Genomic DNA, 54,715 nt, shown 5'->3' on the forward strand with positions numbered 1-54,715 from the left:
GGGGGGGGGGTGTTCATCCGCTTTGTTTTTTTTTAACCCCCCGGCCGGGCCGTATTTTGGGTTTTTTTCTTTGGGGGGGTTTGGGGGGGCGGGGGGCGGCCACCAGGGGGGGTTTGCGGGGGGGGGGGCCGGGGGCCCCGCCCCCCGGCCCGCCCGCGGGGGGCCCGGCCCCCCCCCCGGCACTACCGTCGAATCGTCACACGCCCATGTAGCGGCCGGGGCGGTGGTTGAACATCAGCACGAGGCTGAGCACCACCGCGCCGATGGCCGAGTACAGCACCTTCGATGGCGACAACACGAAGAACGCGGCCACCATCAGGCAGGCATCGTAGGACATCTGCACCTTGCCCGCGCTCCAGCCACGGGTGCGCTGCAGGTACACCGCCAGGATGCCGATGCCGCCAAGGCTTGCACGGTGGCGGATGAAAAAGAGGATGCCCAGGCCGGACAACGCACCGCCGACGATCGCCGAGTAAAGCGGGTTGATGTGCGAGAAGTCGATCCAGCGCGGCAGCAGGTCGGTCAGCACGCCACAGGCGGTGACCGCGGCGAAGGTCTTCAGGGTGAATTCCCAGCCCATGCGCCGCAGCGCCACCCAGTAGAACGGCAGGTTGACCAGCACGAACACCAGGCCGAAGTTCCAGCCCATCGCGTAGTGCAGCAGGAAGGCCATGCCCGCCATGCCGCCGATCATCAGCCCGCCCTTGGCGAAGATGGCCAGGCCCAGCGAGGCCACCATCGTGGCCAGCACCATGCCCTGCACGTCCTCGGCGATCGAGTGACGCAGCGCTTTGTCATCGGCGGTGGTGCCGGCGCTGTCGGGCGGCGGGGTCAGCGGACCGGCGGTGACCAGGTGGCCGTCAGCGTCGTCGCACGGCGCGGGGCCATGGGAGGGAAGGGACATGCGGGTGGGGGAACAGCAGGTGGGGAGCGCTATTAGACACGATCCGCATGACAGTTGCAGATGAAATCGTTCAGCTGAATGCGTCCCACCCTGCCCTCCGCCGGCCGCTGGTTACCCCTTGCCGGCCAGGTGGTATGCCACCAGCGCGTTGGCGTGGCCATGGCCCAGGCCGTGCTCGCTCTTCAGGAAGCTGACCAGTTCCATGTATTTCAGGCCCTTCTTCCCCGCCAGCAGCCCGAACCAGTGCGCCACCGGCTGCCCGTAGGTCTTCTCGATGGAGGGGAAGTACGAGGCCGGGCCTTTCGGCTTGGTGTCAGTGCTCATCTGCAGCTCCCGTTGAAGTCATTCATTCGACGAACCACAGTCCCTGAAATCGACATACCTACACGTTTGACCCGGTGCCGACCAACGGTCGGCACCCACCAAGGCAGAATGCCGTTCCAACAGCTCGCGGGAAACTGTCGAAGGCGGGGTGGCTCAGGTTGCGGGGCGTGAGCGCCATGGGCCCGAGGCATGCCTCGGGCGGGTTGGGCAGGACGCCCAACCCCGGTCTTGCCGTGTGCGCAGGACAGCGCACACGAGCAAGCGCGACCGAGCCACACGGACGGCGTCCCCCTCAACCGGACCCACCCCGCCATCCCACGGAATGCACGCATTTGACGTTGACGTTGCCTTGGCTTGAAGCAGGTGCCGGGCGCAGCCCGGCCGTATCATTCCCGCATGCCCCGCGAAAATCTCAACGACCTGCAGGCCTTCGTCCACGTTGCCCGCGAGGGCAGCTTCACCAAGGCTGCCGCCCAGCTGGGCGTGTCCCAGTCCGCGCTCAGCCATGCCATGCGCGGACTGGAGCAGCGCCTGGGCGTGCGCCTGCTGACCCGCACCACCCGCAGCGTCTCGACCACCGAAGCCGGTGCCCGCCTGCTCGATACCCTGGCCCCGCGCCTGGCCGAGATCGAGGACGGGCTGGCCGCGCTGGCCGAGTACCGTGAACGCCCGGCCGGCACCATCCGTATCAATGCCACCGGCCACGCCGCCGAGTACATCGCCTGGCCCAGGCTGGCGCCGCTGCTGCAGCAGTATCCGGATTTGAAGGTGGAACTGGCGGCCGACTACGGGTTGGCCGACATCGTGGCCGAGCGCTACGACATCGGCATCCGCCTGGGTGAGCGGCTGGCGCGCGACATGATCGCCGTACCGATCAGCCCGCCGCTGCGCATGCGCGTGGTCGGGGCGCCCAGCTACTTCCGCCAGCACGTGGTGCCGCGGCATCCAGACGACCTGGCCGGGCACAACTGCGTGACCCTGCGGCTGCCCACGCATGGTGGGCTGATGCCGTGGGATTTCGGCCAGGACGGCAATGAACTGAGCGTGCGCGTGAGCGGCCAGTGGACGTTCAACACCATGGGCATGACCCGCACCGCTGCGCTGGCAGGCAGCGGATTGGCCTGGCTGCCGGAAGACCAGGTGCAGCCGATGCTGGACGATGGCCGGCTGCAATCAGTGCTGGACGACTGGTGCCCGCACTTCGATGGCTACTACGCGTACTACCCTTCGCGCCGCCACGTGACCGTGGCGATGCGGACGGTGCTTGATGCGCTGCGCGGGCCGATGGGGTGAGGGTCAAGGAGTGCGGACCCACTGTCCGCACTCACCGGCTGGTCAGCCCTTGGCCTGTGCCGCACGCTGCGCGTTGTAGCGCTCGCCAACGATCGACACTTCGTCCAGCGCCTGCGCGATGCGTTGCAGTTCTTCCGGCGCCAGCTGCAGGTCGGCCGCGCCCAGGTTTTCTTCCAGGCGATGAACCTTGGTGGTGCCCGGAATCGGCACGATCCACGATGCCTGCGCGAGCAGCCAGGCCAGTGCGACCTGCGCAGGCGTCGCACCGCGCGCTGCCGCAATCGTGCTGATGCGATCCACCAGCGCCTGATTGGCGCGGCGCGCCTCCACTTCGAAACGCGGCACGCTGTTACGGAAGTCGTTGGCGTCGAAGGTGGTATCGGCGTTGATCGCACCGGTCAGGAAGCCGCGGCCCAGCGGGCTGAACGGCACGAAGCCGATGCCCAGCTCCTGCAGCGTCGGCAGCAGCTCACGCTCCGGTTCGCGCCACCACAGCGAGTACTCGCTCTGCACGGCGGTGACCGGCTGCACCGCATGCGCGCGACGCACGGTGGCAGCGCTCGCCTCGGACAGGCCGAAGTGGCCGACCTTGCCCTCGGCGATCAGGTCGCGCACGGTACCGGCCACATCCTCGATCGGCACGTTCGGGTCGACGCGGTGCTGGTAGAACAGATCGATATGGTCGGTACGCAGGCGCTTGAGGCTGGCTTCGGCCACGGCACGGATGTTCTCCGGGCGGCTGTCCAGGCCGGCATCGGTGCGCGCATCTTTGAAGCCAAACTTGGTGGCGATCACCAGCCTGTCGCGGTAGGGGGCCAAGGCCTGGCCGAGCAGGTCTTCGTTGGTGTACGGGCCGTACACCTCGGCGGTGTCGAAGAAGGTCACGCCGCGCTCGACGGCGGCGTGCAGCAGGGCAATGCCCTGGCTCGGTTCGACCGGCTGGCCGTAGGCATGGGTCAGGCCCATGCAACCCAGGCCCAGGGCGGAAACCTTCAGGCCGCTGCGGCCGAGTTCACGTGTCTGCATCGTCGTACTCCAGAGGGGGAATGCTGACGATACGCCTGCGGTGGCGATGGATTGAGCCGGCTGGACCGCAGTCGGTCATGACTGGAATTCATCAATCCGGTCATGACCGTTGCCGGTCAGGTCAGCGGATTTCGGAGATCTCCACCCCATCCAGCCCCTGCGACAGGGTGCGCGCGTCGCCGCCCTGGCTGAGCTTGATGCGCAGGCGCACCTCGTTCTGCGAATCGGCGTAACGCAGCGCGTCCTCGTAGCTGATCTCGCCGGCCTGGTACAGCTCGAACAGGCTCTGGTCGAAGGTCTTCATGCCCAGCTGGACCGAGTCCTTCATCACTTCCTTCAGCTTGTGGATCTCGCCGTCGCGGATGTAGTCCTGTACCAGTGGCGTGCCCAGCAGGATCTCCATCGCGACCTTGCGCGAGCGGCCATCGGGCGACGGCACCAGCTGCTGCGCGACCACGCCCTTGAGGTTCAGCGACAGGTCCATCAACAGCTGGTTGCGGCGGTCTTCCGGGAAGAAGTTGACGATGCGGTCCATCGCCTGGTTGGCATTGTTGGCATGCAGCGTGGCCAGCACCAGGTGGCCGGTTTCGGCGAACGCGATGGCGTGGTCCATGCCTTCGCGGGTACGCACCTCGCCGATCATGATCACGTCCGGCGCTTGGCGCAGGGTGTTCTTCAGCGCCGCTTCCCAACTGTCGGTATCGATGCCGACTTCGCGCTGGGTGATGATGCAGCCCTCGTGCTTGTGCACGAATTCGATCGGGTCTTCGATGGTGATGATGTGGCCGGTTGAGTTCTGGTTGCGGTAACCGATCATCGCCGCCAGCGAAGTCGATTTACCGGTACCGGTGGCACCGACGAACAGGATGATGCCGCGCTTGGTCATCGCCAGCGTCTTGATGATCGGCGGCAGGCTCAGCTCTTCCACGGTCGGAATGCGCGTCTCGATGCGGCGCAGCACCATGCCGACCTGGTTGCGCTGGTAGAAGCAGCTCACGCGGAAACGGCCGACACCGGACAGGCCGATGGCGAAGTTGCATTCGTGGGTCTTCTCGAATTCCTCGCGCTGCGCCGGGGTCATCACGTTGAGGACCAGGTCGCGGCTTTGCTGCGGCGTCAGTGGCGTCTGCGTGATCGGCGAGATCTTGCCGTTGACCTTCATCGCCGGTGGCATGCCGGCCGTGATGAACAGGTCCGAGGCGCGCTGGTGCGCCATCAGCTTGAGGAACGAAGTGAAATCGATGGTGGTCGCGGTGCTGTTCACGGCGGGCTCCCAAGAGGGCATGTACCAGGAAACGGTCGGTGGAGGAAACGGCACGGGGACGGCGCCGCACTGGTGCACGCCGCCCGTGGTTGTCCCGCCTTACTCGAACAGGCGCTTGTCCTTGGCGTACTCGCGGGCCTGGTTGCGGGTGATCAGGCTGCGCTTGACCAGGTCCTGCAGATGCTGGTCCAGGGTCATCATGCCGTACTGCTGGCCGGTCTGGATGGCCGAGTACATCTGCGCCACCTTGTCCTCGCGGATCAGGTTGCGGATGGCCGGGGTGCCGACCATGATTTCCCACGCCGCGGTCCGGCCGCCGCCGACCTTCTTCAGCAGTGCCTGCGAGATCACCGCACGCAGCGACTCGGACAACATCGAACGCACCATCGGCTTTTCGCCAGCCGGGAACACGTCGATGATACGGTCGATGGTCTTGGCCGCCGAACTGGTGTGCAGGGTGCCGAACACCAGGTGGCCGGTTTCCGCGGCGGTCAGTGCCAGGCGGATGGTTTCCAGGTCGCGGAGTTCGCCGACCAGGATGATGTCCGGGTCCTCACGCAGTGCCGAGCGCAGTGCTTCGTTGAAGCCATGCGTGTCACGGTGCACTTCGCGCTGGTTGATCAGGCACTTCTGCGAGGTGTGCACGAATTCGATCGGATCCTCGACGGTGAGGATGTGGCCGTATTCGTTCTTGTTGATGTAGTCGATCATCGCCGCGAGCGTGGTCGACTTGCCCGAGCCGGTCGGGCCGGTCACCAGGATCAGGCCCTGCGGTTGCTGGATCACCTCGCGGAACAGCGGCGGGCAGGCCAGGTCCTCGAGGGTGAGCACCTCGGACGGAATGGTACGGAACACCGCACCGGCGCCGCGGTTCTGGTTGAACGCGTTCACACGGAAGCGCGCCAGCGACGGGATCTCGAAGGAGAAGTCCACTTCGAGGAATTCCTCGTAATCGCGGCGCTGCTTGTCGGACATGATGTCGTACACCAGCGCGTGGACCTGCTTGTGGTCCAGGGCCGGGATGTTGATCCGGCGAACGTCGCCGTCCACGCGGATCATCGGCGGCAGGCCTGCAGACAGGTGCAGGTCGGACGCTTTGTTCTTTACGGAAAACGCCAGCAGTTCGGCGATATCCATGAGCGGCTACTCCCCAATAACGGCTTCGACTGGAAGGATCTTTCCCCGGGCGGCAGTATAGCCTCCTGATTCAACGGAACGCGTTACGTGGCCACTCCCCTGCCCCAGATCCTGAGCAACCTGCATGCCGCCGCCGAGGCGGCCGGCCGGCCCGATCCGCGCCTGCTGGCCGTGTCCAAGACCCAACCGGCCGAGGCCGTGGCCGCGCTGGCCGCACAGGGCCAGCAGGCCTTCGGCGAAAACTATGTGCAGGAAGCGCTGGCCAAGATGCAGGCGCTGCAGCACCTGGCGCTGGAGTGGCACCTGATCGGCCACCTGCAGTCGAACAAGGCCGAGGCCGTGGCCACCCACTTCGACTGGGTGCAGAGCGTGGACCGGCCCAAGCTGGTAACGGCGCTGGCGCGCCATCGCCCGGCCGCACGCGGCCCGCTGAATGTGCTGATCCAGGTCAACATCGACGATGAATCCAGCAAGCACGGCTGTGCTCCGGAAGAAGTGGACGCACTGGCCGCGGCGATTGCCGCCGAGCCCACCCTGCGCCTACGTGGCCTGATGGCGATTCCTGCGCCGTGGCCCGAGGTGGAGCGCCGTCGGGATGCGTTCGTGCGCATGCGCACACTCTTCCAGTCGCTGGCCGCCCAGCATGCACAGGTCGACACGCTGTCGATGGGCATGAGCAGCGACTACGCCGACGCCATCGCCGAGGGCGCCACCCTGGTGCGCATCGGCACCGCCCTGTTCGGCGCGCGCCCGCGCCCGGCCTGATTTTCCAAGGAGACATCCATGGCAGCTGATTCCATCACCTTCATCGGCGGCGGCAACATGGCGCGCAGCCTGATCGCCGGCCTGATCCGCCAGGGCGTGCCCGCCGCGCACATCCATGTGGCCGAACCGGTTGCAGCGCTGCGCGAGTCGCTGGCTGCCGACTTCGGCGTGCAGGTACACGACAACGCCACCGATGCCGCCGCACAGGGCAGCACCTGGCTGCTGGCGGTGAAGCCGCAGGTGCTGCGTGAGGTCTGCAAGTCGCTGCAGGCACTGGCCCAGGCAAACCGGCCACTGGTGGTGTCGATCGCTGCCGGCATCACCAGCGCACAGCTGGAGCGCTGGCTGGGTGGCAACCTGCCGGTGGTGCGCGCAATGCCCAATACCCCCGCTCTGCTCGGCGCCGGCGTGACCGGCCTGTATGCCACGCCCTCGGTGGATGCACAGCAGCACGCGCAGGCCGAACAGGTGCTGGCCAGTGCCGGGCGCACGGTGTGGATCGAACGCGAGGCACTGATGGATTCGGTCACCGCCGTGTCTGGCAGCGGGCCGGCCTATGTGTTCCTGCTGGCCGAAGCGATGGAAGCAGCGGGCATTGCCCAGGGCCTGCCGGCCGACGCCGCGCGCACGCTGGTGGTGCAGACCCTGCTGGGCGCCTCGCGCATGCTGGATGAGGCCGGTGAGAGCCCCGCAGAGCTGCGCCGCCGCGTGACGTCACCCAACGGCACTACCCAGGCCGCGATCGAGAGCTTCCAGGCTGGCGGCTTCGAGGCACTGGTGGACACCGCACTGCGCGCCGCGCAGGTGCGTGGACAGGAATTGTCTGCGGCGAATGATTGATCCCGATGTGTGCCGACCAACGGTCGGCACCTACCATCATCCACGCATGGCGTGGATGTTCATTGCCCCAACGTGGCCATGACGAAATCCACGAAGCAATGCAAACGCGGGCGCGGACGTCGATCGGGCAGGTAGATCAGGTGCATCGGCCGCGGTTCGGGCAGGTAGTCGCGCAGCAGCGGCTTCAACCGCCCCGCTGCGATCTCCGCCGCCAGCAGTGCGGTGGGCTGCAGTACCAGCCCGGCCCCGGCCACGGCGGCTTCGCGCAACGCGAAGCCATCGTTGCTGCTCAGCCGTGCCTCCCAGTCGACCTGTTCGCCGTTGGCCAACTGCCAACCATGCCCGCCGCGCCAGGCCAGGTGGCTCAGGCAGTCGTGCCCCTGCAGGTCATCCGGTGTTCGCGGCGTGCCGCGCCTGCGCAGGTAAGACGGCGCCGCGCACAGGCTCATCGCATACGGCGGCAGCGGCCGCGCCACCACCTCCTGCGATGGCAACGGCCCGACCCGGATCGCCGCGTCGAAGCCATCTTCGATCAGGTCCACGCGGCGGTTGCTCAGGTCAAGCTCGATATTCAACTGCGGCTGCGCGCGCAGCAGGCCGGCCAGCTGCGGCGCCAGCACGCAGCTGCCCCAGGTGGTGGGCGCGCTGACCCGCAACAGGCCACGCGGCTGTACCTGCAGGCCGGCCACATCGGCCTCGGCCTGCTGCACCTGCTCCAGCACCTGCCGGCACCCGGCCAGGTAGGCGCTGCCGGCTTCGGTCAAGCGCTGGCGGCGGGTGTTCCGTTGCAGCAACGCGGTGCCCAGATGTGCTTCCAACTGCTGGATGTACTTGCCCACCATCACCGCCGACACCTGCAGCTGTTCGGCGGCGCCGGCGAAGCTGCCGCGCTCGGCCACGGCGACGAAGGCCTGCATGCAGCGAAGGGTATCCATTGCTAATCCAGAGTTAGGAATCTGCGAATCATACGCCGCTTACCTAACCCCGCTGTGACGGCGCAGACTGCGCTCACTCCCACACGCAAGGAACGGCCATGAAGATCCTCCTCGTCGGTGCCAGTGGCACCCTCGGCCAGGCAGTCGCCCGTCAGCTCGGCCAACAGCATCAGATTCTCGCCGCCGGCCGCCACAGTGGCGAACTGCGCGTGGACCTGACCGACGACGCCAGCGTCGCCGCGCTGTTTGCGCGTACCGGTGCAGTCGATGCGGTGATCTCCACCGCCGGCAAGTTGCACTTCGGTCCGCTGCAGGACATGACGCCCGAGCAGTTCAACCTGGGCCTGCAGGACAAGCTGCTGGGCCAGGTGCGGCTGGCACTGGCCGCCCAGCACCATCTCAACAGTGGCGGCTCGATCACCCTGACCAGCGGCATCGTCAGCGCACAACCGATCCGCGACGGCGTCAACGCCACCGCAGTGAATGCCGCACTGGAAGGCTTCGTGCGCGCCGCCGCACTGGAACTGCTCCCGCGCGGCCTGCGCATCAACGTGGTCAGCCCGAACGTACTGATCGAATCGATGGCGGCCTACGGCCCCTACTTCCCGGGCTTCGAAGCGGTAAGCGCGCAACGCGCCGCACTGGCCTTCCAGCGTGCAGTGGAAGGCATCCAGAGCGGCGAGACGATCACGGCCTGGTAAGAAAAAGGGGACGGAGGGGATTAAGTCGTTTTCGTCCGCCGGGCATGGCCCGGCGCTACCGGGAGCGCGTCCCCTTTTTCATTCCCAGCGCATCGGGCCATCGCCGCGTTCGCCGAGAACGTCGCCAGGGTTGGCCAGGCGGCAATGCTGCAGTGACAGGCAGCCACAGCCGATGCAGCCGGTCAGTTCATCGCGCAGCAGCTGCAGCATGTGGATGCGCTCTTCCAGCTCGGTGCGCCAGCGCGCGGACAGCTTGGCCCAGTCAGCCTTGGTCGGTGCACGGCCTTCAGGCAGGCTCTCGAAGGCGCGGCCGACCGCTTCCAGGGGCATGCCCACCCGCTGCGCAACGCGGATCACTGCCAGCCGGCGCAGCACGTCGCGGCTGTAACGGCGTTGGTTGCCCGAGGTGCGCAGGCTGCTGATCAGCCCCTTGCGCTCGTAGAAATGCAGTGCGGAAACGGCCACGCCACTGCGCTGGGAGACCTCGCCAACGCTGAGTTCCTGGGATGCCATTGCTTGACCTCAACTATAGTTGAGGTGGCATGCTGCTATCTTCGCCGCCCGTTGACAAGCGCGGCCCGCACCTGACAGGTATGACCCCGACCCTCTCTCCCGCCGACACCCGCCTGCCGGCTGACACATCGATCCTGTCCGCGCGCTACCGCGCCACCACCCTCGGCATGGTCGCGCTGGTCGCGCTGCACGCCTTCGAAGCATTGGCCGTCGCGGCCGCGATGCCCACGGTGGCCGAAGCACTCAGCGGCCTGCGCCTGTATGCGCTGGCCTTCGGTGGCACCCTGGCCACCAGCGTGATCGGCATGACCCTGGCCGGACGCTGGGCCGACCGCCAGGGCCCGGCACGGCCGCTGTGGTACGGCCTGGCCTGCTTCGTGCTGGGCCTGCTGCTGGCCGGCTTCGCCGTGCGCATGGGCATGCTGGTGGCCGGGCGCCTGCTGCAGGGCCTGGGTGCGGGCGCGATTTCGGTCTCGCTGTACGTGATGGTCGGCCGCAGCTACCCCGAGCACCTGCGGCCGAAGGTGTTCGCGGCATTCTCGGCGGGCTGGGTGGTGCCCTCGATGGTCGGCCCGGCGCTGAGCGGCCTGATCGTCCAGCATCTCGGCTGGCGCTGGGTGTTCCTGGCGGTGCCGCTGCTGGCAGTCCCTGCTGCCCTGTTGCTGCGGCCTGCGCTGGCGCGCATGCAGGCCTCCGCCGACAGCAACGACGACGAGGGGCGCGGCAACGTCGTACGTTGGGCCAGTGGTGCATCGCTGGCGGCGCTGCTGCTGTACTTCGGCGGCCAGCAGCACGGTCCGACCGCCCTGCTCTGCATCGGCGTGGCGATGCTGGCGCTGCTGCTATGCGTGCATCGACTGCTGCCGGCCGGAACGCTGATCCTGCGCAGGGGCCTGCCCAGCGTGATCGCACTGCGCGGCATCGCCGCTGCCGCATTCTTCGCCTGCGAAGCCTACCTGCCGCTGCTGCTGCAGCGCGAACGCGGACTCCCGCCCAGCTGGGCCGGCGCGGTGCTCAGCCTCGGCGCACTCGGTTGGTTCGCCGGCTCCTGGCTGCAGGGTCACCAGCAGCGCGGCTGGTCACGCCAGCAACTGCTGCGCGTCGGCACGGCGATGATGACGGTCGGCATCGCCGCAACGCTTGCGGTGTTGTTCAATGCAGTGCCATTGCCGGTGGCCCTGGTGGGCTGGACGGTCACCGGTTTCGGCATGGGCATGATCTACGCCAGCCTCTCGGTACTCACGCTTTCGCTGTCAGCAGCGCATGAGCAGGGTGCCAACACGTCGGCCCTGCAGCTGAGCGAGGCCCTGTCGGTGACCACCGCGCTGGCGGTCTCCGGTGCGTTGTTCGCGCTGTTCGTGGAAAGCGCGCCGCACACCGGCTACCTGCTGTGCCTGGCGATCACCTTCGGCCTGGCGGTGCTGGCTGCGGTGATCGCGCGGCGGGTGTAGCGCCGTCGGGTTTCGGCAGTGCCGGTCGCTGGCCGGCACCATCACGGGATTCCCGCGTGCGCGGAGAGTGCCGGCCAGCGGCTGGCACTACCGGGTCCCCGTCCCCACGTCATCGATATCCCGGTGCAGGATGCGCCGCACTTCCAGCACCGCTTGCGGGGTCTCCTGCACGCTGTGGCCGGAAATGATCACCTTCTCCGACTGTGCACCCGGCAGGTGCGCACTCCAGTACGGCACCAGTCCGTCATCGGACTTGTCCACCGGCAGCTCCGGCTTGCGCTGGGCGATGATCGAGTGGTACTTCAGTCCCGCTTCGATCGGCAGCTGCGCTGCGGCCTTGACGAACGGATCGCTGGCCTTGAGGTTGTCGATGCTGTTGGGAATCTTCGGCTTGGCCGTGCCATCGACCTGCTGCTCGGCCTGCGCCAGCGCCATGAACACGTCCTCGAACTTGCCGAGGATGGTCAGTGGCAGGCGCACCAGCCGGCCCAGCAGGCGCCCGACCTTGTTGCCGGCAATATCGGTGCCCTGGTGCGGCGCAGCGATGAAGATTGCGCGCTCCACGTTCGGCTGTGCCTTGAAATGCAGCAACGGCCCCAGCTTGTTCTGCACGCGCTTCAGACGCTCGCCCTTCAGGTCATAGTTGGCCAGCAGGTCGTTCCACAGCACGTCACCGGAATCGCTCACCAGCAGCCGCGCGAGCACGCCGCCCATGCTGTGGCCGATGTAGACCATGTCCTTCGATGCACGCGTGCTGCCATTGGGATCGAAGTGCTTCAGCGTGTCGTTGAACGCGTTGGCGATCTCGTAGCGGTTCAGCGCGATCGGTGCGTTGGTCGGGTAATAGACCTGCCACACCTGGAACTGCTGGCGCAGCTCCGGGTCGCCCATGATCTCGTTAGCCAGGTTCACCCAGGCTTCCGGGCTGCTGGCCAGGCCGTGCAGCATGAAGATGATGCGGCGGTTCGGGTCCCACGGCTGCATCAGGTAGATGTGTGGCTCGCCGATGCCCTCGCTCATGCCGAACAGGGTGCGCAGTGACTGCCGGGCGAAGCCGCTCTGGGCAAGCCACAGGCCGTAAGCCGCGGTGAAATTGCCGGCCAGCGGCACCTGCTCGCCGTGCAGGGTGATGCGCTCGGTGGCTTCCGGCGAATAGGCATCCAGTTCAACCCGGCGCGTCCGCATCACATCGTCCAGGCTGCTGCCTTCGAAGCGCAGCAACGCAGTGACGTTGATCGAGGACATCTCGCTGAACTCAGGCACCGAATCGTCATGCCGGTGGCGACGGCCACGGCGCTCGTGACCGCCTTCATCCGCTGCCGTTTCGGCCTTCGGGCCATCCGCTGCGACTACGGGTGCGACCAGCTTCGGCGGGTCCATCACCATCACCAGCTCGGCACCGAAGCCATCACGGCGATAAGTACTGCGCAGCCCGACGAAGCTGACCGTGCCGGCCGGCACCAGCTGCGCGGGAATGCTTTTCAGGTTCAGCTGCTGGTAGTTGGAGGCCAGCGACCAGCTGCCAACCGAGATCGGCTTCGTGTAGTCCTCGCCCGCCAACGCAGCGGCGCGCGCACGCACGAACAGCACCACCGCTGCCTTCTCGGCGGCGTAGTTGTAGTAGTCGCGCACCTGTGTCTGCCGGTCCTCGAAGGCACGGTCGGACGGCGAGCGGCCGCTGTAGAACAGGTAGGCATAGGCGTAGCGCGCGGCTTCCAGCCAGGCGTCCAGCGCTGCGTCGCTCATCGGCGGATCACCGGCTGCGGTCTTCTTCGGCGTCAGCGCCAGCGCGGCCTTCACCCACAGTTCGGACAGCGCCGACAGCCGCTGCTCGACATTGAGATCGTCGGTCATCAGCAGCGTGCTGCGGCAGACCAGGAAGTCCTTCTCGCACTGCGATTCGTCCAGGCCTGCCGCGCTGAGCGTCTCGCGCGCGGCGGGGCTGAGCTTGCCGGTATTGAGCACGTCGGCACGCTTGTTGACCAGCGAATCGCTGGATTTGACCTGCTTGACGGTGACCATCGCACAACCGCTGCTGCCCAGCAGCAGGAAGGCGGCGAACAACACCGGCAGCGCACGCTGCCAGCGGATCAGGAGGAGTCGAGTCATTACTGCGGGTCCTGCTCGGTGCCAGGTACGCCCTGGCGGATCACGGTGGAGAAGTGTTCGCCGCTGCCCAGGTCCAACGCGCGCTGGGTGATGCGGCCCTTGTCGTGCAGCTCGGCGTACGGCACACCCGGGGTCAACGCACCCACCTCCTGTGCGTACTCGGCCAGGTAGCCGGACAGCAGCAGGCGGTAGTCCAGCGGCAGGCGCGGCGCGATGTGGCGGGCCAGGTCGAAGACGATGGTGGTGCAGTTGCTGGTGAGCGTGTTGTAGAAGCCCGGCTTCGCATCCAGTTCGCGTGCCTGTGCGACGTACGCGGCAAACAGCTCCTTCAACTGCGCACGGTCCATGCCATGCAGGCGGTACAGGTAGACATCCTCACCGCGCGCATTGGTGCGGGTGCGGATGATGTCGGTCTCCTCCGCGGCCACCAGGGTCATCTCGAACTTGCGGAAGAAGCCGCCCAGTGCCGAGAACGATTCGCCGCGCTCCTTGCGGATCTCCAGCGAGAACACCACGTGGCGCCCATCCTCGAAGCCAAACGAGATGAGGGTGTGGGCGATCGCCGGGCCCATCCAGTACGACAGCACCAGGTCGGCCGAGCGCAGCTGGTCCAGGTCGTACGCGCGGCGCACCCAGTGCGCGTCGTAGTCGGTCTCGCTGCGCCAGGTGAAATCACGCACGTTGTCGAACACCACGTGGCGCCCGTCGAAGGACACCACATGCAGGCGCTGGGCCACGTCGTCGGCCCATACGCGGTCCTGGCGCGGGGTCAGCAGCAGCCACCAGAGGCCAGCCAGCGCCAGCGAAGCGCCGAACGCCAGGCCCAGGCGACGGCTGCTGCGGCCACGCGCGACCCGCCACGAGGCCCACAGCGCAGCCAGCAGCCACAGCACGGCAACGCCGTTCGCCAGCCAGCCCGGCCCGGGCATCTGGTAAGCCAGCAGCCCGGTCACCCACAACGCTGCCAGCGCCATGGCACTTCCTGTCATCCAACGTCCTGCGGCTCTCACTGGCATCCTGTCGCGGTCCCGAAGCCGCATAGTTAGCCACAAGCGGGTTCACCGTGGCATCTACGGCCCGTTCAGGCACGCCGGCGCACCGTCTGCGGCGGCCCCGCGGCCAGATGAATCACACAGGAGCAACGATGGGCATCACTTCCGTGGCCGGCGTTCCGGTCCAACCCCGGCACCGCGCAACCTGCCACTGCGGCACGGTCGAGCTGCTGCTGGACCTGCCGGACGGGATCGTCGATCCCCGCCGCTGCGACTGCTCGATGTGCCGGCGCCGTGGCGCCATCGCCGCCAGCGTCCCCCGCCACGGCCTGCAGGTGGTGCGCGGGCAGCATCACCTGCAGAAGTACCAGTTCAACACCCATGTGGCCGAGCACTACTTCTGCGGCGTGTGCGGCATCTACACCCATCACCGGCGCCGCTCCAACCCGGACGAGTACGGCTACAACGTGGCCTGCCTGGAAGGCATTGATCCGTTTGCGCTGGGGGTCATTCCGGTCAGCGACGGGATCAATCACCCGTCAGACCGCAGCGACTAGTGGCGCGTGCGCCGCGGCGGCGTGGCGATCTTCTGCCAGGGCGCCATGCCGCTGCGCCCCGCCCGCGCGGGTCGTTTCAGCCAGGGCCGGCGTGGCGGCGCCTGCGGCGCATCCGCGACCGGGGGAGGAAGCGGTCGACGGCTGGGCCAGAGATGGTCGAGCAGCCACATGGCGGGTCTCCGTGGGGGACGGGGACGATCAACATTAGACCTGGATGGGCATGGGTGGCGTGAGCGGAAGACGACAACGGGATGACGGCGGAGGGGGCGATGAGCCTGCTACGCCGTATGCTCGGCCAACGTGCCTTTGCGTTTCCGCAGCAACAGGTGCAACAACACAGCACACACAGCCGTCAGCAGTGCCAGTACACGCAGCAGTGTTGCCAGCGCCTTGGCGCTGACCTGCTGCAGCTGCTCACCGCTCATCGCCGGCAGCAGTGCCGCCGCCTGGTCTTGGGACCCGCTCGCCAGATAGGCACCGGCGCGTGCCAACGACGAGGGCGATGCCCCATGCAGCTGCTGGTCGGCCAGCATCGCCAGCAGCGCCGTCACTGCGGCCAGGGCGATGCCTTCGCCCGCTACCCGCACGGTTCCGAAGATGCCGGCGGCCATGCCCGCACGCTGTACCGGCACCACGCTCACCGACAGCCCATCCATCAGGCCCCATGGCAAGGCCGTCCCTGCACCGACCAGCATCAGCAACGGCACCCACTGCAAGGGCGACGGCTGCGATGCGTGGCGCGACAACAGGTACAGGCCAGAGGCACAGACCAGCAGTCCCAGCGTGCACAGCCGCGCACTTCCAACGCGCTCCGCCCAGCGCGCAGCCAGCATCGGCAGCACCAGCATCGGCGCGGACAGCGCCAGCATCTGCAGTCCCACCAGCGTCGTGCTCTGGCCATGCACGCCCAGCAGTTGCAGAGGCAACACGACCAGCAGCACCACGTAGCCCAGGCAGGTCGCCACCGGCAGCAGCTGGACGCCGAGAAACGCCGGTTGCCAGAACAGTGAGAGGTCCAGCAACGGGGAAGGATGCAGCCGTTCGGTACAGACGAACGCGCCGCCCAACAGCAGCGTCGCCAACAGCGCCAGCTGCACGCGACCGGCGTGCAGGCCGTACTCGCCCAGCCACAGCAGGGCCAGGGTCAATGCCGCCAGCATCAGGCTGAAGCCCAGCATGCCGGCGATGTCCAGCCGTCCGCGCTCGCCCCGGCTTTCGGGCAACGCGCGCGCGGCCAGTGCGAACGCCGCCAACGTCAGCACACCGCCCGCAGCGAACACGCTGCGCCAGCCCAGCGCCTGCAGCAGCAGGCCCGCGAGCAGCGGCCCCAGCGCCAGGCCCGCACCGAATGTCGTGCCCAGCAGGGCGAAGACACGGGCACGCCTCGGTCCCTGCCAGCCCTGCGCCAGCGCAGCGGTGCCCGAGGCCAGCGCTGCGGCAGCGGCAACGCCCTGCAGAGCGCGCGCCAGATCCAGCCACAGCAGCGTAGGCGACAGGCATACAGCGGCCGTCGCGACGGTGAAGCCGGCCGTGCCCAGCAGGAACATCCGCCGTCGGCCATGGCGATCAGCCAAGCCACCGGCAGCGAGCAGCAGGCTGCCGAAGGTGAGCATGAAGGCGTTGGTCACCCAGGCCAGCGCAGTGGGCGATGCCACTGAGGAGCGGGACAGCACCGGCACCGCGACGGCGCCGGCGGTGAAGGACAACGGCAGCGCCAGCGCGGCCAGGCAAACCGCAAGCAGCGTCCAGCGTTGCGGCGTCTGGGCAGGTACAGGGAGCATCGAAACCGGGGCCATGCGGGCCTCCATCCATCAGGGGCATTGATGATGGGCGGGCCGTTATTCCTGAAAAACAGGCTCTATGGACGTTGATTGCGGCCATATGTTCCGCAATCATGTCGGTCATGGACTCCATCTCTGCCCTGCTCGCCTTCGTCCGAACCGCAGAGGCCGGCAGCATCGTCGGCGCTGCCCGCGTACTCGGCCTGTCCGCCTCGGCGGTAGGCAAGCGCATCGCCCGCCTTGAACAGAACCTGGGCACCCGTTTGTTCCAGCGCACCACCCGCCGCGTGCACCTCACCGACGAAGGCGAACTGCTGCTGCAGCGCTGCCGCCGCGCACTGGATGAACTTTCCGAAGCGCAGGCGGACCTGGCGCAACGACAGCACGCTCCCAGTGGGCTGCTGCGCATCGGCCTGCCCACCATCGGCTACCGCTTCCTGCTCCCGGTGTTGCCCGGATTCCAGCGACGCTACCCCCAGGTGCAGCTGGAACTGGAGTTCAATGACCGCATCGTCGACGTGGTCAGCGAAGGGCTGGACGCGGTGATACGCAGCGGCGAACTGGCCGATTCCAGCCTGACCGCACGGCGACTGGGCGGCTTTCGTTTCATCCTCTGTGCGGCACCGGGGTATCTGAAGGCGCACGGCATTCCCGGCGATGTAGGCGACCTGCGCCTGCACACCGCGCTGCGCTTCCGTTACCCCACCACCGGAAAGCTGCATCCGTGGCAGCTGCCGGGCATCGAAGGCGACGCCGGGGCGCGCCTTTCCACGGCGATGACCTGCAACAACATGGAAGCCGTGCTGGCCGCTGCGATCGGTTGCATGGGCCTGGCCTGGATGCCTGACTTCCTCGCCGCCGACGCGCTGGCCGACGGCCGCCTGCAACGGGTGCTGCCTGCGCTGCCCACGCACCAGGGGCAGTTCTCGCTGCTATGGGCCGGTGGGCGCCATCCCAGTGCACGCCTGCGGGTGTTCATCGACTATGCCGTCACGAACCTGTTCCAGGACGCCTCATAAAAAGGGGACGGAGGGGATTAAGTCGTAATCGGCCCTACTGTGCCCGAAACGACCTAATCCCCTCCGTCGCCTTTTTCCCTGGGCGCTGGCGCTGCGTTGAGCTGGTAATGCGCGACCAGCGCATCCACCACCGCGCGCACGCCCGGCAACTGTCCACGACGATGCGGCAGCAGCACGCTGGTGGTCACTTCGCCGGCATGCCACGCCGGCAGGACCTGCTGCAGGCGGCCGGCCGCAATCGCTGTGGCACACAGGCTGTGCGGCAACACCGTGATGCCAAGGCCCGCTTCGGCCGCCGCGATCAGCAGCTGCGATTCATTGCCGACCAGCGCAACCTGCGGTTCCACCTGCACGGTGCGGGCGTCGGTGCCGTGCAGTGTCCAGCGCGTTGCGTGGCGCGCCGTCAGCAGGCCGGCATGCGCGCGTAGCTGCTCGGGCGTATCCACTGCTGGCGCGGCTGCCAGATAGCCAGGCGACGCCACCAGCACGATGCGTTCTCTACTCAGCGAGCGCTGCACCAGACCGGAATCCGGCAGCGGACCGAAGTGGCTGCGCAAGGCAATGTCGATGCCTTCCTGCGCCAGGTCGACGAAACGATCACTCACTTCAACTTCGATGCGCAGCCGCGGATAGCGGCGGGCCAACGCGGGCAGGCACGCGGCGAGCTCGCCCTGCACCACCGGAATCGAAGCGCTGATGCGCACGGTGCCACTCGGTTCGGCCTGGCGGTCACGGACAATGGCCTCGGCGGACTCCACCTCGGACAACGCCGCGCGTGCGCGATCGAAGAACGCCTGGCCGACTTCGGTCAGCGCGAAGCGCCGCGAACTGCGTTGCAGCAGCCGTACCCCGAGGTGTTCTTCCAGCAGCGCCACGCGCTTGCTCAACGTCGAGCGCGGCAGGCCCAGATGGCGTCCGCCTGCTGCAAAACCGCCCTGCTCCACTGCGGCCACGAACAGGGCCAGATCGTTGAGGTTGAGCATGCACAACGTCCACAGGTATGGACTTCAGGATGCCATTCGAACCGCTTCCGGGGCAATGTCCACGCAGGCACGCTTTCCTCACCCGCCGCATCGCGGCTTGAACCGGAAACCTGCCATGACCCCGATTCTCTTCTACGGCGTGCCCTCGGGCTGCTCGTTCGGCTCCATCGTTGCGCTGGAGTGGCTGCGCCAGCCGTATCACCTGTGCCGCATCGACATGCCCGGCCAGGTGCAGGGCGAGGACTACCGCCGCCTCAATCCACTGGGCGAAACCCCGACGCTGCGAACCGCGCAGGGCGAGCTGCTCAGCGAGAGCCTGGCCATCCTCAACCACCTGGCCGCCAAGGGCATCGCACAGGGGCTGGGCTTCGCACAGGGCACCTCCAGCTTCGATCGCCTCAACCATCGGCTGGCCTATCTCAACACCAGCTTCTTCGGTGCCTACGCCCCGCTCTGGCACGCGCTGGAACACGCCGAGGGCGATGACGGCAAGGCGCTGCGTGCCTATGGCACCACCAAGGTGCGCCAGGCCCACCAGGCGCTGGAGCAGATGCTCAGCACAGGCCCGTGGCTGCTGGGCGAGCAGCGCAGCTTCGCCGACGCCTACTTCGCCGGCATCGGCCGCTGGAACGATTACCACCAGGTGGTCGACCGCCGCGAGTTCCCCAGGGTGCAGCAGCTGTTCGAGCGCCTGCAGGACGACGCCGGCGTGCAGTTCGCCCACGCCATCGAAGCACAGCGGCCGGCTACCAGCAGCGGTGGCTTCCTCGGCGAGGTGCGGCTGGAAGACGTGCTTGAGGCCGCGGCGGCCTGAGTCCTGCCCTGCCTGTGCGGCAGCGGCGCGCAATGCCTCTTGCGCGCCGCGCTACAGTGGTATGTCCCCTGCTGCAGGAATCCGCGCATGTCCTCGTTCTCCGACCCGCAGGCCGTTGCCCGCTATGCCGAGGGCCCGCTGCGCCAGGTGCCGGGCTTCCTCGCGCTGCAGCAGATGAGTCGCCTGCTGCTGGCCGAACACGTTCCCGCGCAGGGCCGCGTGCTGGTGCTGGGCGCCGGTGGCGGGCTGGAGCTGAAGGCTTTTGCCGAGGCGCAGCCGGGCTGGCAGCTGCTGGGCGTGGACCCGGCCGCACCGATGCTGGCCCTGGCCGAGCAGACACTGGGCCCGCTGATGTCGCGCGTGCAGTTGCTGGAAGGCTACATCGACGATGCCCCCGACGTGCGCTTCGAAGGTGCCAGCTGCCTGCTGACCCTGCACTTCCTCGACGCCGCGCAGCGCCTGCACACGCTGCGCGAGCTGCACAGGCGCCTGCAGCCCGGCGCGCCGCTGGTGGTGGCCCACCACAGCGTGCCGCAGGATCCGGACGGCAAGCTGCGCTGGTTGCAGCGCTACACCGCGTTCGCCGAAGCCTCGGGTGTTGCCCACGCCGATGCACAGCGCGCGATCGACGCCATTGCCGAGCGACTGCCACTGCTGGCGCCCGAACAGGAAGTGGCGCTGCTGCAGGAGGCCGGCTTCGACGGCGTGGAGCTGTTCTATGCGGGCTTCAGCTTCAAGGGCTGGGTGGCGTACGCCGGCTGATGCCTACGGCACCACCGTGATGCCGATGCGCTGCATCAACAGCGCGACCTGCTGGACATCCAGCGTGGCGCCACGCAGATTGGTGCTGCGCAGGTCCAGCTCACCCAGCTCCGAGTGGGTCAGGTCGCAGTCGGTGAAGTTGGCGCTGTTCCAGTCGATGCCCTCGAACTGGCCACCGGACAGGTCCGAGCCAGCGAAGCTGGCGCCGCTCACGTTTGCACCGTCCCAGCGGTTCTCCCACAGTTCGCACTTCTCCAGCGTGACCCGCGAGAAATTGGCATAGCGCAGGTTCGACTTCTTGATGAAGGCGCTGCAGAACCCGCTGCGCGGGGTGATCTGGTTCATGAAGCTGGCGTTGCTGAAATCCGCACCCTGCGCGCGGCACTCGCTGATCTCCAGGCCCAGCGCCTTGATGAAGTTGAAGTGGCACATGCTGATGTCGCAGCTGCGGAAGCTGGCCTCCTTCAATGTGGCGCCATTGAAGCGGCAGCCGGCGCGGCTGCCGGCATCGTAGAAACTGCAGTTGATGAACTCGGTGCCGGTCAGGTCCACGCCTGAAAAATCGCACTCGTGGAACTGCTGGTCGACCACCTTCTGGCCGGTGTACTGGTCCGCGCCGATGCGCAGCTTGCGGTGAACGGTGGGGGACATCGTGGATTCCTTGCCAAACGCCACGCCATGATGCCGGGCCGCGGGGGCGATCCACAGACACGGCCGCGGCCAGATTCACCGGCAGTCCAGTTGACCTGTGTCCACACGGGTCAAATGCACGTTGTTGCACGTTGTTGCACGTTGATGCACGAAGATGCAGACCTGCAGCATGAGCTCCGATCCCAGCCCCCTCCCCGCCCAGCGCACCCGGCAGATCCTGGAGGAACTGCGCCAGCAGGGCCGCGTGGTCGCCGCCGAGCTGGCGCGCCGCTATGCCGTCTCCGAAGATTCGATCCGCCGCGACCTGCGCGAACTGGCCGCACAGGGCCTGTGCCAGCGTGTCTACGGCGGCGCCGTGCTGCCACCGCCCAAGGAACGCCCGCTGCGCGAGCGGCTGACCCGCGACCGCGGCGACAAGGCCGAGCTGGCCGCCCGCGTCTGCGCATTGCTGCAACCCGGCCAGGTCGTACTGCTCGATGCCGGTTCAACCAACCTGGTGATCGCACAGCAGTTGCCGGCCGCCCTCGGCCTGACGGTGATCACCAATGCGCCACAGATCGCCACCGCCGCCAGCCTGCTCGATGGCACCTCGGTGCAGCTGATCGGCGGCCGCCTGGCCAGCGGTGGCGGCGCGGTCGGTGCCGAAGCACTGGCCCAGGTGCAGCGCCTGCGTGCCGATGTGTACCTGCCCGGCCCCTGCGCGGTGGACGGCGACACCGGCGTGTGGGCAATGGATGCGGAAGAAGCCACGCTGAAGCGCGCGATGGTCGCGTGCAGCAGCCGCATGATCATCGCCGCCACTACTGAAAAGCTCGGTGCCCGCGGCCACTGGCAGATCGCCAGCCTGGACGAGATCGACGACCTGGTGCTGACCACCACCGCACCGCCCGCATTGGCGGCACGCTTCCGCGCCGCCGGCATCGCGGTGCACCCCACTCCCCCCTGACCGTACCGCTCATGTCCCTTGCCAACCGCGCGCGTGCCGAACAGCACGCGACCCGCGCTGCGTTCTTCATTCCCGGCTTCGCCACCGCGCTGTGGGCCACGCTGGTGCCGTTCGCCAAGGCACGCACCGGGATCAACGACGCCACGCTGGGGCTGGTGCTGCTCTGCCTCGGTGCCGGTTCGCTGCTGGCGATGCCGTTGTCCGGTGTGCTGACCGCGCGCCTCGGTTGCCGCCGGGTGATGATGGCCAGCAGTCTGCTGATCTGCCTGACCGTGCCCAGCCTGGCCCTGGCCGCCTCGGCCTGGACACTCGGGCTGGTTCTGTTCGTGTTCGGCGCCGCCGTGGGCGCGATGGACTGCACGATGAACGTACAGGCCGTCATCGTCGAGCGCGACGCACGGCGCGTGATGATGTCCGGCTTCCATGCGTTCTTCAGCATCGGCGGCTTCCTCGGCGCGGCCACCATGACCGTGCTGCTGTCTGCTCACCTGCCTCCCTTGGCGTCCGTGCTGATCGGCGTTGGCGCCATGCTGCTGGTGATGCTGCTGTCGGCGTCGTACTGGCACAGCGAACGGATGCCGCACGACACACCGATGCTGGCCCTGCCACACGGCATCGTGCTGTTCATCGGCGTGCTGGCGTTCGTCGCGTTCCTCGGCGAAGGTGCGATGCTCGACTGGAGCGCGGTGTTTCTCAGCGACGTGCGCCGCGTCGATGGAAGTCTTGCCGGCATCGGCTATGTGACCTTCACCCTGACCATGACCGTCGCGCGCCTGTTCGGCGATGCACTGGTGGCACGCGTGGGCCGCCAGCGCGCGATCGTGTTCGGCGCGTTGCTTGCCGCCGCGGGCGTGCTGGTGCTGACCCTGGTCACGCCGTGGCAGGCATCACTGCTCGGCTATGTGCTGGTCGGCCTCGGCTGCGCCAACATCGCACCCGCACTGTTCTCGCTGGCCGGCCACCAGACCCGCATGCCCGGCGCGCTGGCCATCACTGCCGTGTCCACGCTCGGCTTTGCCGGCATCCTTGCCGGACCGGCGCTGATCGGCTTTGCTGCCAACCACTTCGGCCTGATCGCCGCGTTCATCTGCGTGGCCACGGCCTTGTTGCTGGTGGCGATGTCCACGCGTTGGCTGCGGGTGTAGCGCGGCGCATCAACTCCGCCTGCGGCGCAGCTTCATCCGCACGCGCCGGTAGCCGATCACCGTCGCCGTGGCACACAGCGCGGTGCCGGCAGCGCTCAGCAGCAGCAACACCGCCAGCCGGGCACCTTCCTGGCGCAGCATCGCTGGCAGATCCCAGCTGTGCAGGTAGTAGAACAGCCAGCGCCCCACCCGCTCGCGATGCCCCATCGTCAGCAACGGATCGCCCGTAGCCAGATCGAGATAGACGCGCGTCGCCTCGGCATCACCGAAGTCCACCACGGCCACCGGGAAGCGGCGCACTGCTGCGCCGTTCATGGCTTCCGGTGCACGCGGATAGAAGTAGGCATCCGCTGTCTGCTGCACCACGAAGCCCTGCATGGGCGCAGCGGACAGCGCCCGCGCCTTCTGCTGCAGCCACGCGGCCGGCAGCAAGTGCGCAACCTGCAGATGCTCGTCGCTGCCGGACACGATGCGGGTCTCGCCCTGCCCGTCCAGCAGCACCGCAAACAGCTCACCACCGATGCGCCGCCACTGGATCTCAACTGGCCGGAAGCACTCAGCATCGGCCACCGCCAGAAGCTTCGCCGGATCGCCCAACGCGCCATCCACCGCCACCGCGCCGCCACGATAGCGTCCACCGTCGATCGCAGCATACGTGCTGCTGAAGACGCCCAATGGATTCATCGACATCAGCCCGCTGAAAATCCAGGTGAACACGAAGGCCGCGGCACACAATCCGATCAGATGGTGCCAGCGCATCCACGGCTCGACGTACGGTGTCTTCGCACCGGAACGATAGTGCCCACGGAAACGCCAGCGCCACACACCCACCACGACGCCGCTGACCGCCGCCAGCGTGCACAGTGCGGACAGCACGATCACCACCCACGTCCACACCGGGTCGACCGACTGCATGCGCAGGAAGTACAGCCAGTGCAGCCAGGCGCCCACATAGTTCCAGCGCTGCTGCATATGCGGCGCGTACAGCACGACTTCACCGGTACGCGAGGACACATACAGGTCGCCCGGCTGCGCACCGCCCACCTCGACGCGATACAGCGGCCGATGCGCATCCAGTGCACGCGAATGCGTCCAACGATCCTCATTCACGCGCATCGCACCCACAAAGGCCGGGCCTCCGGCGAACTGTGCGACGGATGCTTCGGCGCGCTGTGCCGACACCGGCAGCAGGGCCTGGCCGGTCACGGCAGACCAGGCGCCCACGTTGCTGCCACTTCGCACCACATACGCCGGCTCGCCGCGTAGCGTGGTCAATGCCACAGCCTCCGGCTCGGCCTGCACGGCGGCAGGCAGTACCGACAGCCCCTGCAGGTCGCGGGCCTCACCCAGCACCGGCAACGCCGCCAGCCGCTCGCCGGGCGTCAGCTTCGGGTAGCCAATGAACAGCATCACCATGCCGCTGACGAACCACAGCAGCATCAGCAGGCATCCGCCGATGCCCAGCCAGCGATGCACCAGGTAGGTCCAGCGCTTGGCGGTGGAACGCATCGTCATCGCCAGCGCCCTCAGAAGCGATGGTCGACGGTGAATTCGACGCGCCGGTCCGCCCCCAGCAGCCACTGGGTGCTGGTGTAGTACGCGGTGGCGTAGTACGCCTTGTCGAACACGTTGAACAACCGCGCGGACAGCCGCGTGCGCGGTGCCGCCTGCCAGGTCAGTGCCAGATCGGTGGTGCTGTAGCCGGGCAGCTCCAGTGTATTGGCGTTGTCAGCGTAGCGCTTGCCGACGTAGCGAACGCCACCCGCCGCATTCCAGTCCGGTGCGAACTGCCAGCCCAGCCACACACTGGCCAGGCGCTCGGCTACGTTCGGCGGCACGTTGCCATCACGCGATACCAGCACCGCCGGCGAACCCGTGGTTTCCAGGAAGTCCTCGAATTCGGCCGTCAGCACCGTCGCGTTGGCATCCAGCGTCCAGTGCGGCGCGACATTCCAGGTCAACGACGCTTCAATACCGCGCGAGGTCTGCGCGCCCACCTGCACGCGGCGATCCGGCACCAGCGGATCGCGGCTGAGCAGCCCGGTCTTGCGGATGCGGTACGCCGCCAGCGTCCACTCGCCACCGTCGAAGGCCTGCTTCAGGCCCACCTCGATCTGCCGGCCCTTGGCCAGGTCGAAGGCACCGTTGGCCGGGCTGATCATCAACAGGCCACTGACCGGGTCCGCCGCCTGCGAGTACTGCGCATACAGGCTCAGCGTCGGCTGCAGCGCAAATACCGTGCCTGCACGCCAGCCGGTGCTGTTGTAGGTCTTCGAGAACGCCTTCTGGCCACTGATCAGATCGGTGCGATCGATGCGCGCGCGGTCGTGGCGCAGCCCACCCAGCACCGACCAGCGATCGCTCAGCGCCAACCGGTCCTCCACGAACAGCGCGTACTGCTCGGCCCGGTTGCGGTAGCGCGGCAGGTTCGGCGCATCGCTGGCGAACTGCCCCGGCACCGGATGGAACGGATCGACCGGGCCGGAGCTGCCGGTGTAGGTGTTGTTGGTGTGCTTGAAGTGCGCGCGGTTGGCATCCAGGCCCACGGCAAAACTGTTCTGCAGGTCACCCACGCTGCCCTGCACGCGCAGCGTCGAGGTCAGCCCCGTCTGGTCCTGGTTGTGGGTGATCTGGGTGTTGCCCGAGCGGTCGACCAACCCGGTTCGCGGGTTGTAGACATAGGCCTCGGCGTTGCGCCAATCGCGCTGGCTGTCGATCTGGTAGACGCGCGTGCGCCATTCCACATTCGCGGTTGGCGTCCACAGTGCATCGAGCTGGGTCCAGCGGTCGCGGAAGCGGATCTCGCTGTCGTCCACGTTGTAGTTGCGGTGGCGCAGCGCCTCCAGCTGGCGGCCCTCGACCAGCGGCGTGCCGAAGTAGCGCATCGGCTGCTGGTAGCCCTGCGCATGGGTGAGCGTCAGCTGCAGGTCCGGGCGAGCCTGCCACAGCAACGCACCGGAGAACGTCGCATCGTTGTTGCGGCCACGGTCGACCCAGCCACCGCTGTAGTTGCCACTCACATCCAGCCGGTAGGCCAGCCCGGGCGTCAGCGCGCCACCACTGCCGAAGCCCAGCCGCGCGGTGTCCTCGCTGCCCACGGTCATGCTGATCTCGTTTTCGATGGCACCGCGCGAGGGCTTCTTCGGCACGATATTGATCACGCCGCCAATCGCCCCGTCGCCATGGATGACCGAGGCCGGGCCGCGCAGCACTTCGATGCGCTCGATCGACCAGGTATCGAACGGGAAGGTGATGCCCACGCCGCCGTACTGGCGCAGCCCGTCGTACAGCCGCATCACCGAGGCACCGTCCGTGAAGCCGCGACTGGACAGCGCACTCAGGCCATTGCCCGGGTGCGGCATCGCACTGATCGCACCTGCCCGGCTGATCGCATCGTTGAGGTTGCTGTCGCCGCGCTGCTCCAGGTGCTCGCGCGAAATCACCGTCAGGCTGGCCGGTGTCTGCAGCACGCTCAGGCCCAATGCAGAGCCGGCGCTGGCGGTGGAGGACAGCTCGCCGCTGCGGGTATCGACCACCCGCACGGTATCCAGCGTGGTCGGGGGTGCCGCGTCGGCGGCAAGGGCAGAAGCGGAGTGCAGCAGCAACGCGCAAGCGACAGGCAGCGTCGCCCGGCGCAGGTACGCGGCGTTGGGGTTCGTTTTCATTTTTTCACGGCATGCAAGGCCACCCGCAATGGCAGGGCAGCAATCAGAAAGGGACAAACACGCGCGTGCGGGCGCCGGCCGTGGCCGGCAACCTCATGGAAAAACGATCAGTGCAACGCGCGTGCGGCTCAGGCGGCCATGAAAGCCGGCGGCCCACGCGCTCCCAATGTGCCGCTGATCCTTTGCGGCAACGTCTGCACCGCACCGCGCAACGCGCGGCACACCAGTGCCATCGGCGCCAACAGCAGCACTGCCGCCACCAGCAGGGCGATCAGCCGTGCAGCAATCAGGCAGTAATCGCAGTCCACGCCCATCTCATGATCGGCATGTGGATCGGCGGCCGGTTTCCTTGCGGCGTCGCCGTGCGGCATCGCCATCGCGTGATGGTCGTGGTGCCCTTCCATCGGGTGCTGCGCATGCTCTGCGTGCATTGCGTGGTCCATGGCTGCCACCGGCGCAGCGGCAACCACGTGACCATGCGCCAGCCAGCGGCTCACCAGCGGGGCGAGCAGCACCAGCAGCATGGCAAGCCAAGCCAGGGCCTGGAACCGGCGGTGGAGAGCAGAACGACGCACGCCGCCATTCTACGGGGCCACGGTCAACCTTGGACCCCGTTCAGGGTTTGCCCCCTGCGACACGGTGACGCAGGACTGTCCTCCCCCGCGCACGCCCTCCATCCAGTAGATCCACGCCATGCGTGGATGCTTTTTGCCCATCAACTCACGTACTGGGCCACACCATTACCAAACGACCAATTTTCCCGCTTCACCTCCACCAGATTGATGAACACATCCTCGCGGCGGATGCCCACCGCCGCATGCAGCCCATCGGCAATGCCCAGGTATAACGCGTTTTTCTGCTCGAGCGTGCGCCCTTCGTTCCAGGTGATCTGGATGCAGATGAAGTCGTCGGTGCGGTCCACGCCCAGGTAGCCGGGATCGTAGATCAGCGTGCCGGGCGCGTGTTCCTGGAATATCTGGAAGCGATCGTTTTCCGGCACGCCCACCGCGCGCATGGCCTGGTAGATGGTTTCGCCGACGCGTTGCAGGTAGTCGGCGGATTTACCTTTGCGAAGATCGATGCGGGCGAGCGGCATGGTGTACTCCGGGGTGGATGGGCACGGCAATGGGCTGAGACTACGCCTGCTCAGGGCGGTGGGACAGCACAGGGATGGAACCCTCTGGCTCCATGCGTGGCATGGTCCCGCCTCCGCCGCGCGGGGTGACGCGATTGCCGTGGCGGCGCCGCTCTGGAGTCGTCTCGTGCACGGTCGACAGGGGCGGCGATGTGCGCCATCAGTGATGGGCCGCACTACTCGCGGGTGCTGGACTGCACACATTGGGAAACATCTGGCCTGCCTAGGGGCAGTTGAGAACTTTCCTCACAGACCGATGTGATTGCCCGGCTTGATGATCGCTGCGCCGAGGCAAGACGCCTTGGCCGGGATTGGCGTCTCGAATAAACAAACAAGATTTAGGGGCTGCAGGAACAATCGCAGCAGAGAGAATGCACCGACTGCCTTCAATGGCGGCCGGTGCGTGGGGATCGCCAGATCCGCCAGGCATTCTTCTCCCCTGAAGCTTGTTTGCCTTGGTACGCCAACCCGCACCGTCCGCCACCTTCACTCCTGAAGGTGGCCCTACGCCAGTGAGGGTTTCGCCATGACCAACCGCACCGCCGTCCATCCCCGCCTGCACACCCTGATCGGCGACGTCGCAACCGATGTGCCGGAAGACCTCGCACGCGAGATCGAGTGCGCCCTGAACGCACAGAATTTGCCCGCGCAGCTGCCCACTTTCTTCGCCCGTCTCAATGCGATCAACCATGCTGACGGCGATGACGGACAGCCATGCATCAGCCTCACCCTCGGCGCCAGCAATCACGCTTCGTTGCGCCGCTCGCTATCTGGGCTCGGCGCATTGCTCGATCTGCTGCAGGCCGCCGATCATGCGCGCAACGAAGGCGGCCCAGACGAACAGTTGGGCGCCTTCCATATCGACGGACTGATCGTGGCCGCACGCCAGCTGGTGCGCGAGGCGCATCATTGCCTCTCCGGCGGCGACGCCTGACCGGCCCGCATATGCTCCCGCTACAATCGCGCAGGGAGCGCAGGAGACCGCGATGGACGCCGAACACCTGGAGTACTTCAAGGCCGCACTGGAAGGCCGCGCAACCGTTGGCTGGAACGTCTGGTTCGCCGCCAACCAGCACGCGCTGGCACAACAACTGAGCCGCCCGGCACTGCTGCGCTTGAAGTTCAGCACACTGGATGAAGCCGAACGCCTGCTCGCCGAAGCCGGCATCGTGCCCCGCAGCACAGTGGGCAAGCGCTACGAAATGTACTGCGCGCAGTTCTCGCCGGACGTGGTGGACGCAAACGGTCGCCCGCTACCGGCCCTCTGGCGCGCGGCGCACGGCGGCGCCATCGGCCTGCTGGCCGATGGTGGGCAGGAGGCCGGCCAGGCGAAGCTGCTCGCGGAGTCCGCCGCGTCCGTAAGATCTCAAGCCGGGCTCTTACGCCGCAACACTCTGTTTTCGTGTCTCCGAGTAATATTGATCGCCTGCGCCAATCCCTTCCTTAGACTACTGGAAGCGTCGCTCACAGTCTCGGTAGCTATGGCGCGAAATGGATCAGGTAAATGGCGAATCCGCTGACGCAAGGTCTCTCGCAACAAACGCAGTGATCGCCATTCAAGGCGAAGCTTTGCCAGCGAGTCTTCGGAGTAGCGCTTGATCAAGAGTGACAAGAGCGGCGATTGCATCACTCCGTCATGCAAAAGCAGATCGGCCAGCTCGCCGGAACCTACGAGATGAAGCCATGGCTTCCCATCCACGCTTCCAGGCGCACCGAACGAGTAGATGTTTGAATAGTCCCTATTCCGAATCTGCGCTAGCAGCACAGGCACGTCTGCCAATAGGCGCTTCTGCTCAGCCCGATCCACTAGCTCCTCAAGCAACTCAAATGCTCTCATGAACCTTGGATCTCGGCGCTTGTGGAAGCCAAGTCCAGCGTAGGAATCGGCTCCATCGAGCCACCCCACGCTGCGCTCAAGCCGATCAAAAACGACGGGGTCTGACGCGTACTGCTGAACCCAAAGATTGACCTCTTTGAACTGAGGAAATAGGCCCACGCCGAAGTCCTCCAGCGTCAATGCAATCCCGACCACGTGCAGAATTTCACCCTGAACGTACAACATCCTTTGATCTATCGACTTCAAGAGGTCCACCCGAGCCTCGTTATATCGGCTAATTGATAGCCGTCGTAGTTCCCACAGTCTTTGCCAGGGTGGCTGCGCCTGAACGCCCACTACTAGCGCATTCTGCTGGATAGCTGCATTAGCAGCTTCAACATCCAGAGTGCCAACGCGCCAAAAAGAGACAAGTCCCGACGCAGGTACAACAGATTCAAGCGCCAGTACCGATGCAAACCTTTCCTCAAGGTCCAAAATATATAGATCTCTCTCGGTTCTTTTGCTTTTGTCTTTGACTCTAATTGCGAAACATTGCTGTACGATCTCAACTTCCTCAGGCTCAAGCCTTCCCGCGCGAAGCTCTCCACCCAAAGCGATTGAGAACTTCAGCAATTCCAGCACCCCAGCCTTAGAATCGCGGAGGCGCCGATCGAGCAGTTTCAGAAGTCGCTGCGCATCAAAAACTAAACTCCGCACGCTACGGTAGTTGACGAGTTTGGACACCTCCATGACGGCAAGCAGCGCAGCGCGCTCATCCTTCACAGCCGTCTTTACAGGCCCTTCGTCTAGTTCCAAGAGCAGCGAATCCAACACAGCACCGGGATCAGAGATCACCTTAACTGTCTTTCCTATGGCCTTCTCTTTCCAACGGCCATAGACGCTATCGGCATTAATCTCTGCATCGTTTGCCAACACGATCACCTTGAGACCATCTCGCTCTACATAGCTATTGATTATCGAAAGGCACATTTCGATTGGCATACCTGCGCGCTCAAGATCATCGAAGACGAGCACGCGCCCCTTGGGATTACTAAGCCATCGCGTAATTGCTTTTGCATCTTCTTCGCGGGCCGCGTCAGCTACCGCTCCGGCTGTGGCAACCTGGACCCCTATGTTTGAGACGCGAATCGCCGCAGCCCCCAGCACTTTGCCGAGCGTAGAATTCAACACCGGATATAGTTGCGAAAGAAATTGGTCAGAGATCGCCGCAGCACTATCTGCACCGAAAAAGCTAGCGTAGAGGTGCTGGGTGGGCGAGGTAGCAGCCGGCTTGACTCTAGAGTCACTCTTCAGGAAGGGAAGGTGCCACCATTTTCGCGGAGTCGAGTTTAAAAGCGCTTCTGACGCCGCGCTCTGCTCAGCGCGCCGACGAAAATAGCCTTGTATGTAATGAGTCTTCCCCGAACCCCAGTGACCAATCAGCATCACGGCGGTGCCCGGATCAGAACTTCCGTCCAGATAAGAATCTAGGTACTCATCCAAGCTCTTCATAGCGAACCTATTCACATCCGAATTGCAGGAAAATGAGAGTGGGAGCAGCGTCTACCGGACTCGCATTGACCTATAGATCATCAATTACAATGTCGGCGTGCTCTCGAAGCGATTCCTTAATTCCATGTCGCTGAACAATCAACATGATCTGTGCGCCTTCGCGTCGAGCAAATTTCATTGCTGGCACGAAGTCACTATCGCCTGTTGCCAACACAATCATGGCAACGTGCTTCTTCAAAGTGAGACTAGCGATATCGAGTCCGATCCTCATATCCACGCCCTTCTGTTTAACAACCGGGCGGAGATCGACAGCACTAACAGATATCGCCCCTTCACCAGCATGTTTATCCAAGAAGCGCTTTTTCAGCCCCCAACCTTCCATTGAGAGTTCGCCGAAGCGCATGCTGAAGAAGGGGAGGCGCGCAACATGCGCATGCAGGCTGCGATTGCGCGACGCTGTATCACTAGAGCCGAAATCGATGGCTGAGCCATCTAAAGGGTTTACCGCCGCTCCTTCGAGGGGCTTAGAATCATAGAAATAAATTCGGTGAAGGAGCATGCCCGTCAGCTCAGGGCGATTCTTCACGCGCTCGATGAACTGCTCAATATCAGACGCCTCGATCGGATGACCAGGCTTGCCCAATTGATACTTAAGAAATCCAGCATCGAGGAGCACCGCGTAGCAGAGGGACATCCATGACCTCCGGGCAAAAAATTGGCCGCTAGACAGGTGGGGGACACGCCCCTCTTACATATCACCCGTCTAGCAGCCTTTTGGTCGCCAAGAACATATCACGAACCACGAAAGAACGGTACGTGCGATTCAGTCCTTGAGACTCTTCTTCTACCTGAGCCTTCGGCCCTAGGCAGAGATTCGGCCCTAGGCAGAGAGCAGCTCATTTGCCTGCGGGATTTTTGCATACGCACCACCACATGGCGCGCACTTATCCTGCGCTTACGAAAAAGCCGGCTCAAGGCCGGCTTCTTCATAACACCTGAAAAATCAGGGTTTTATTTGGTGGGCGGTACAGGGATCGAACCTGTGACCCTTGCCGTGTGAAGGCAATGCTCTACCGCTGAGCTAACCGCCCGGTGTGTTGCTGAGCCGCTCATTATAGGGGCTTTTCAGAGGCCGTCAACAGTTTTTCACATTCGTGTTCACGGGCGTTTCGGGGCATGCAGCCGGGCATGGCCGGACGCTACAGAAAGGCTCCGCGCGCAGCCTCACATCGTATGGGTCGGCTTGTCCGAGCCGGTCAGCCCGGCCAGCAGGGTCTCGATCTTGTGGCGCACGCCCTCGCCTTCGGCACCGTCGGCCAGCTGCACGCCGATGCCGGCGGTGCGGTTGCCCTGCGCGCCGGCCGGGGTCACCCAGATCACCTTGCCCGCCACCGGCAGGCGCTCGCTGGAATCGGGCAGGGTCAGCAGCAGGAACACCTCGTCGCCCAGGAAGTAGCGCTTGGGCGTGGGCACGAAGATGCCGCCATTCTTCACGAACGGCATGTACGCGCTGTACAGCGCGGCTTTGTCCTTCACGGCCAGGGACAGGATGCCCTGGCGGGCGTTGCTGGCACTCATCGATTTCCCCTTGCGGCAGGCCGCTCGTTCACCTTGTTCCAGGCCAGCAGCAACTCGACCACCGCAAGGTCTGCACGCACCGTGGTGCGCAGCAGGTCGCGGGTGCGGTTGGCCGCATCGAACCAGGCTGCAAGCTTGTGCAATCGCTCCGGCGTGGTCAAGGCATCGGTGCTGGCCTGGGCCAGCGCCAGGTCGGCGGCAAAGCGCAGGCGCAGCGCCGCGTTGTCGTCACCGCACCACTTCTGCGCCAGCTCCACCGCGCCGGTCTTGCCGGTGACCAGCTGTTCCAGATCTCGACCGACTTCGCGGCGCAGGCTCAGGCCGTCTTCGCGCAGCCAGTTGTCGGCCTGGCCGGGATGGCCGCGCGCGGCCTCCAGCGCTTCGCGCGCCGATGCCTCGCTATGGCCCTGCTGCTGCAGCCAGGCCAGCGCTTCGTGCTGCGGCGGCAGCTTGAACTCCAGGCGCTGGCAACGGCTGCGGATGGTCTGCGGCAGGCGTGCCGGGTCGCTGCTGATCAGCCACAGGTAGCGGCCGGGCTGCGGCTCTTCCAGGGTCTTCAGCAGCGCGTTGGCCGCCGAGCGGTTGATCGCATCGGCCGGGTCGACGATCACCACCTGCGCCACGCCGTACTGCGGGGTCAGCGCCAGCTTGTCGGTGATCTCGCGCATCTGCTCGATGACGATCTCGGTACGCAGCTTGTCGCCGCTCTTGTTCGGAATGAAGCTGACCAGCTGCAGGTCCGGGTGTGTACCCGCTGCGATCAGCTGGCGCGTGCGCGTTGCGTGGGCTGCATCGCCCTGCGCCAGCACGTGGTCGGCCAGCGCCAGCGCCACCTCATGCTTGCCCAGCCCGGCCGGGCCGCAGATCAGCAGGCCATGACCGAGGCGACCGGCGTCGAGCGCGGCCACGGTCTGGTCGAACGCGCGCTGCTGCCACGGTGAAAAGGTATTCATGCGCCCTCCCCGTCCTGCAGCCAGCGCTCGACACGCGCGACCACGTCGGCGGCCACGCGTTCCTGCACCTGGCCGGCGTCGATCAACGCAAAGCGCTGCGGGTCCTGCTGCGCACGGCTGCGGAACACTTCGCGCACGCGCTGGAAGAAATCGTCCTGCTCGCTCTCGATGCGGTCCGGCCACAGGTCGCGACCGTTGGCGCGCGCGCGGCCGACGGCCACGTCCACGTCCAGCAGCAGGGTCAGGCCCGGCAGCAGGCCGACCGCGCGGCGCTCCAGGTCGGCAATCCACTGCGGATCCAAGCCGCGGCCACCGCCCTGGTAGGCGTAGCTGGAATCAGTGAAACGATCGCTCAGCACGTAGGCGCCGCGCTGCAGCGCCGGCTGGATCACCTGGCGCACATGCTGCGCGCGCGCGGCGAATACCAGCAGCAGCTCGGCTTCGGCGCTGAGCGGTTCGGCGGCGATCTCGGCATCGGGTTTCAGCACCAGGCCGCGGATGCGCTCGGCCAGTGGCGTGCCGCCCGGTTCACGGGTCAGCACCACCTCGTGGCCGTGGCTGCGCAGGCACTCACGGATGGCATTGATGGCGGTGGTCTTGCCCGCGCCCTCGCCGCCTTCCAGGCTGACGAAACGCGGGTGGCGAAGCAGCGCGGGACTCATTGCGCCGGGGTCTCCTGGGTACGTTGCTGGCGCAGCTGTTGCAGGTAGCGCGCCACGGCGGCGTTGTGCTGGTCCAGGCTGGGCGAGAACACGTGCGCGCCGCTGCCATCGCCCACGGCGACGAAGTACAGCGCATCGCCCGCCGCGGGTTGCGCGGCCGCCATCAGCGCGTCACGGCTGGGCATGGCGATCGGGGTCGGGGTCAGGCCGGCACGGGTATAGGTGTTGTAGGGGGTGTCGGTGGTCAGGTCGCGACGGCGGATGTTGCCGTCATACGCAGCACCGAGGCCGTAGATCACGGTCGGGTCGGTCTGCAGGCGCATGCCGATCTTCAGGCGGCGCATGAACACGCCGGCGATCTGCGGGCGCTCGCTGGCCAGCGCGGTTTCCTTCTCGATGATCGAGGCCAGCGTCAGCAGTTCGTAGGGCGTGTTGATCGGCAGGTCCGGCGCGCGGCTTTCCCAGGCCTCGTCCAGCGCCTTTTCCATTGCGGCGTGGGCGCGCTTGAGCACGTCCAGATCGCTGTCGCCGCGCTGGTAGACGTAGGTCTCCGGCAGGAAGCGGCCTTCCGGGTGCTGGCCACCGAAGCCGAGGCGCTGCATCAGCGCGGCGTCATCAAGCGTGTCGGTGGTGTGCAGCAGCGGCTCGGCGCGCTTGAGCGCGGCACGCAGCTGGCGGATGTTCCAGCCCTCGACAATCGTGACCCGGTGCTGCAGCACCTTGCCGGCGCGCATGCGCAGCAGCAGCTCGCGCGGGGTCAGCTCGCCACTGAGCGCATACTCGCCCACCTTCAGTTTGCCGGCCGCATCGAGTTGGCGCGCCAGCAGCTGCCACTGGGCGTCCTGGCCCTCGTCCACGCCGGCATCGCGCAGCTTGCGCAGCACGCTGTTCATGCCATCGCCGCTGGCGATGACCACGCTCTCGGCGGTCGGGGTGATCGGGGCATCGGCGAAGCGGGTCTGCTGGTAGAAGAACCACGCGCCCGCGCCGGCCACGACGGCGGCCAGCACCACCACCAGCGTTACCACGAACAGACACCCGCGCTTGGCTCCCGCCATGGACTACCTCTGAACTCGATTCCGTCGTGCAGGATACCGTGCCGATGGATTGGGGTCATGACCGGGGTGGCGCCTGCGTGCCGACCAACGGTCGGCACCCACCACAACACTGGCACCCACCGGCACTACCCCTGCTGGCCGAGCGCGCGCAGCAGGCCGCGGGCCTTGGCCCGGGTCTCGTCCAGTTCCTTGTCCGGGTCCGAATCAACCACGATGCCGGCACCGGTGCGGAAGCTCACCTCGTGGCCATCCACTTCGGCGGTACGGATCAGGATGTTCAGGTCCAGGTCGCCATCGCGGTTCAGCCAGCCGAACGCGCCGGTGTAGGCACCGCGCGGCACCTGCTCCAGCTCGCTGATGATCTGCATGCAGCGCACCTTGGGGCAGCCGGTGATGGTGCCGCCCGGGAACGTGGCGGCGATCACCTCGCCGGGCGTGACCTCCGGGCGCAGGTGGCCGCTGACGTTGCTGACGATGTGGTGCACATGCGCGTAGCTCTCCACGGTCATCAGCTCATCGACCACCACGGTGCCGGGCAGGCAGATACGGCCCAGGTCGTTGCGCTCCAGGTCGATCAGCATCACGTGCTCGGCACGCTCCTTCGGGTGGCCGACCAGCTCCTGGATGCGCGCGGCATCATCGTCGCCCTCGAAGCGCGGACGCGTGCCGGCAATCGGACGCGTCTGCGCGTGGCCGGCATGCACCGACACCAGCCGCTCCGGCGAGGAGCTGACCACGTGGCGGCCGTGCGCGCTGAACAAGCCGGCGAACGGTGCCGGGTTGGCACGGCGCAGCTGCGCGTACAGCGCCTGCGGGCTGACCGGCGCAGCGAACTGCGCGCTCCAGCGCCGCGACAGGTTCACCTGGAACACATCGCCGGCACGCAGGTAGTCGATCACCCGGCGCACGCCGTCGGTGAAGCGCTGCGGCGCATCCTCGCCCACCGACTGCGGCGGCTGCCAGCCCTGCCCAGCCTCCGGCAGTGCCTGCGACGCCAAGGTCACCAGCGCCTCCAGCAGGGCCTGCTCACCGGCTTCGGCGATGACGAAGCTGGCGTCGTTCTGGTGGTCGTGCAGCACCGCAGCCGGGCAACGCAGCGCCAGCGCGGTGGGGCGGCCGTCCGCGCGCGCGCGCGCCGGCAGCACCGGTTCGATCTGGCTGGCCACTTCGTAGTCCAGCATCAACGCCCAGCCGCCGCGGAACGGCAGGCTGTGGCTGCCGTCGTGCGGCAGGCGTTCGTGCTGCCAGGCGCGATCCAGCGCCTGCAGGAACGTGCCGGGCTGCACGGCACCCTGCAGGTCGCGCACCTGGCCATCGGCATCCAGCCGCAGGCTCTCGCCCTGCGCGGCCAGCAGCAGGCTCCAGCGGCCCTGGGCGGTGCCCGAGGCGGTGGATTCCATCAGCAGCGGGAAGCGTGCCGGGTCGTGCTGCTGCAGGGCCAGCAGATCGATCGGGTGCGGCAGCGGGTGGATCAGCGGTGCGTGGGTCATGATGGCCAGTTCAGGGATTCAGATGCACGGAAGCCGCCTTGCGGCGGCCTCCTCGTGCGTAATGCACGTTCAGTCGAGCATGGCCCGACGCTACAACCCGGTCAGACGCGCTTGAAGATCAGCGTGCCGTTGGTGCCGCCGAAGCCGAAGCCATTGGACATCACCACGTCAACCTTGGCCTGGCGTGCTTCGTTGGGCACGTAGTCCAGGTCGCAGCCTTCGCCCGGCTGCTGCAGGTTGATGGTCGGCGGAATGACGTTGTCCTGCAGCGCCATCACCGAGAAGATCGCTTCCACGCCGCCGGCCGCGCCCAGCAGGTGGCCGGTCATCGACTTGGTGGAGCTGACCATCATCTTGTAGGCGTGGTCGCCGAAAGCGGTCTTCATCGCCATGGTCTCGCCCAGGTCACCCAGCGGCGTGGACGTGCCATGCGCGTTGAGGTAACCCACCTGTTCGGGGGTCACGCCGGCGTCCTTCATCGCCATGACCATGCAGCGCGCGGCACCTTCGCCGTTCTCGCTCGGGGCGGTCATGTGGTACGCGTCGGAGCTGGCGCCGAAGCCGGCCAGTTCGCAGTAGATCTTCGCGCCACGGGCCTTGGCGTGCTCGTACTCTTCCAGGATCAGGATGCCGGCGCCGTCGCCCAGCACGAAGCCGTCACGGTCCTTGTCCCACGGGCGCGAGGCCTGTTCCGGGGTGTCGTTGCGGGTGCTCATCGCCTTCATCGCGCAGAAGCCACCCACGGCGGTCGGCGATGAGCCACGTTCGGCACCACCCGCCACCATCACGTCGGCGTCGCCGTACTGGATCATACGCATCGCGGTGCCGATCGAATGGTTCGAGGTCGCGCACGCCGACACCGCCGAGAACGACGGCCCCTTCAGGCCGGCGATGATGCTCAGCTGGCCCGGCAGCATGTTGATGATGGTCTTGGGCACGTAGAAGGGCGAGATCTTCTTGCCCTCATGGAATTCGATGGTCTGCTCTTCGATACCGAGCAGGCCGCCAATGCCGGCGCCGACAATGGCGCCGATGCGCTCGGCATTGGCGTCGGTGATCTCCAGGCCCGAGTCGTGCAGGGCCATGAACGAGGCACCGAGGCCGTAATGGATGAACGGGTCCATCTTCTTGGCATCCTTGCCGCTGACCCGGTACTTGCCGAACAGTTCATTGTCGGCGGTGATGTCAAAGCCCTTGACCTCACCTGCAATCTTGGTGGTGAACCGATCCAGATAGGCATCAGAAACGTTGGTCAGCGGACCGATGCCCGAACGACCATGGGTGATGCCTTCCCAGCTGCTGGCCAGATCATTGCCCAACGGCGAGACGATACCCAGGCCGGTTACGACGACGCGACGCTTCATTGCTGATTCTCCTGACCCGAAGGTTCAATCGGGTAACACGGTTTGCTTCGGTGTGATGCTCAAACACACGGGGCCGCAACTGCGGCCCCATGGGGTGCGGTGCGCGGCGAGCGGAGACCCGCGCGCACTGCCGTCTGACATCAGGCCTTGACGTGGGCCGTGATGTAGTCGATGGCGGCCTGCACGGTGCTGATCTTCTCGGCTTCTTCGTCCGGGATCTCGCACTCGAATTCTTCTTCCAGGGCCATCACCAGCTCGACGGTGTCCAGCGAGTCAGCGCCCAGGTCATCGACGAACGATGCGCTGTTGGTGACTTCATCTTCCTTGACGCCAAGCTGTTCGACGACGATTTTCTTGACGCGTTCTTCGATGGTGCTCATGGGATCTCGCTCCAGATGGAGTTGTGGTTCAAAAGTGGTCGCCATCAAGGGCGATGGCCGTGGGATAGTGTAGTGGAAACCGGCGCGGCCTTGCATTGCAGCAAAAACCTCCGCAGATCAACCACTTGCGGCGCAATCCCTGCGCCCCTTGCTTACGGCATGTACATGCCGCCGTTCACATGGAGGGTTTCGCCGGTGATGTAACCGGCAGCCGGGCTGGCCAGGAATGCCACCGCATGGGCGATGTCCTCCGGCGAACCCAGGCGTTCGAGGGCGATGTCGTTGATCAGCGCGGTACGCGCTTCTTCCGGCAACGCCTTGGTCATGTCGGTGTCGATGAAGCCGGGTGCGACAACATTGACGGTGACACCGCGCGAACCGATTTCCTTGGCCAGCGACTTGCTGAAGCCGATGATGCCGGCCTTGGCGGCCGCGTAGTTGGCCTGGCCGGCATTGCCGGTCACGCCCACCACCGATGCGATGTTGATGATGCGGCCCTTGCGCGCCTTCATCATGCCGCGCATCACCGCCTTGCTGGTACGGAACACGCTGGTCAGGTTGGTGTCGATGATCGACGCCCAGTCCTCGTCCTTCATGCGCATCAGCAGGTTGTCGCGGGTGATGCCGGCATTGTTGACCAGGATCGAGATCGGGCCGAATTCCTTGGCGATGCCATCGAGCACGCTGTCCAGCACAGCGGCGTCGGTGACGTTCAGCGCGCGGCCGTGACCGCCGTGGGCGGCCAGGCGCTCACCGATCGCGGCGGCGCCGGATTCGGTGGTGGCAGTGCCGATGACGGTGGCGCCCTGGGCGGCCAGCAGATCGGCGATGGCGGCGCCAATGCCACGGCTGGCACCGGTGACCAGTGCGATTTCACCCTGCAGGGGCTTGCTCATGATGTTTTCCTCAGACGGGAGCGGCCGCCGCACCGTGCCGCTTGCAGCGGCCACCGGTACGGTCGGCAGGAACAGGGAAGGTCAGGCCGACCATGCCTCGCGGGCGGCTTCGAAGTCGCCCGGCGTGGCCAGCGGACGGCCGTCGATGGCCTTGTCGATGCGCTTGACCAGGCCGGTCAGCACCTTGCCCGGGCCGCACTCGGCGATCTGGGTGATGCCGCGGGCGGCCAACGCCTGCACGCAACCAGTCCACTGCACCGGCTGGTACAGCTGCTGGACCAGCGCAGTGCGGATGGCGTCCAGGCCGTCGTGCACCTGGGCATCGACGTTCTGCACCACCGGCAGCTGCGGCGCCTGCCAGGACAGGCCGGCCATCACTTCGGCCAGGCGGTTGGCCGCTTCGCGCATCAACGGGGTGTGCGAGGGCACGCTGACGGCCAGCTTGACCGCCTTGCGCACGCCCTTCTCGGCCAGCAGCGCCAGCGCACGGTCGACCGCGTCGGCGTCGCCACCGATCACGATCTGGCCCGGCGAATTGAAGTTGGCCGGCACCACTACCTGGCTGCCTGCGGCTTCGGCGCAGACATCCAGCACCAGCTGGTCTTCGGCACCGAGCACGGCGGCCATGGCGCCGACACCGGCCGGCGCCGCTTCCTGCATCAGCTGGCCACGCAGGCGCACCAGGTGCGCACCGTCATGCAGGCTCAGCGCGCCGGCGGCAACCAGGGCGGTGTACTCGCCCAGGCTGTGGCCGGACAGCACCGACGGGCGCGGACCGCCCACAGCGTTCCAGGCACGCCACACGCCGATACTCGCGGCCAGCAGGGCCGGCTGGGTGTATTCGGTACGGTTGAGCATTTCCTCCGGGCCGCCCTGGGACAGCGCCCACAGGTCGACGCCGGCACCATCGGATGCCTCGGTGAAGGCTTCACGCACCTGCGGGTGCAGTTCGGCCAGCTCGGCCACCATGCCCACAGACTGCGAGCCCTGGCCGGGGAAGACAAAAGCGAGGGTGGATACGGTCACGCGGTCATCCGCTTGTTGCAATCGAAGCGGGCCATGATAAGGGGGAATCCGCTGTGTCGTCTGTACGTGCGCGTATGCAGGCGTATGGAGCAATGACGGGCAGGCGCGACGGGGTCAGATCTCTTTTCCTGCGGAAAAGGGGTCTGACCCCGATCAGCCATCAGCAGAACAGCTGCAGCACATCCAGATCGCCATCAGCGAGGAAATCCACGCACAGGCCCACCAGCATCAGCACGCCAGCAGTGCTGGCACCGTGGGTGATGAAGATCGAATGGGCCAGCGCGCGCGCTGAGCGGCCCAGCTTCATGCAGACCCTGGCCAGGCTGCGCAGGCGGCCACTGACCGCATGCACGTGCTCGCGCACCGGCGCCTGGGCCTCGCCCATCGCCTCGGTCATCATCGCCTGCAGATGTTCGGGGCGATCAGCGTAGTACTTGGCCACGCCATAGCCGAACATCAGCCAGTCGCGGGCCTGCGCTTCGGACAGGTCCATCACTTCCAGCGGATCTTCCTCGAAATCGATGAAGCCGACCTGCTGCCCGTCCCAGGTGAGATTGCGCGGCAGCGGCTGGCCAAAATAGGCGCCGCGCGCATGCGCTTGGGCAATGGCCTGCATCGCCGCCATCACCAGCCGATCACGACCGGCTTCGTCGGCTTCGCGCAGGCAGGTATTGAATGATCTGCCGTTGTCGCCGATCACCAGCGCGGCATGGCCGGTGCCCAGCACGTCCGGCACGTTCACGCCTTGCGCCTGCAGCTCTGCAAGGCGGCGGGCCTCGGTTTCGCGCGCGGCGTCGCCACCACGGTGCGGCGGCGGGCGCAGGGCATCGAGATGGAAACGGCGCGCAACAAAATTGAGCAGGCCCAGGGCCAGTGCCCGGCTTCCCTTGCCGTACTGCTTCAGCCAGGCACGTTGCCCTTCGATGAAGATGGGCTCAACCATGACAGGTCCTCCTTAAACGCGTTACGGCCCCGGAGGGCCGTAACGACAAGACTTCACATTGTCGTAACTTGCACTATCAATAGCGCAGCAGGGCCGAACCCCAGGTGAAGCCGCCACCAAAGGCTTCCAGCAGCAGCAGCTGGCCGCGCTCGACCCTGCCCGACCGCACGGCGGCGTCCAGCGCCAGCGGCACCGAACCGGACGAGGTGTTGCCGTGCTTGTCGACGGTCACCACGACCTGGTCCATCGACATGTCCAAGCGCTTGGCGGTGGCTTCGATGATGCGCAGGTTGGCCTGGTGCGGGATCAGCCAATCCAGGTCGGACTTGTCCAGGCCGTTGGCGGCCAGGGTCTCGTCCACGACCGAGTCCAGCGCCTTGACGGCGTACTTGAACACGTCGTTGCCCTTCATGTTGATGGTGCCGCCACCATTGGCGCCATCCTTGAAGCCGCTCGAGACGCCAACCGGGTTCCACAGCAGTTCCTTCTTGCTGCCATCGGCATGCAGGTGGGTGCTGAGGATGCCGGTCTCTTCGTCGGCCTTGAGCACGACGGCGCCGGCGCCATCACCGAACAGCACGCAGGTGGTGCGATCGTTCCAGTCGACCATGCGGGTCAACGTTTCGGTGCCGATCACCAGCACGTGCTTGCAGTCGCCGGAGCGGATGAATTTGTCGGCCACGCCCAGCGCGAACACGAAGCCGGAACAGGCTGCGTTGACGTCGAAGGCGGGGCACCCGGCCACACCGAGCTTGGCCTGGATCAGGCACGCGGTGGACGGGAAAATAAGGTCAGGCGTGGTCGTGCCGACCACGATCATGTCGAGCTGCGAGGCATCGATGCCTGCGGCTTCAAGCGCGCGCAGGGCGGCGTTGTAGCCAAGGTCGCTGGTGGTCTCGCCTTCGGCCGCGATGTGCCGTTCACGAATTCCGGTGCGCGACTGGATCCACTCATCCGAGGTTTCGACCATTTTTTCCAGGTCGGCGTTGGTCAGGACTTTCTCCGGCAAATAGCTACCGGTGCCCGCGATCCTCGAATAGATCCGCTTGCTCATCATGTTTCCTGTTGCGCGGGCCGCCGATCACCGGCACGCCCGGGAAAGAAGGCAAAGGCCGCTGCCCGGGGGCAGCGGCCTTCCCGGCACATCAATCTTCTTCGACGGCCGAGGTCTTGGTCTGGATGACCTTCTTGCCGCGGTAGAAACCGTCAGCAGTGATGTGGTGACGCAGGTGCACTTCGCCGGTGGTCGGGTCGGTCGACAGCTGCTTGGCGCTCAGGGCGTCATGCGAACGGCGCTGGCCGCGGCGGGACGGGGTAACACGGGATTTCTGGACAGCCATGGGATTGCTCCAAACTCGGTTCGTTTTGCTTCGTCGTTTCGTCGCACAGGACGCCAGCGCCCAGCACACTTTTCGCTTTCGCCGCAGCCGCCGACGACAACCGGCTGCTATTGTTTCTTCAATGCCGCCAACGCCGCAAACGGGTTGGCCTTCTTTGTTTCTTCTTCGCTCGGTGCCCAGTCCTTGTCGACTGCTTCACCGTCGGGCGACAGCGGCACCACAGGCACCGCCAGCACCAACTCGTCCTCGACCAGGTCCAGCGGACGCAGCTGGCCGTCTTCCGGCACCAGCAACGCCTCGTATTCCTCCGGCAGGGACGATTCCTCGTCCTCGTCGCGGATCAGGCCAAGCCTCTGGGTCACCTTCACCGGCAACAGGAATCGCTGCATGCTGCGCTGACAGGTCAGCGGCAACGCGGTGTCGATGGTCAGTTCCACATAGGATACCCGCAAGACGTCGTCGCGACCGAATTCAAGCGAGTAGACACACTCACCGTCGGTATCTGCGACCAACCCCTGCAGGCGGGTCAATTCAGCCAGGGAGACCTGACCGTCGAAGCGCCTTCGCGCTACAACCATCCGCCAGGCATCCAGCGTTTCGGGCACGTTCGCGGACATAAGCCGCTGAATACTAAGGATCGCACCGCCCGCTGTCAAATGCCCGCCATACAGGACTTGCCGCTGGCGTTGCCGGCGGGCCAGACTGCCGCACCCTGCCCCGATATTCTCGCATGTCACTGGTCCTGGCCTCCACCTCCCGCTACCGTCGCGAACTGCTGCAACGGCTGGGCCTGCCCTTCGACTGCGCACGCCCGGAGGTGGATGAAACGCCGTTGAACGGCGAGGGGCCGTTGGCCCTGGCCACGCGCCTGGCCGCCGCCAAGGCGGCCGATGTCGCCACGCGCCATCCGGGTGCCTGGGTGATCGGCTCGGACCAGGTCGCCGACCTGAACGGCCAGCCGCTGGGCAAGCCGGGCACGGTCGAGGCGGCCTGTGCGCAGCTGGTGGCGATGTCCGGGCAGACGGTACGCTTTCACACGGCAATCAGTCTCAGGCGGGATGGAGAATCCCTCGCCGCCCTGGATCTGACCGAAGTACGCTTCCGCGCGCTGGATTCGCAGGAGATCGCCCGCTACGTCGCCACCGAGCAGCCACTGGACTGCGCCGGCAGCTTCAAGTGCGAGGGCCTGGGCATCAGCCTGTTCGAGGCGATCGACAACCGCGACCCGACCGCGCTGGTCGGCCTGCCACTGATCGCGCTGTGCGGCCTGCTGCGCAGGGCCGGATTCGCGGTGCCGTGAACGGTAGAGCCGAGCCCATGCCCGGCTGCTTTTTTCGAGGCTGCCTGCCATCTGACTCGGAAGCAGCCGGGCATCGGCTCGGCTCCAGAGGACCAGAGGACCTCAACGAACCTCGAACGGTTGCTCCTGCCACGCCTCCACGCTGCCATCGCGCCCGTGCAGGCGCAGGCCGAGCCAGTGCCGGCCCGGCGCCAGCGTGGTGGTGTCCAGCGACGCGTCGAAGCCCACCGCCGGATGCTGCGGATCGGTACTGTCCGGCCAGGCGGGGCGAACGTCGAACACGCGCCCGTAACGCGCGTCACCGATCGAGCGGCCATCAACCAGCACTTCAACCCGCGCCAGCCCGACCCCATCCTTGAATGCCCAGCCCTTGATGGCGAGCGTTCCGGAGACCTTCTCACCGTTGGACGGCGCATCCAGCCAGGCCATCGCGGGCGTTACGCAGGGCCCCTGCGCACGCTCGGCCGGCAGCCGGAACAGCAGGAACCGCTGGAAGCCATGATCGCTGCTGACCACGCGCGGCGCCGGCAGCGGCCCCACCTGCTCGCAGAGGGTGTGATAGCGCGCCAGCAGATCGCGGTAGCGCTGGTCACTGGGTGACAGCACCAGCAGCATCGGCACACTGCGCGGGCCTTCGTGCAGCAGGTCCCACTGCGCCAGCTGTGCGGTGCGCCCATGCTTGTCGTTGAGCGGATGTGGCAGCACCTCGATATCGCCATTGCCCAGCTGGAAGCCCAGTTCGGCACCGACCTTGAAGTTGCCCGCCAGGACACGCGTACCCGGTGGCATCTGCCGCAGTTCGTCACGCACCGCCACGGCCAGTGGCTGCCAGCCGGCAAAGTTGCGCGGGTAGTACTTGCTGCCGGCCATCTGCTCGCGCAGTGCCGGCGTGGACGCCATCAGGTAGTAGCCGAACGCCAGCACGGTACCTGCAGCGGCCAGCCACCAGCCGGTACGGCGCAACCAGCGCGGCCAACCGTTGAGGACCACCGGCACGGCCACCAGCAGCGCCAGGTAGCCTGGCAAGGGCCAGTGGAAACTGATCCGCTCGACATCGGTGAAGAAGCCCAGCAGGAAGATGCCCAGCGTCGACACCCCGCCCACCAGGCCGAAATAGCGCCACTGCACCCGCGCCCCACCGCCACTGCGGGTACCCGCCAGGGCGACCTTCCACATCGCGATGCACAGGATCGGCGTCACCAGCATCGGCTGGATCACCAGGAACCACAGCCCCTCCCACTCGAACGTCCACGGGTGGCGCTCGACCACCTGGAACTTCAGGCCGGCGTCGTGGTTGTCGGCATTCCACGCCAGCAACGGCAGCCAGGCCAGCACGCCCACCGCCAGCGCCACCCATACGCGCGGATCGGCCAGCATGCGACGGCCCTGCGGCAACGCCAGCAGCGCAATGAAGCCGACACCGATGACACCAATGAAACGGTAGTGGCTGAGCGCACCGATCAGCAGGCCCAGCGCCAGCTTCATCGCCGAGGACGCATCCACGCTGTGCAGCAGGCGCGCGCCGGCGTGCAGGCAGATCACTGCCGCCAGCGCCATCGGTACGTCCGGCACGGCCAGCAGGCCCAGCGTGGCCGACAACGGCATCAGCAGGGTCAGGCTGCCCGCCTGCCAACCGGCCACGTTGCCAAACCAGCGCGTGGCGATGCGCACCACCAGCATCGGCAGCAGCGCGCCGATGGCCAGGAACGGCAGGCGCAATGCGAGTACGTGATGGCCACCGATCTCCACGCCCAGGCGTGCAAGCCAGGCGGTCAGCCCCGGCAGGTCGGAATAGGCAGCGGCCAGATGCTGCCCTTCCTGCCAATAGAACGCCTCATCGACGAACAGCGGCAGGCGCGCGGCCACCACCAGCTTGGCCGCTGTGATCAGCGTCCACAACCAGAGAAAAATCGCCCGCGCGCGCTGTTCGCCTTGCATTGCTCTATGGATAATCGAATGGATTCCAGACCTGAGACGATCATGCCAGCCTCGTCCCCCAATCCCAGCATGCTAACCGATCAACTGCGCCAGGCCCTGCGGGAGGCACAGGATCAGGTGAACGCACTGGTGCTGGGCAAGGTGCCGGAAGTCAGGCTGGCCTTTGTTGCCCTGCTTTCTGGCGGCCACCTGCTCATCGAGGATCTGCCCGGGCTGGGCAAGACCACGTTGGCGCACGCATTGGCCAGCAGCCTCGGTCTCAGCTTCCAGCGCGTGCAGTTCACCTCCGACCTGTTGCCGGCGGACGTACTTGGCGTTTCGGTGTACGAGGCCGGCAGCCGCCAGTTCCAGTTCCATCCCGGCCCGGTGTTCACCCACGTGCTGCTGGCCGATGAGATCAACCGTGCACCGCCGCGCACGCAGAGTGCGTTGCTGGAGGCGATGGCCGAGCAGCAGGTCACCCTGGATGGACAGACACATCCACTGCCCGACCCGTTCTTCGTCATCGCCACGCAGAACCCGGTCGACCTGTCCGGCACCTTCCCGTTGCCGGATTCGCAGCTGGATCGTTTCCTGCTGCGCCTGGCGATGGGCTACCCCAGCGCGCAGGCCGAGCGCGAGCTGCTGCGCGGCAGTGATCGCCGCGACCTGATCGCACGCGCGGTGCCAAAGCTGGACGACACCCAGGTGCGTGCATTGCGTGAAGCGGTTGGCCAGGTACATGCCAGCGACGCGCTGATCGACTATGTGCAGGCGCTGCTGACCCGCAGCCGACACCATGCCGGCGTGCGCGTAGGCCTGTCACCGCGCGCGGGACTGGCCCTGCTGCGTGCCGCCAGGGCACATGCGCTGCTGCTCGGCCGCGGGCATGTGGTGCCCGAAGACGTGCAGACCCTGTTCGTGGCGGTGGCCGGCCATCGCCTGGTGGCCGAAGCCGAATCCAGCTCCGGGCCGGCGCTGGCGCGGGCGATCCTGCAGACCGTCGCGGTGGACTGAAGGTGGCCACACGCTGGGCACGCATGCAGCTGCTGGCACGCCCCCGCAGGCCCGAAGCCCTGCCGCAGCGACTGGACCGCCATCGCATCTACGTACTACCGACACGCTTCGGCCTGTTCGTCGCCACCCTGCTGTCGGCGATGCTGCTGGGCGCATTGAACTACAACAACAACCCGGCCCTGCTGCTGGCGCTGCTGCTGGCCGCGGCAGCGATCGCCAGCGCCATCGCCGCGCACCTTCAACTGTCCGGCATACAGATCGATGCAATCTCCGCCGAACCAGTACCGGCCGGGCATCCCCTGCGCCTGCGCGTGGACCTTTCGTTGCGCGACCCGCGCGCGCGACACGGGCTGCACCTGCAGCTGGGCGCAAGCGAGGCCTGGGTTGCACTGCCTGCACACGGTCGCGGCGAAGTGGAGCTGGATGTTCCCAGCGAGCGCCGCGGCTGGCTGGAACTGCCCCGCATCCGCCTGTCGAGCACGCAGCCGCTGGGACTGGTGCGGGCATGGTCGTGGGTGTGGCCGGAGCAACCGCTGCTGGTCTACCCGCTGGCCGAGGCCCAGGCGCCGCCCCTCCCGGAAAGTGGCAGCGATCCCCTGCATACCCGCGCCCACGCCACGGGCGAAGAGCTGCATCAGCTGCGCCCCTATCGTGCCGGCGATGCCCCGCGCAGCATTGCCTGGAAACACTCGGCGCGCCGCGACAGCCTGCTGGTACGCGAGTACGAGAAGCCGATCGGCATCGAAGTGGTGCTGGACTGGCGCACGCTGGCAGCGCTGGGCCATGAAGCGCGCATCGCACGCCTGGCACGCTGGGTCGACATGGCCGAACGCGAAGGCCGTCGCTATACGCTGCTGCTTCCGGCCCATCCGCCGTTGGGGCCCGGCCAGGGTGCCAGCCACCACCACCTGTGCCTGCGCGCACTGGCATTGATGCCCCATGACTGAGCCTGCCGTCCTGCTCGACCGCAACGCCCGCAGCTGGACCCTGGCCAGCGCAGCGCTGGCGCTGCTGCCACTGCTGCTGCAGCTGCCGCCGGTGCTGGCCAGCGTGATCGCGATCGCCGCCGTGCTGACCGCTGCGCTTTCGTGGCGGCGGGTGCTGCCGATGCCGGTCCGCCTGTTGCTGGTGCTGGCCATGCTTGCCACCATCGTCTGGCAGATGGGCATGGTGCGGCCGGGCCGCGATACCGGCTGTGCATTGCTGGCAGCGATGCTGGCGATCAAGTCCAGCGAACTGCGCAACCTGCGCGATGCGCGCAGCCTGCTGGGCTTCGCGTTGTTCTCGCCGTTCGCGGCCTTCCTGCTCGACCAGGGGCCGCTGACCACCGGGCTGGCAGCGCTGGCCGCAGTTGCCGCACTGCTGGCCCTGCAACGCCTGGCCCTGGACGAGGGCCACAGCCCTCGCCTGCCGCTGCGCGGACAACTGCGTGGCGTCGGCCGCCTGCTGGGGATCGGCCTGCCACTCGCGCTGGCCTGCTTCTGGCTGTTTCCGCGCTTGTCCACGCCGCTGTGGGGCGTACCCGAGCGAGCGGTGGGCACACCGGGCCTGGCTGACAGCATGGCGCCGGACCAGTGGCTGGACCTGATGGCCGACGACACCCCGGCGTTGCGCGTGCAGTTTTTCGGCACGGTGCCCGAGCCTGCGCAGCGCTATTGGCGCGGCCCGGTGCTGACGTCGTTCGACGGCCACCGCTGGAGCCGCGATCGCGCGACGGCCGGGCGCCCCGCACCGGTAGTCGAAACCGCCGCACAGGGTTGGGACTACCAGATCGACTACGAGCCCACCGACCGTCGCCTGCTGGTGGCACTGGACCTGCCCAGCCGCGCACCGGAGGGCAGCAGCTTCGATGCCGACATGAGCCTGCGCAGCGACCGCACGCTGTCCGCGCTCAGCCGCTGGCGGTTGCATTCGGCGCCGCCGCAACGGTTCGACACCGATCTTTCGCCCTACCTGCGCCGCGCGGCGCTGCAGCTTCCGCCCGGCTTCAATCCGCGCACCGCCCAGCTCGCGCGGCAATGGCGGCAGGAGGCCGGCAGCGATGACGAGGCCATCGTCCGCCGTGCGCTGCAATGGATCACCCGCGACTTCTCCTACACGCTGGATACACCAGTGGCGGGGCGCGATCCGGTCGACGATTTCCTGTTCAACTACAAGGCCGGCTTCTGCCAGCACTTCAGCTCGGCCTTCGTAGTGCTGATGCGCAACGCCGGCATTCCGGCCCGGGTGGTCACCGGCTTCGCAGGCGGTACCCGCAACCGCATCGGCGACTACTGGGTGGTGCGTCGCATGGATGCCCACGCCTGGGCCGAAGTCTGGCTGCCGCAACGCGGCTGGGTGCGGGTCGACCCGACTGCCGCCGTGGCACCCGAACGCATCCTCGACACCCTGGACGACCGCCTGCGGGCCGGCACCGATACCCCGCTGCAACAGCGCTGGCTGCAGCTGGGGCAGATGGGTGACTGGCTGCGCCGCGGCTGGAACGGCCTGGTGCTGTCCTTCGATGCACGCCGCCAGCAGCAACTGCTCAAGCCGTTCGGGCTGGATGACCTCGGGCCGGCGCAGCTGGTGACCGGATTCGTGGTCGCCGCCCTGCTGGCACTGGCGTGGATGGCCTGGCTGCTGGCCCGCGGCGAGCGCGAGCGCGACCCGCTGCTGCGCGCCTGGCACCGGCTCGGGCGGCGGTATGCGCGCCTTGGCCTGGCCCGCGAACCGCACGAGACCGCACAGGACTGGGCACAGCGGGTTCACCGGCAGCGACCCGACCCGACCCTGCTCGCGCTCAGCCAGCGTTTCGCCGACGCGCGCTACGCTGGAACTTGCACCGACCTCGCTTCATTATTGCGGGACCTGCGCAGGCATCGCCCGACTTCCGGAGCCTCCCCATGAACACCAAGTTCCTCCTCACCGCTGTGGCCACGCTGGCCCTGTCGGCCTGCGCCACGGCCCCCAAGCCGCTGCAGGGACAGTTCAGCCTGGTTTCCCCGCGCGACTCGGTCGCCACCCAGCAGGTCGGCACGCCGGTCCGATGGGGCGGCCGCATCATCGAGACCAAGCCCGGCCAGGGCGAGACCTGCTTCCAGATGATCTCGCGCCCGCTCAACGCCAGTGGCCGCCCGAACACCACCTCGTCCGACGCCAGCGACGGCCGCTTCATTGCCTGCCGCGCCGGTTTCTACGACCCGGCCGTGTTTGAAGCCGGGCGTGACGTGACCTTCATCGGCAAGATCGACGGCTACCAGAACACCCGCATCGGGGACTACGACTACCGCCTGCCGAAGCTGTCGGCCGATGTGATCTACCTGTGGCCGGAACAGCGCCAGGTCGATGTGGTGCCCTACCCCTATGGCCCGTGGGGCCCGGGTCCGTGGGGCCCGTACTGGGGTGGCTACGGCCGTTGGGGCTGGTGGTGATCGCCCCCCAGCCCGCATGATCGGAAGAGGCCGCCTTCGGGCGGCCTTTTTCATCCACGCATGCGTGGACTGGGCTTCAACGCCCCGGCGTACCGAAATGCCCCAGCGGCGCGCCGGCCAGCAGGTGCATGTGGATGTGGAACACGGTCTGCCCGGCATGTTCGCGGCAGTTCATCACGATGCGGTAGCCGTCCTGCGCGAAACCCTCGCGGCGCGCGTATTCGGCAGCGGCCAGGGCCAGCTTGCCGACCAGGTGCGCCTGCGACGGCTGCAGGTCGTCCAGGGTCGGGATGATCTCGTTCTTCGGAATGAACAGTACGTGCACCGGCGCCTGCGGTGCGATGTCCTTGAAGCCCAGCACCTCGTCATCCTCATAGACGATGGTGGCCGGGATCTCGCGACGGATGATCTTGCTGAAGAGGGTTTCGTTGCTCATGGTCGGCCTCGGCGGGAGTGTCTTCCGCATTGTAGGCCGGCCGCGCCGGGCGATGCCCGGGTGGTGCTCAATCGCGGAATTCGCTGCGCGTCCCGAACGCGTGCGACAGCGTGCCGCGGTCAACGTATTCAAGCTCGCCGCCAAGCGGCAGGCCCTGTGCCAGCCGGCTGGGCTGCACCTTGCGCGCGCGCGCCAGCTGCGCAAGGTAATGCGCGGTGGCTTCGCCTTCGACGGTGGCACTGGTGGCGATGATCAGCTCCTGTACCTCACCTTCGGCCAGCCGCTGCTCCAGCTGCTCCAGACCCAGCTCGCGCGGGCCGACGCCATCGAGCGGCGACAGCCGGCCCTGCAGCACGAAGTAGACACCGCGAAAACCCGTCGCGTTCTCGATCGCGAGACGATCGGCCGGCGATTCAACCACGCACAGCTGGCTGCGCTCGCGGCTGCTGTTGACACAGGTCGGGCACAGCTCGGTTTCGCTGAAGTCGCGGCACTGCGCGCAGTGGCCGATACGCTCCACCGCCAAGGCCAGCGTTTCGGCCAGGCGCTGGCCGCCTTCGCGCTCGCGCTCGAGCAGGTGGTAGGCCATGCGCTGCGCCGTCTTCTGGCCTACGCCAGGCAGCACCCGCAGTGCGTCGATCAGTTGTTCAAGCAGGGGTGCGGACACGGCGGCATGCTTTGATGGCGCCGAGCGAGCTCGACGGCTACAGATTCTGTGGCACCCGCTTGCACGGATGCCACGCTGGCAATCAGAACGGCAGCTTCATGCCCGGCGGCAGCTGCATGCCGGCGGTGGCCGAACCCATCTTCGACTTCGACTCGGCATCGATCTTGTTCGAGGCATCGTTGAAGGCGGCGGCGATCAGGTCTTCCAGCATCTCCGGGTCGCTGGTCAGCGACGGGTCGATGCGCACCTTGCGGCATTCCTTGGCGCCGGTCAGGGTCACGCTGACCATGCCGCCGCCGGCACTGCCGGTCACTTCGATCCTGGCGATTTCTTCCTGGGCCTTCTGCAGGTTTTCCTGCATCTTCTGGGCCTGCTGCATCAGTTGGGCGATATTGCCGCGCATAGTGTCTTACTCGTCAAAAGAACGGATGGAATCGGAAACAACCCGGGCACCGTGCTGTTGGATCAGCACCTGCACTTCCGGGTCATCCATGAAAATGGCCTCTGCCACCTGCTGCCGCTCGCCACGCTGGCGGTCGGCACGCTGATGCAGGGTCTCGGCCGGAACGTGTTCGGTTTCCACGGTCTCGACCACGATCTTCGGCGCCTGGCCCAGGGCCTTCTCCAGCATCTCGCCCAGGGCAGCCAGCGCGCGCTCCGAGCGCAGGTACTCAAATCCGGGCGAAAGGCCCAGTTTCAAGGTCCCGTGCTGGCAGCTGATAAAGGCAGCGTTGGCAGCCAGCTGCCGCGAGGGGCCGCTGAGGCCGCTGTTGGCGACCAGGTCCAGCCAGTCTTCGGCAGTGGCCAGCTCGCTGACACCTTCCTGCGGCGCGGCCTCACGCGCCGGAGCCGGTTCGGCCGACGCAATGGCAATACCTTCGGCGCGGAACGAACGCTCCGGCGGCGCAGGTTCGCCTGGATCCGCGGCGGGAGCCGGCGGTTCATGCCAGGGCGCGACCATGGCGGCATCCGGGCCGGCCATCTCGGCCGCCAGGGCCCCATCCCGCGCCTCGGCTTCGTCGGTGGCCCACGGCGGCAGGTCATCGCTTGCCTCTACAGCGATGGCAGGCGCCGGCGCCTCGGCCTTCACCGGCGGCTGTGACACGGGCTCTTCCACCGGCACCGGCTCGGGCTCAGGCGTCGGATCCGGCTCCGGTTGCGGGGCCGGCTCGGGTTCGGGTTCAGGTTCGCGCGGTGCAGCCACCGGAGCGGCCACCTGCGACGCTACGGCCGGGCTGGCCGAAGCGGCGGCAGCGGCCGGCGTCGCTTCATGGCTTCCGGCACCGGCGCCACCACCGGCAGCGTTGCCACCCGGCGTGCCACCCGCCGCACCGTCGACGGCCTTCGGCACCGACGGTACCGCTGCGGCCGGGCGGAACGCCAGCATGCGCAGCACGGCCATTTCAAAGCCGGCGCGCGGGCTCGGCGCCAACGGCAGGTCGCGTCGACCATTCAGGGCCATCTGGTACCAGAGCTGCACCACTTCCGGGCGCAGGCGCTCGGCGAATGATGCGACATCCAGGCCTTCCGCGACGGCGGCACCCGGCACCAGCTGCTGCACCTGGATGCGGTGCAGGCCTTCGGCGAGCGCTTCCAGCACGCCACTCCAGTCCGGTGAGAATTCGGCCAACGCGGCCACCACCTGCAGCAGGCGCGGGCCATCGCCCTCGGCCAGCGCATCGAGCATCGCCGCCACCTGGGTGCGATCGACCGTGCCCAGCATGGTGCGCACCACGTCCTCGCGCAGCGCGCCGCCGGCATAGGCGATCGCCTGGTCCAGCAGTGACAGGCCGTCACGCAGGCTGCCGTCAGCGGCCTTGGCCAGCTGCACGATGGCGCTGCCGTCGGCCTCGATCTCTTCCGCCGCCAGGATGCGGGTCATCTGGCCCTGGATCTGGTCTTCGTCCAGGCGCTTGAGATTGAACTGCAGGCAGCGGCTGAGCACGGTGACCGGCAGCTTCTGCGGGTCGGTGGTGGCCAGCAGGAACTTCACGTGCTCCGGCGGCTCTTCCAGCGTCTTCAGCAGTGCGTTGAACGCCGCCTTGGACAGCATGTGCACTTCGTCGATCAGGTAGACCTTGTACTTGCCGCGCGAGGGCATGTACTGCGCGTTCTCGATCACCTCGCGCACGTCGTCCACGCCGGTGTTGGACGCGGCGTCGATTTCCAGCAGGTCGATGTAGCGGCCGGCGTCGATGTCCAGGCAGGCGGCACACTGGCCGCACGGGTCGGCGCTGGTGCCCTGCTCGCAGTTGAGCGACTTGGCGAAGATGCGCGCGATGGTGGTCTTGCCCACGCCACGGGTACCGGTGAACAGGAACGCGTGGTGGACCCGGCCGCTGTCCAGCGCGTTGCTGAGCGCACGGACCACGTGTTCCTGGCCCACCAGCTCAGCAAAACGCTTCGGACGCCACTTGCGGGCAAGGACGAGATAGGACATCAGGCCACCGTTTTCCATCGGATGTTCCATTGTGCCATGCCTGTCCAGCCCCTTCGCCAACAATGCCCCCGGATGCGTCCTGATCTGGGCGCTTGTGTCCGGCCGCGCCGCCCGCTAGAATCTGCGCCCCTGCTGAGGCATTTGCCGAGGGCAGGGATCCGGAGAGGTGTCCGAGTGGTTGAAGGAGCACGCCTGGAAAGTGTGTAAGCGTCTAAACCGCGCTTCGGGGGTTCGAATCCCCCTCTCTCCGCCAGATAAATGAAGAAGCCGCCCAGTGGGCGGCTTTTTTGTTTGGCTGGCGGGAATCGCCGCAGGTACTACCGGACTGAACAGGCCCTGCCGTCGTGGCCGGTCCAACGGCCGGCCCGCCGACGGCGCGCGATCCGCCCGCAGGTCATCTGCGCCGGAGCAGTCTCCGCACGCAGGCGCCGACGAACGCCAGCCCCAGCAGCACCCACACGACCGTCATTCCCCACAGCGCACCGAACGTGTCCAGGACCGGCTCCAGCCGCGGTTGCGCCGGGTCGTACAGCACGCGTACCGGCTGCCCAGGCTCATAGCCGAAGATCATGCCGCCCTGCGGGTACGAGACGCGTTGGCCGGTCGCGGTGGTGAACGCGACCTGCGGATGCGATCCGCCGGCGTTCAGGCGCTCAACCTGGCCATCAACGGCCTGCGCGACCTCCAGGAACTCAAGACGATGTGTCACCTCGAAGGCGGCCACGGCAAGGATCAACAGTCCCACCACGCCAAACAGCAGACCGCGCATCAGCTGGGCAGTCCGGAAAGAAGAAG

General features: G+C 66.7%; 53 protein-coding genes, 2 tRNA genes and 2 pseudogenes (1 of these 57 cut by a window edge). 19 read left to right on the forward strand and 38 right to left on the reverse strand.

Features of this window, described 5'->3' with window-relative positions:
- Positions 1-196: 196 nt before the first annotated feature.
- A complete protein-coding gene (locus tag RCF13_RS20630) occupies positions 197-904 on the reverse strand; it encodes a YitT family protein (protein WP_005415543.1) in 708 nt (235 codons plus the stop codon).
- 111 nt (positions 905-1,015) lie between these two features.
- Positions 1,016-1,228, reverse strand: coding sequence for a DUF4287 domain-containing protein (locus tag RCF13_RS20635; protein WP_134968805.1), 213 nt, complete (start codon positions 1,226-1,228; stop codon positions 1,016-1,018).
- A 396-nt stretch (positions 1,229-1,624) separates the two neighbouring features.
- Between RCF13_RS20635 and RCF13_RS20640 the strand changes: the two genes are divergently transcribed.
- Positions 1,625-2,521, forward strand: a complete 897-nt coding sequence (locus RCF13_RS20640; protein ID WP_061479779.1) for a LysR family transcriptional regulator — start codon at positions 1,625-1,627, stop codon at positions 2,519-2,521.
- A 42-nt stretch (positions 2,522-2,563) separates the two neighbouring features.
- Here RCF13_RS20640 and RCF13_RS20645 read toward each other — a convergent pair whose 3' ends face one another.
- The 3 genes from RCF13_RS20645 to RCF13_RS20655 form a co-directional block, all read right to left on the reverse strand.
- On the reverse strand, positions 2,564-3,547 hold the full coding sequence (locus RCF13_RS20645) for an aldo/keto reductase (protein WP_134968804.1): 984 nt from the start codon (positions 3,545-3,547) through the stop codon (positions 2,564-2,566).
- 121 nt (positions 3,548-3,668) lie between these two features.
- Complete coding sequence (locus tag RCF13_RS20650; RefSeq protein ID WP_308141532.1) at positions 3,669-4,811, reverse strand: PilT/PilU family type 4a pilus ATPase; 1,143 nt, start codon at positions 4,809-4,811, stop codon at positions 3,669-3,671.
- Between the two features lie 99 nt (positions 4,812-4,910).
- The gene (locus tag RCF13_RS20655) at positions 4,911-5,948 is read right to left on the reverse strand and encodes a type IV pilus twitching motility protein PilT (protein ID WP_004147099.1); all 1,038 of its coding nucleotides are present in this window, start codon (positions 5,946-5,948) and stop codon (positions 4,911-4,913) included.
- An 87-nt stretch (positions 5,949-6,035) separates the two neighbouring features.
- Between RCF13_RS20655 and RCF13_RS20660 the strand changes: the two genes are divergently transcribed.
- Entirely contained in the window at positions 6,036-6,713 is a 678-nt protein-coding gene (locus RCF13_RS20660) for a YggS family pyridoxal phosphate-dependent enzyme (protein WP_231352589.1), read from the forward strand.
- An 18-nt stretch (positions 6,714-6,731) separates the two neighbouring features.
- Positions 6,732-7,553: a pyrroline-5-carboxylate reductase gene (gene proC / locus RCF13_RS20665; protein ID WP_134969239.1), complete on the forward strand. Its 822-nt coding sequence runs from the start codon at positions 6,732-6,734 to the stop codon at positions 7,551-7,553.
- A gap of 59 nt (positions 7,554-7,612) precedes the next feature.
- On the opposite strand, the gene RCF13_RS20670 is transcribed toward proC, so the two are convergent.
- Positions 7,613-8,488, reverse strand: a complete 876-nt coding sequence (locus RCF13_RS20670) for a LysR family transcriptional regulator (protein ID WP_231352588.1) — start codon at positions 8,486-8,488, stop codon at positions 7,613-7,615.
- 98 nt (positions 8,489-8,586) lie between these two features.
- Here RCF13_RS20670 and RCF13_RS20675 point away from each other — a divergent pair, with 98 nt between their 5' ends.
- Positions 8,587-9,189, forward strand: a complete 603-nt coding sequence (locus RCF13_RS20675) for a short chain dehydrogenase (protein WP_134969238.1) — start codon at positions 8,587-8,589, stop codon at positions 9,187-9,189.
- Between the two features lie 78 nt (positions 9,190-9,267).
- On the opposite strand, the gene soxR is transcribed toward RCF13_RS20675, so the two are convergent.
- Positions 9,268-9,702 (reverse strand): redox-sensitive transcriptional activator SoxR, encoded by a 435-nt coding sequence (soxR, locus tag RCF13_RS20680; protein ID WP_005415534.1) that lies wholly within the window; start codon positions 9,700-9,702, stop codon positions 9,268-9,270.
- A 29-nt stretch (positions 9,703-9,731) separates the two neighbouring features.
- On the opposite strand from soxR, the gene RCF13_RS20685 reads away from it, so the two are divergent.
- Entirely contained in the window at positions 9,732-11,153 is a 1,422-nt protein-coding gene (locus RCF13_RS20685; RefSeq protein WP_061479771.1) for an MFS transporter, read from the forward strand.
- A gap of 87 nt (positions 11,154-11,240) precedes the next feature.
- Here RCF13_RS20685 and RCF13_RS20690 read toward each other — a convergent pair whose 3' ends face one another.
- Both RCF13_RS20690 and RCF13_RS20695 read right to left on the reverse strand, forming a co-directional pair.
- Positions 11,241-13,262, reverse strand: coding sequence for an alpha/beta hydrolase (locus RCF13_RS20690; RefSeq protein WP_134969237.1), 2,022 nt, complete (start codon positions 13,260-13,262; stop codon positions 11,241-11,243).
- Positions 13,262-14,236, reverse strand: a complete 975-nt coding sequence (locus RCF13_RS20695) for a DUF4105 domain-containing protein (protein WP_231352745.1) — start codon at positions 14,234-14,236, stop codon at positions 13,262-13,264. Before RCF13_RS20695 ends, RCF13_RS20690 begins: the two co-directional genes overlap by 1 nt.
- 170 nt (positions 14,237-14,406) lie before the next feature.
- On the opposite strand from RCF13_RS20695, the gene RCF13_RS20700 reads away from it, so the two are divergent.
- The gene (locus tag RCF13_RS20700) at positions 14,407-14,811 is read left to right on the forward strand and encodes a GFA family protein (RefSeq protein WP_154350332.1); all 405 of its coding nucleotides are present in this window, start codon (positions 14,407-14,409) and stop codon (positions 14,809-14,811) included.
- Between the two features lie 278 nt (positions 14,812-15,089).
- Here RCF13_RS20700 and RCF13_RS20705 read toward each other — a convergent pair whose 3' ends face one another.
- Positions 15,090-16,607 (reverse strand): MFS transporter, encoded by a 1,518-nt coding sequence (locus RCF13_RS20705; protein WP_231352587.1) that lies wholly within the window; start codon positions 16,605-16,607, stop codon positions 15,090-15,092.
- A gap of 107 nt (positions 16,608-16,714) precedes the next feature.
- Between RCF13_RS20705 and RCF13_RS20710 the strand changes: the two are divergent.
- Positions 16,715-17,639 (forward strand): annotated as a pseudogene (locus RCF13_RS20710) (LysR substrate-binding domain-containing protein).
- A 25-nt stretch (positions 17,640-17,664) separates the two neighbouring features.
- Here RCF13_RS20710 and RCF13_RS20715 read toward each other — a convergent pair.
- Positions 17,665-18,594 (reverse strand): LysR substrate-binding domain-containing protein, encoded by a 930-nt coding sequence (locus tag RCF13_RS20715; RefSeq protein WP_134969374.1) that lies wholly within the window; start codon positions 18,592-18,594, stop codon positions 17,665-17,667.
- Positions 18,595-18,709: 115 nt separating this feature from the next.
- On the opposite strand from RCF13_RS20715, the gene RCF13_RS20720 reads away from it, so the two are divergent.
- Together RCF13_RS20720 and RCF13_RS20725 are read left to right on the forward strand one after the other, a co-directional pair.
- Positions 18,710-19,408, forward strand: coding sequence for a glutathione S-transferase family protein (locus RCF13_RS20720; RefSeq protein ID WP_134969375.1), 699 nt, complete (start codon positions 18,710-18,712; stop codon positions 19,406-19,408).
- An 87-nt stretch (positions 19,409-19,495) separates the two neighbouring features.
- On the forward strand, positions 19,496-20,170 hold the full coding sequence (locus RCF13_RS20725) for a class I SAM-dependent methyltransferase (RefSeq protein WP_134969376.1): 675 nt from the start codon (positions 19,496-19,498) through the stop codon (positions 20,168-20,170).
- A gap of 3 nt (positions 20,171-20,173) precedes the next feature.
- Here the strand turns inward: RCF13_RS20725 and smqnr are convergent, their stop codons facing one another.
- Positions 20,174-20,821, reverse strand: a complete 648-nt coding sequence (gene smqnr, locus RCF13_RS20730) for a SmQnr family pentapeptide repeat protein (RefSeq protein ID WP_134969377.1) — start codon at positions 20,819-20,821, stop codon at positions 20,174-20,176.
- 169 nt (positions 20,822-20,990) lie between these two features.
- On the opposite strand from smqnr, the gene RCF13_RS20735 reads away from it, so the two are divergent.
- Together RCF13_RS20735 and RCF13_RS20740 are read left to right on the forward strand one after the other, a co-directional pair.
- Positions 20,991-21,767 (forward strand): DeoR/GlpR family DNA-binding transcription regulator, encoded by a 777-nt coding sequence (locus RCF13_RS20735; RefSeq protein ID WP_231352586.1) that lies wholly within the window; start codon positions 20,991-20,993, stop codon positions 21,765-21,767.
- A gap of 11 nt (positions 21,768-21,778) precedes the next feature.
- On the forward strand, positions 21,779-22,912 hold the full coding sequence (locus RCF13_RS20740; protein WP_134968573.1) for an MFS transporter: 1,134 nt from the start codon (positions 21,779-21,781) through the stop codon (positions 22,910-22,912).
- Positions 22,913-22,921: 9 nt separating this feature from the next.
- On the opposite strand, the gene RCF13_RS20745 is transcribed toward RCF13_RS20740, so the two are convergent.
- The 4 genes from RCF13_RS20745 to RCF13_RS20760 form a co-directional block, all read right to left on the reverse strand.
- Positions 22,922-24,427: a PepSY domain-containing protein gene (locus RCF13_RS20745; RefSeq protein ID WP_134968574.1), complete on the reverse strand. Its 1,506-nt coding sequence runs from the start codon at positions 24,425-24,427 to the stop codon at positions 22,922-22,924.
- A gap of 11 nt (positions 24,428-24,438) precedes the next feature.
- A complete protein-coding gene (locus RCF13_RS20750; RefSeq protein ID WP_231352585.1) occupies positions 24,439-26,577 on the reverse strand; it encodes a TonB-dependent receptor in 2,139 nt (712 codons plus the stop codon).
- A 128-nt stretch (positions 26,578-26,705) separates the two neighbouring features.
- Positions 26,706-27,101, reverse strand: coding sequence for a DUF2946 family protein (locus RCF13_RS20755; RefSeq protein WP_134968575.1), 396 nt, complete (start codon positions 27,099-27,101; stop codon positions 26,706-26,708).
- Between the two features lie 191 nt (positions 27,102-27,292).
- Positions 27,293-27,673 (reverse strand): tautomerase family protein, encoded by a 381-nt coding sequence (locus tag RCF13_RS20760; RefSeq protein ID WP_134968576.1) that lies wholly within the window; start codon positions 27,671-27,673, stop codon positions 27,293-27,295.
- Between the two features lie 565 nt (positions 27,674-28,238).
- Here RCF13_RS20760 and RCF13_RS20765 point away from each other — a divergent pair.
- Both RCF13_RS20765 and RCF13_RS20770 read left to right on the forward strand, forming a co-directional pair.
- Positions 28,239-28,646, forward strand: coding sequence for a hypothetical protein (locus RCF13_RS20765; protein WP_134968577.1), 408 nt, complete (start codon positions 28,239-28,241; stop codon positions 28,644-28,646).
- Between the two features lie 52 nt (positions 28,647-28,698).
- A complete protein-coding gene (locus RCF13_RS20770; protein WP_231352584.1) occupies positions 28,699-29,232 on the forward strand; it encodes a hypothetical protein in 534 nt (177 codons plus the stop codon).
- A 1,220-nt stretch (positions 29,233-30,452) separates the two neighbouring features.
- Here the strand turns inward: RCF13_RS20770 and RCF13_RS26315 are convergent.
- The 16 genes and pseudogenes from RCF13_RS26315 to RCF13_RS20845 form a co-directional block, all read right to left on the reverse strand.
- Positions 30,453-31,040 (reverse strand): annotated as a pseudogene (locus RCF13_RS26315) (P-loop NTPase fold protein); the annotation flags it as partial.
- A 70-nt stretch (positions 31,041-31,110) separates the two neighbouring features.
- The gene (locus RCF13_RS20775) at positions 31,111-31,734 is read right to left on the reverse strand and encodes an NYN domain-containing protein (protein WP_080291746.1); all 624 of its coding nucleotides are present in this window, start codon (positions 31,732-31,734) and stop codon (positions 31,111-31,113) included.
- Between the two features lie 322 nt (positions 31,735-32,056).
- Positions 32,057-32,131 (reverse strand) — tRNA-Val (locus RCF13_RS20780).
- 133 nt (positions 32,132-32,264) lie between these two features.
- On the reverse strand, positions 32,265-32,618 hold the full coding sequence (locus tag RCF13_RS20785) for a PilZ domain-containing protein (RefSeq protein ID WP_005412452.1): 354 nt from the start codon (positions 32,616-32,618) through the stop codon (positions 32,265-32,267).
- Positions 32,615-33,571: a DNA polymerase III subunit delta' gene (locus RCF13_RS20790; protein ID WP_134968120.1), complete on the reverse strand. Its 957-nt coding sequence runs from the start codon at positions 33,569-33,571 to the stop codon at positions 32,615-32,617. The genes RCF13_RS20785 and RCF13_RS20790 overlap by 4 nt, the downstream gene beginning before the upstream one ends.
- A complete protein-coding gene (gene tmk / locus RCF13_RS20795; RefSeq protein ID WP_134968121.1) occupies positions 33,568-34,233 on the reverse strand; it encodes a dTMP kinase in 666 nt (221 codons plus the stop codon). The genes RCF13_RS20790 and tmk overlap by 4 nt, the downstream gene beginning before the upstream one ends.
- Entirely contained in the window at positions 34,230-35,291 is a 1,062-nt protein-coding gene (gene mltG / locus RCF13_RS20800) for an endolytic transglycosylase MltG (protein WP_061480513.1), read from the reverse strand. Before mltG ends, tmk begins: the two co-directional genes overlap by 4 nt.
- 125 nt (positions 35,292-35,416) lie before the next feature.
- Positions 35,417-36,781: an aminodeoxychorismate synthase component I gene (locus RCF13_RS20805; RefSeq protein ID WP_061480514.1), complete on the reverse strand. Its 1,365-nt coding sequence runs from the start codon at positions 36,779-36,781 to the stop codon at positions 35,417-35,419.
- A 101-nt stretch (positions 36,782-36,882) separates the two neighbouring features.
- On the reverse strand, positions 36,883-38,145 hold the full coding sequence (fabF, locus tag RCF13_RS20810) for a beta-ketoacyl-ACP synthase II (protein ID WP_134968951.1): 1,263 nt from the start codon (positions 38,143-38,145) through the stop codon (positions 36,883-36,885).
- A gap of 140 nt (positions 38,146-38,285) precedes the next feature.
- Positions 38,286-38,525 (reverse strand): acyl carrier protein, encoded by a 240-nt coding sequence (gene acpP, locus RCF13_RS20815; protein WP_061480516.1) that lies wholly within the window; start codon positions 38,523-38,525, stop codon positions 38,286-38,288.
- Positions 38,526-38,677: 152 nt separating this feature from the next.
- Positions 38,678-39,421 carry a 3-oxoacyl-ACP reductase FabG gene (gene fabG, locus RCF13_RS20820; protein WP_134968952.1) on the reverse strand — a complete coding sequence of 248 codons (744 nt, stop codon included), beginning with the start codon at positions 39,419-39,421 and terminating at the stop codon, positions 38,678-38,680.
- 81 nt (positions 39,422-39,502) lie between these two features.
- Positions 39,503-40,447 carry an ACP S-malonyltransferase gene (gene fabD / locus RCF13_RS20825; protein WP_134968953.1) on the reverse strand — a complete coding sequence of 315 codons (945 nt, stop codon included), beginning with the start codon at positions 40,445-40,447 and terminating at the stop codon, positions 39,503-39,505.
- A 160-nt stretch (positions 40,448-40,607) separates the two neighbouring features.
- Positions 40,608-41,390 carry a serine/threonine protein phosphatase gene (locus RCF13_RS20830; protein WP_134968954.1) on the reverse strand — a complete coding sequence of 261 codons (783 nt, stop codon included), beginning with the start codon at positions 41,388-41,390 and terminating at the stop codon, positions 40,608-40,610.
- A gap of 76 nt (positions 41,391-41,466) precedes the next feature.
- On the reverse strand, positions 41,467-42,444 hold the full coding sequence (locus RCF13_RS20835; protein ID WP_014036188.1) for a beta-ketoacyl-ACP synthase III: 978 nt from the start codon (positions 42,442-42,444) through the stop codon (positions 41,467-41,469).
- A gap of 91 nt (positions 42,445-42,535) precedes the next feature.
- Complete coding sequence (rpmF, locus tag RCF13_RS20840) at positions 42,536-42,730, reverse strand: 50S ribosomal protein L32 (RefSeq protein ID WP_005408308.1); 195 nt, start codon at positions 42,728-42,730, stop codon at positions 42,536-42,538.
- A 107-nt stretch (positions 42,731-42,837) separates the two neighbouring features.
- A complete protein-coding gene (locus tag RCF13_RS20845) occupies positions 42,838-43,347 on the reverse strand; it encodes a YceD family protein (RefSeq protein WP_049404889.1) in 510 nt (169 codons plus the stop codon).
- Between the two features lie 113 nt (positions 43,348-43,460).
- Here RCF13_RS20845 and RCF13_RS20850 point away from each other — a divergent pair, with 113 nt between their 5' ends.
- Positions 43,461-44,030: a Maf family nucleotide pyrophosphatase gene (locus RCF13_RS20850; RefSeq protein WP_134968955.1), complete on the forward strand. Its 570-nt coding sequence runs from the start codon at positions 43,461-43,463 to the stop codon at positions 44,028-44,030.
- 102 nt (positions 44,031-44,132) lie between these two features.
- Here RCF13_RS20850 and RCF13_RS20855 read toward each other — a convergent pair whose 3' ends face one another.
- Complete coding sequence (locus RCF13_RS20855) at positions 44,133-45,968, reverse strand: glycosyltransferase family 39 protein (protein ID WP_134968956.1); 1,836 nt, start codon at positions 45,966-45,968, stop codon at positions 44,133-44,135.
- Positions 45,969-46,010: 42 nt separating this feature from the next.
- Between RCF13_RS20855 and RCF13_RS20860 the strand changes: the two genes are divergently transcribed.
- The 4 genes from RCF13_RS20860 to RCF13_RS20875 are packed head-to-tail and all read left to right on the forward strand — an operon-like array spanning position 46,011 to position 50,377.
- Complete coding sequence (locus tag RCF13_RS20860) at positions 46,011-46,964, forward strand: AAA family ATPase (protein WP_049417066.1); 954 nt, start codon at positions 46,011-46,013, stop codon at positions 46,962-46,964.
- 23 nt (positions 46,965-46,987) lie between these two features.
- Positions 46,988-47,911, forward strand: coding sequence for a DUF58 domain-containing protein (locus RCF13_RS20865; RefSeq protein ID WP_061480523.1), 924 nt, complete (start codon positions 46,988-46,990; stop codon positions 47,909-47,911).
- Positions 47,904-49,853: a DUF3488 and transglutaminase-like domain-containing protein gene (locus RCF13_RS20870; protein WP_231352571.1), complete on the forward strand. Its 1,950-nt coding sequence runs from the start codon at positions 47,904-47,906 to the stop codon at positions 49,851-49,853. The genes RCF13_RS20865 and RCF13_RS20870 overlap by 8 nt, the downstream gene beginning before the upstream one ends.
- Complete coding sequence (locus RCF13_RS20875) at positions 49,850-50,377, forward strand: Slp family lipoprotein (protein ID WP_005415498.1); 528 nt, start codon at positions 49,850-49,852, stop codon at positions 50,375-50,377. The genes RCF13_RS20870 and RCF13_RS20875 overlap by 4 nt, the downstream gene beginning before the upstream one ends.
- A gap of 76 nt (positions 50,378-50,453) precedes the next feature.
- On the opposite strand, the gene RCF13_RS20880 is transcribed toward RCF13_RS20875, so the two are convergent.
- The 4 genes from RCF13_RS20880 to dnaX form a co-directional block, all read right to left on the reverse strand.
- Positions 50,454-50,813: a histidine triad nucleotide-binding protein gene (locus RCF13_RS20880; RefSeq protein ID WP_005415497.1), complete on the reverse strand. Its 360-nt coding sequence runs from the start codon at positions 50,811-50,813 to the stop codon at positions 50,454-50,456.
- 67 nt (positions 50,814-50,880) lie between these two features.
- Positions 50,881-51,480, reverse strand: a complete 600-nt coding sequence (recR, locus tag RCF13_RS20885) for a recombination mediator RecR (RefSeq protein ID WP_134969485.1) — start codon at positions 51,478-51,480, stop codon at positions 50,881-50,883.
- 82 nt (positions 51,481-51,562) lie between these two features.
- Complete coding sequence (locus RCF13_RS20890) at positions 51,563-51,883, reverse strand: YbaB/EbfC family nucleoid-associated protein (RefSeq protein WP_019659509.1); 321 nt, start codon at positions 51,881-51,883, stop codon at positions 51,563-51,565.
- A 6-nt stretch (positions 51,884-51,889) separates the two neighbouring features.
- Positions 51,890-53,938, reverse strand: a complete 2,049-nt coding sequence (gene dnaX, locus RCF13_RS20895) for a DNA polymerase III subunit gamma/tau (protein ID WP_231352744.1) — start codon at positions 53,936-53,938, stop codon at positions 51,890-51,892.
- Positions 53,939-54,080: 142 nt separating this feature from the next.
- Between dnaX and RCF13_RS20900 the strand changes: the two genes are divergently transcribed.
- Positions 54,081-54,173, forward strand: a tRNA-Ser gene (locus RCF13_RS20900).
- A 141-nt stretch (positions 54,174-54,314) separates the two neighbouring features.
- Here the strand turns inward: RCF13_RS20900 and RCF13_RS20905 are convergent.
- On the reverse strand, positions 54,315-54,715 hold the 3' portion of the coding sequence (locus RCF13_RS20905) for a DUF3592 domain-containing protein (protein WP_269217115.1). The gene runs 10 nt beyond the window's last position; only the last 401 of its 411 coding nucleotides appear in the window; its start codon lies beyond the right edge, outside the window; it ends in the stop codon at positions 54,315-54,317.

The organism is Stenotrophomonas maltophilia group sp. RNC7, from assembly GCF_030910085.1.
GTDB lineage: Bacteria > Pseudomonadota > Gammaproteobacteria > Xanthomonadales > Xanthomonadaceae > Stenotrophomonas > Stenotrophomonas sepilia.

What these genes read in the sequence shown, in the direction of transcription:
- RCF13_RS20630 (WP_005415543.1), bottom strand. Translation starts at nt 904, where the DNA reads ATGTCCCTTCCCTCCCATGGCCCCGCGCCGTGCGACGACGCTGACGGC.
- RCF13_RS20635 (WP_134968805.1), bottom strand. Translation starts at nt 1,228, where the DNA reads ATGAGCACTGACACCAAGCCGAAAGGCCCGGCCTCGTACTTCCCCTCC.
- RCF13_RS20640 (WP_061479779.1), top strand. Translation starts at nt 1,625, where the DNA reads ATGCCCCGCGAAAATCTCAACGACCTGCAGGCCTTCGTCCACGTTGCC.
- RCF13_RS20645 (WP_134968804.1), bottom strand. Translation starts at nt 3,547, where the DNA reads ATGCAGACACGTGAACTCGGCCGCAGCGGCCTGAAGGTTTCCGCCCTG.
- RCF13_RS20655 (WP_004147099.1), bottom strand. Translation starts at nt 5,948, where the DNA reads ATGGATATCGCCGAACTGCTGGCGTTTTCCGTAAAGAACAAAGCGTCC.
- proC (WP_134969239.1), top strand. Translation starts at nt 6,732, where the DNA reads ATGGCAGCTGATTCCATCACCTTCATCGGCGGCGGCAACATGGCGCGC.
- RCF13_RS20670 (WP_231352588.1), bottom strand. Translation starts at nt 8,488, where the DNA reads ATGGATACCCTTCGCTGCATGCAGGCCTTCGTCGCCGTGGCCGAGCGC.
- RCF13_RS20675 (WP_134969238.1), top strand. Translation starts at nt 8,587, where the DNA reads ATGAAGATCCTCCTCGTCGGTGCCAGTGGCACCCTCGGCCAGGCAGTC.
- soxR (WP_005415534.1), bottom strand. Translation starts at nt 9,702, where the DNA reads ATGGCATCCCAGGAACTCAGCGTTGGCGAGGTCTCCCAGCGCAGTGGC.
- RCF13_RS20685 (WP_061479771.1), top strand. Translation starts at nt 9,732, where the DNA reads ATGCTGCTATCTTCGCCGCCCGTTGACAAGCGCGGCCCGCACCTGACA.
- RCF13_RS20690 (WP_134969237.1), bottom strand. Translation starts at nt 13,262, where the DNA reads ATGACTCGACTCCTCCTGATCCGCTGGCAGCGTGCGCTGCCGGTGTTG.
- RCF13_RS20695 (WP_231352745.1), bottom strand. Translation starts at nt 14,236, where the DNA reads ATGGCGCTGGCAGCGTTGTGGGTGACCGGGCTGCTGGCTTACCAGATG.
- RCF13_RS20700 (WP_154350332.1), top strand. Translation starts at nt 14,407, where the DNA reads ATGGGCATCACTTCCGTGGCCGGCGTTCCGGTCCAACCCCGGCACCGC.
- RCF13_RS20705 (WP_231352587.1), bottom strand. Translation starts at nt 16,607, where the DNA reads ATGGCCCCGGTTTCGATGCTCCCTGTACCTGCCCAGACGCCGCAACGC.
- RCF13_RS20715 (WP_134969374.1), bottom strand. Translation starts at nt 18,594, where the DNA reads ATGCTCAACCTCAACGATCTGGCCCTGTTCGTGGCCGCAGTGGAGCAG.
- RCF13_RS20720 (WP_134969375.1), top strand. Translation starts at nt 18,710, where the DNA reads ATGACCCCGATTCTCTTCTACGGCGTGCCCTCGGGCTGCTCGTTCGGC.
- RCF13_RS20725 (WP_134969376.1), top strand. Translation starts at nt 19,496, where the DNA reads ATGTCCTCGTTCTCCGACCCGCAGGCCGTTGCCCGCTATGCCGAGGGC.
- smqnr (WP_134969377.1), bottom strand. Translation starts at nt 20,821, where the DNA reads ATGTCCCCCACCGTTCACCGCAAGCTGCGCATCGGCGCGGACCAGTAC.
- RCF13_RS20735 (WP_231352586.1), top strand. Translation starts at nt 20,991, where the DNA reads ATGAGCTCCGATCCCAGCCCCCTCCCCGCCCAGCGCACCCGGCAGATC.
- RCF13_RS20740 (WP_134968573.1), top strand. Translation starts at nt 21,779, where the DNA reads ATGTCCCTTGCCAACCGCGCGCGTGCCGAACAGCACGCGACCCGCGCT.
- RCF13_RS20745 (WP_134968574.1), bottom strand. Translation starts at nt 24,427, where the DNA reads ATGACGATGCGTTCCACCGCCAAGCGCTGGACCTACCTGGTGCATCGC.
- RCF13_RS20750 (WP_231352585.1), bottom strand. Translation starts at nt 26,577, where the DNA reads ATGAAAACGAACCCCAACGCCGCGTACCTGCGCCGGGCGACGCTGCCT.
- RCF13_RS20755 (WP_134968575.1), bottom strand. Translation starts at nt 27,101, where the DNA reads ATGCTGCTGGTGCTGCTCGCCCCGCTGGTGAGCCGCTGGCTGGCGCAT.
- RCF13_RS20760 (WP_134968576.1), bottom strand. Translation starts at nt 27,673, where the DNA reads ATGCCGCTCGCCCGCATCGATCTTCGCAAAGGTAAATCCGCCGACTAC.
- RCF13_RS20765 (WP_134968577.1), top strand. Translation starts at nt 28,239, where the DNA reads ATGACCAACCGCACCGCCGTCCATCCCCGCCTGCACACCCTGATCGGC.
- RCF13_RS20770 (WP_231352584.1), top strand. Translation starts at nt 28,699, where the DNA reads ATGGACGCCGAACACCTGGAGTACTTCAAGGCCGCACTGGAAGGCCGC.
- RCF13_RS20775 (WP_080291746.1), bottom strand. Translation starts at nt 31,734, where the DNA reads ATGTCCCTCTGCTACGCGGTGCTCCTCGATGCTGGATTTCTTAAGTAT.
- RCF13_RS20785 (WP_005412452.1), bottom strand. Translation starts at nt 32,618, where the DNA reads ATGAGTGCCAGCAACGCCCGCCAGGGCATCCTGTCCCTGGCCGTGAAG.
- RCF13_RS20790 (WP_134968120.1), bottom strand. Translation starts at nt 33,571, where the DNA reads ATGAATACCTTTTCACCGTGGCAGCAGCGCGCGTTCGACCAGACCGTG.
- tmk (WP_134968121.1), bottom strand. Translation starts at nt 34,233, where the DNA reads ATGAGTCCCGCGCTGCTTCGCCACCCGCGTTTCGTCAGCCTGGAAGGC.
- mltG (WP_061480513.1), bottom strand. Translation starts at nt 35,291, where the DNA reads ATGGCGGGAGCCAAGCGCGGGTGTCTGTTCGTGGTAACGCTGGTGGTG.
- RCF13_RS20805 (WP_061480514.1), bottom strand. Translation starts at nt 36,781, where the DNA reads ATGACCCACGCACCGCTGATCCACCCGCTGCCGCACCCGATCGATCTG.
- fabF (WP_134968951.1), bottom strand. Translation starts at nt 38,145, where the DNA reads ATGAAGCGTCGCGTCGTCGTAACCGGCCTGGGTATCGTCTCGCCGTTG.
- acpP (WP_061480516.1), bottom strand. Translation starts at nt 38,525, where the DNA reads ATGAGCACCATCGAAGAACGCGTCAAGAAAATCGTCGTCGAACAGCTT.
- fabG (WP_134968952.1), bottom strand. Translation starts at nt 39,421, where the DNA reads ATGAGCAAGCCCCTGCAGGGTGAAATCGCACTGGTCACCGGTGCCAGC.
- RCF13_RS20830 (WP_134968954.1), bottom strand. Translation starts at nt 41,390, where the DNA reads ATGGTTGAGCCCATCTTCATCGAAGGGCAACGTGCCTGGCTGAAGCAG.
- RCF13_RS20835 (WP_014036188.1), bottom strand. Translation starts at nt 42,444, where the DNA reads ATGAGCAAGCGGATCTATTCGAGGATCGCGGGCACCGGTAGCTATTTG.
- rpmF (WP_005408308.1), bottom strand. Translation starts at nt 42,730, where the DNA reads ATGGCTGTCCAGAAATCCCGTGTTACCCCGTCCCGCCGCGGCCAGCGC.
- RCF13_RS20845 (WP_049404889.1), bottom strand. Translation starts at nt 43,347, where the DNA reads ATGTCCGCGAACGTGCCCGAAACGCTGGATGCCTGGCGGATGGTTGTA.
- RCF13_RS20850 (WP_134968955.1), top strand. Translation starts at nt 43,461, where the DNA reads ATGTCACTGGTCCTGGCCTCCACCTCCCGCTACCGTCGCGAACTGCTG.
- RCF13_RS20855 (WP_134968956.1), bottom strand. Translation starts at nt 45,968, where the DNA reads ATGCAAGGCGAACAGCGCGCGCGGGCGATTTTTCTCTGGTTGTGGACG.
- RCF13_RS20860 (WP_049417066.1), top strand. Translation starts at nt 46,011, where the DNA reads ATGCCAGCCTCGTCCCCCAATCCCAGCATGCTAACCGATCAACTGCGC.
- RCF13_RS20865 (WP_061480523.1), top strand. Translation starts at nt 46,988, where the DNA reads ATGCAGCTGCTGGCACGCCCCCGCAGGCCCGAAGCCCTGCCGCAGCGA.
- RCF13_RS20870 (WP_231352571.1), top strand. Translation starts at nt 47,904, where the DNA reads ATGACTGAGCCTGCCGTCCTGCTCGACCGCAACGCCCGCAGCTGGACC.
- RCF13_RS20875 (WP_005415498.1), top strand. Translation starts at nt 49,850, where the DNA reads ATGAACACCAAGTTCCTCCTCACCGCTGTGGCCACGCTGGCCCTGTCG.
- RCF13_RS20880 (WP_005415497.1), bottom strand. Translation starts at nt 50,813, where the DNA reads ATGAGCAACGAAACCCTCTTCAGCAAGATCATCCGTCGCGAGATCCCG.
- RCF13_RS20890 (WP_019659509.1), bottom strand. Translation starts at nt 51,883, where the DNA reads ATGCGCGGCAATATCGCCCAACTGATGCAGCAGGCCCAGAAGATGCAG.
- dnaX (WP_231352744.1), bottom strand. Translation starts at nt 53,938, where the DNA reads ATGGAAAACGGTGGCCTGATGTCCTATCTCGTCCTTGCCCGCAAGTGG.